Raw genomic sequence first — 57,671 nt, 5'->3', positions numbered from 1 at the left:
CTCGGGCGGTGTGGGTGTAGGTGAAGTCACCGTCGGATTGAAGTCTGTTGCGCTCGTCGTAGACGGAGGTTTTGGAGCCCGCGCCGGTGCGGTTGCCCGAGGCGTCCCACGTGTAGTTCGTGGTGTTGCCGTTGACCGTCCACGACGTCAAGCGGCCAGCGTGGTCGTAGCCGTAGGTGTTGTCCGACGCGCCCGCAGTGCCGGTGGTCTTCTTGCGGGTGACGTTGTCGGTGAGGTCGTAGCCGTACTCCGTCGCCGCTACGACGGTTCCTCCGGTGCTGGTGACGACGTCTGCGGTCGGCCGCCCCAGGTCGTCGAAGGTCAGGTTGCGGCGGTGCCCGGACCCGAGCAGGACGGAGTTCATCTGGCCGGTGACGTCGTAGCCCATCACCTGGGTTCCACCGGTGATCCCGTCCACGACGGTCGCGAGCCGGCCCTTGTTGTAGGTGTAGCGGGAGGTGCCGGAGGCGTCGGTGCGTTCGGTGAGCCTGCCGCTGCCGTCGTAGGCGAAGCTCGACGAGCCGGACGGTCCCTGCGCGGACACCAGCTGGTCGCGGTCATCGTAGGAGAAGGTGTTGACGCCGCCGGGGGCGCTGACCGAGGTGAGGCGGCCGGCCAGGTCGTAGGTGCTGCTGCTCTGCGCGGTTGGCGCCTCGGCACCGGTGCCGGTCTCGGTGGTGAGCCGGTTGAGGTGGTCGTAGGTGCGGTCGCGCACCACGCCGCCGGGGGCGGTGGCCTTCACCGGGTTGGCCGAGGCGTCGTAGGCGACGGTCCACGTGCGGTCCGACAGCGCGGGGTGCGCCTGCGTGGAGGGTTCCACGACGGACTCCGGCAGGTTCAGGGAGTTGAAGCCGTAGAACGTCGAGTTGCCGCGGCCGTCGGTGTAGCGGGTGCGGTTGCCCGCCGCGTCGTAGCCGAACGACGTGGTGATCGTCTCGGTGTCCGACACCGGCTCGACCTGGCGCACCAGGTGGTTGAGCGCGTCGTGCTCGAACCTGGTGGTGCGGCCGAGCGCGTCGGTCTCGGCCACGGTGTTGCCCGCCGGGTCGTGCTCGAAGCCTCGCTTGCGCAGCAGCGAGCCGTCCGGGCCGAGGTCGAGCAGGGCCGTGACGCGGCCTGCGTCGTCGTAGCGGGTGGCGTTGATCCGGCCGAGCGCGTCCTTCGTGGTCGCGCGACGCCCCACCTGGTCATAGCCGTACTGCACGGCCACGCCTGCGGGATCGACGGCCGTGATGAGCTGGCCGGCGGTGTCGTAGCGCCGCTGGCTGATCTCACCGGTCGGCGAGGTGGTGCTGGTCAGGTTGCCGCTGTCGTCGTGGAGGAAGACCGTGGTGAGTGCCGCCGGTGCGGGGACGCGCTCCAGGGTCGTGCTGGTGAGGGGGCGGCCGAGGTCGTCGTAGGTGGCCTGGGTGCGGGCGCCCAGCGGGCTGGTCTGCGACAACAGTTCGCCCTCGCGGCTGTAGCTGTAGCGCCACACGCCGCCGGGCTGCCCGTCCGCGGCCGGGTCGTGCTTCTCGATCACCCGGTTGAACTGGTCGTGGGTGTAGCGGGTGGTGTGCCCGCGGCCGTCGGTGGTGGCGGCCACGTTGTCCGCGGCGTCGTAAGAGGTGGTGATCGTCGGGACGATCTGCGTGCCGCCGCCCGGCGGGGTGTAGCCCGGCAGCGTGGTGCGCACCGCGCGGCCGAGACGGTCGTAGTCGGTGCTGGTCACCCGCTCGTCGGCGTCGCGCACGTGCGTGGGCTGATCGAAGGCGTTGTAGCCGGTGGCCGTCGTCGGCCGCGTCGTGCTCGCCTCGCCTGCCCCGGACTCCACAGCCACCGGCGGCGCGATGGAGGTGACCTGGCGGCCCATCTCGTCGTAGGTGTAGTTCGTGGTGTGGCCTGCGGGGTCCGCGCCCTCGGTGGTGCCGCGGGCGTCGGTGAGGGAGACCAGCAGGTTGCGCTGGTCGTAACCGCGGCTCGTGGTCAGCGCGGTGTTGCCGACCAGGACGCTCTGGCTGATCTGGCGGCCGGGCGCGTCGTAGCCGTAGTCCACGACCGTGGACGACGCGCTGGCGAAGAACGGCAGGTTGGACGGCTTGCCCGAGCGCACCTCCCGCACGACGTTGCCGCCGGCGTCGTAGGTGTAGTCGGTGCGGCGGGCGATGCCGGTGGGGTCGACCACCGTGCTGGAGGGCCTGCCGTTGACGTCGAGGACCTGTTCGGTGACCAGGTCACCGCCGCCGCCGGTCTGCCTGATCAGGTTCCCCGCCGCGTCGTACTCGTTGCGGACCAGTTCGATCGTCCGGGTGCGGGGCTGGGGGACACCGGCTACCAGGTCTTGGGGATTGCGGACCTTCTCGGCGAAGATCTGGTGCAGCAGGTCGTCGCGGTAGTAGGTGTAGGAGCGGGTGCGTCCCATGGCGTCGCTGCGCAGCACCAGCCGACCCGCGTGGTCGTAGACGTTCTCCTGCAGCACGAGGTCGCCGCCGGTCGGCGCCCCCTGGTCGCCGCGCCAGTTCTTCAGCGTGATCCGGGCGACCTGGTTGCGTGCGGTGTAGGAGAACTCGGTGCGGTTGCCCGCGGCGTCGACCGTCCACGTGGTGTTGCCGAAGGAGTCGAAGCCCTGGCTGGTCTCGCGGCCGTCGGCGTCGGTGGTCCTGGTGGGCCTGCCGTGCTCGTCGTGGACGTAGGTCGTCGTGCGGGCCTCGTCACCGCCGGTGAGGTCGGAGACCTCGATCTTGGTCTGCAGGCCGTCGGCGTCGAACTCGGTGGCGGTGCGGGTGGTGTGCACGACGCCGGTGATCGTGTTGCGGCTGGGCGGGCTGGTGACGGCGACGGGACGGGAGGCGGTGTCGAAGGCGTAGGTGGTGGTCAGTCCGCCGGGGTGGTCGGCGGAGATCTGCGTCTGAGCGGTCTTGCGCCCGATCGCGTCGTAGACGAACCGGGTGATCAGCCCGGTCGGTGTGACGACCTCGGCGAGGTCGCCGTTGGAGCGGTAGGAGTAGCGGGTGATCTGGCCGCGTTCGTCGGTGGTGGTGTCGGTGAGACCGGCGGGGGCGCTGCCGCCGCCGAAGGCGGGGGTGGCGACGGTGGTGTGGGTGATGGTGCTGCGCGCACCGCCTGGCGCGGTGATGCTTTCGACGTCTCCCCTGCGGGAGTAGGTGTAGGTCGTGCGGTAGGTCTGGTCGTCGCCGCTGCTCGACCGCGCGTCGCGCGTCTCGGTGGGTTTGTCGTTGACCGGGTCGAGCTTGTCGATCGGGTTGAGGTGGTAGCGGGTGTAGCTGGTCTGGCAGGGCTCGCCCTCGACCCGGCACGTCGTCGACGAGGTCGGGTTGCCCCGGTCGTCGTGGGTGGTGCGGATCTGCGCGCCCACCTCGTTGGTGACGGAGTCCTGATAGCCCTTGTCGTCGTAGGTGAACGTGCGCACGCCCTGGCCCTTGATGGGGCCGGTCTCCCAGTTCGGCGGGCTGGTGATCGGGCCGCCGCAGAAGATCGGGCCGCCGCTGGGCGGTGTCGGTTGCGTGGTGCACGCCGGTGTGGTGGGAGTGGTGGTCTGCGAGGGGCGTGGCTGGTTGCCGTCCTCCCTGGCTGTGATGCCCAGGGGGGCGGCGTAGCGCAGGATGCGGCCGCGGCCCGCGTCGTAGTCGTAGTCGTGCGGGCTGTTGCCGGGGTCGGTGACGGTGACCGTGACGACGGGGTCGGTCTCGTTGCCGGAGGTGCTCGGGGTGCCGATCGCCCACGATCCGCCGTTGCCGTCGACGAGTTCTGCCAGCCGGTCGTGCACGGTGTCGTAGGTCATCGTCGCGGCGGTGCGGCCCGAGGGCAGGACGATCTCGCCGAGCTGGTCGGCCGCGGCGGCCGCGGCACGGTGCTCGCGCGCCGCGGGCAGGCCGACCGGGTGGTGGTAGACGGCGACCTCGGCGATGTCGCCGTCGAAGAACCAGCGCGGCGTGGTGCCCCAGCTCGGCCAGGTCCCCGCCGCGTAGGCGGCACCGATCTGGGTGAACGGCACCTCCTCGGCGGTGATCGTGCCGTCAAGGGTGCCGACCTGCACACCGTCGAGGTAGAGGGTCTGCACACTGGTGGAGCCGGAGAGCACGACGTGGTGCCAGCCGCCGTCGTTGACCGGGGCGGAGCTGGTGATCGGCTTGGACTCGCCCTGCCAGAACTGGCCGCGCAGCAGACCGTCGACGCCGATGTAGAGCACCGGGACGGCGGCGGCGCTGGAGTCCTCGCTCAGCGCCTTGCGCTGGTGGGCGAACAGCGGGCCTGCCCCCTGGTCGGAGCGGAACCACAGCTCCACCGCGGCGTTGCGGCTCTTGACCGCGGTCCCCTCGGGCAGGGTGACCACCGAGTCCGTGCCGTTGAAGCGCGCCGCGGTCACGCCGGTCCCGGACAGCGGGCCGGGCACACCGAGCTGGACGGCGGCGTGTTTGCCGTTGTCCTTTCCGACGCGGGCCGCGACCTGACTGGCCGCCACGTCACCGGTCGGCTCTCCCAGGCGCCAGTAGGAGGCGGGGTTCGCGTCGAGGACCGTGCTGCGGTAGTGCGACCCGGCGGTGTGACCGTAGCGGGTGCACTCGCCCTTCGGGTTGCACACCGAGGTCAGCAGGTCACCGTCGTAGGTGTACTTCCACGTCAGCGCGGCCCCGTCGACCGGGTCGGTGGAAACCTCGGCGACGTGGGCGCCGTTCCAGGTGAAGCGCAGCGACCGGCCGCTGGCCTCACTGCGCACGACGGCGAGCTTGCCGCCCGAGCGGGTCAGCGTCACCACGCGGTTGTGGGCGTCGGCGATGCGGCTCAACGCACCAGCGGCGGTGAAGGAGTAGACCGTCCCCGTCTTGTCCTGCAACCGCCACGTGCTGTCGGACTCGTGGTTGAGCACCGCGTAGCGGCCCCCCGGCGGGGCGAACGTGCCGTCGGGGTTGCGCCCGAACCTGGCCTGCTGGCCGTCGGGATGGGTGACGACCACGTTGCCCGAGCCGTCCTCGTCGGGCAGGACGGACATGTCGTAGCGGGTCGACCACCCCGCGCCGAAGGCGTTGCCGCGACGCGGGTCCAGGCTGTTGTAGGTCCGGCTCACGGTCAGCTCGGGACCGACGGAGGCCACCGAGGCGTCGACCGCGCTGCTGAAGTAGTTGCCCGTCTGCGGGTCAAAGTCCTTGCTGATGCCGCTGTAGGGGGCCACCGACAGGTGCGAGGTGATCTCCGGCTGCGGCACCACGGTCAGCAGCGCGCTCTGCGGGCCGGGGTCACCGTAGGCGGCGCCGTTGTAGGGGGTGACCCGCCAGTAGTAGGTCTTGTCCCAGCGCAGCTTGCCCGCGGGAACGGTCCACGTCGGGTTCTGCTGGTATCCGGAGTTGAAGCAGGCGGTGTCGTTTCCCAGCGCGTCCTTCTCGCACACCTGGAAGTCGTAGCTCATCACGGCACCGGGCGGCGGGGCGATCATCACCGCGTTGGCCCACAGCGACGGCGTGAGCAGCGGTGAGGGGTAGCCGTTGGGCGGGTACTGGTCGACCAGCCTGGGCGGCTGCTCGTAGACCACCAGGACCAGGCGCAGGACCGGGAGCATGTCGTCGGACAACCACTTGCGTCCCTTGTGGACGATGCTGAAGTCGACGAGGTACTTGCCCGGTTCGAGCCGCTGGATCGTCGGTGAGAGCACGGCGCTCTGACCACGGGGGACGTCACCGGGCAGCTGGGCGGCGTTCTCGACCTCCTGCACGCGCGTGCCGGACTCGGTGAAGACCCGGTAGCCCAGCACGAAGTCCTGCGGTGTCCACGCCTGCGACCCCCTGTTGGTGACCGACAGCGTGACCTTGCCGTCGCTGGCCCTGGTGATCGGCGGGTCGGGGGTGGGGTTGAGGAACTCGTAGGACACGTCGTAGGGCGAGTGCGTCACGTACAGCGAGGGAGCGGCCTCTCCCGTGGCGTGTCCGGCGAACTTCTTCCACGCGTACACGTCGTCGACCGGTGCGCGCACCGTCAGGCCGTGGTTGGCCTGCTCGCCCTTGACCCACCGCTGGACCAGGTCGCGGCCGCCGGTGCCGAGGTTGATGACCTCCCACGCGGCGGGACAGCCCTCGCGGCCGTGCGCGAAGGACGCCTGTGTCAGGGCTTCGCCGTGGGCGGGTCCGGGGTAACCGCCCGAGGTGCCCCACACGGCGGTGACGGCGTGAACCGTCACCGGGCGCGGCGCGCACGAGTAGGAGTGGATGTTGGCCAGTGCCAGGTGCGCGGCGAAGATCTTGTAGTTGCGCAGCCTGTTCTCGATACCGTCGAACTTGAGGTAGGTGGCTGCCGTCGTGCCGTCCACACGGCCGGTCTTGAGCTCGATGCCGGAGGTGTCGCGGAAGCCGTCCTGGGTCACCATGCTGGAGTTGGTGGTCTGCGGCTCGATCGTGGGATCGACCAGGACGGGGTACTGGCGGGCCGGGTCGTCGAGCCAGGCAGCGTCGACGTCCACTCGCAGCGCGGGCCCGCCCTCGTGCTGGACGAGGGAGTAGGTGACCGCTTCAGAACGGGCGGGTTCACCGGAGAGCGGGTCGACCTTCGAGTCGACCATGAAGCCGCGGGGGAACTGCGCCCGCTCCACCCCTGCGGAGTCGCGCAGGGCCACCCGGCCGTCGACGATCTCGGCCGTGAGACCGGTCAACTCCAGCGGGAACGTCCACGACCTCGGAGCCGACCTCGACCGCAGGACCAGGGTCTCCTTCATCGCACCCGGCCGCACGTCGATCCGCAGGTCGGCGTCGGTGAACACACCGGGGTAGGTGAGGCTGCTGGCCTCGGGACTGCCCGTGACGGCGTTCGCGCCCGCGAGGCCGAACGACAGCCGGTGCTCGGCGTCGAGAGCGACCTCGACCAGGTCCTGCGGCCCAGCGGTGCGGGCGAAGCGCAGGTCAAGCGCGTCCGCCGCGTTGCGCCAGCCGTCCTCCGGGGTGTCACCGGCCGGGACGACCGTGGTGTCGATCGGCTCCATTCGCCCGTCGGGCGTGCGGTGGTTCACCGGCTCCGAGGTGAACTCGGTGGTGCGGGAGCCGTCGGCGTTGGCGTAGGTGCGCTCGTGCTCGCCGCGCTCTGCGGCGAGCTCCTGGCTGGTGGCGGCGTCGTAGCCGTGCACCTGCGGCTCGCTGGTGGAGGTGCTCACCTCGTTGGCGGCCGGCTTCACCTCGCCGCCGAAGGACACCGGCGGGTACTTCGACTGCTCGGAGGCCGCAGCGCGGTTCTCCCCCGCTTCGGCGATGGGGCGTTCGGCGAGCGCTTCGCGCGCCGCCTCGGTCGCGGAGCCCCAGCGCTGTGCGGGCGCCTCACCCATCGCCTCGACCAGGTCGTCCAGTCCGTCGAACAGCGGAGGCATCAACTGCGACGCGGGCGGGCCGGCCATCGCCAGCAGCAGCGCCAGCACCAGCAGCACGATCTTCGACCGCACAGCGCGCAGGCGTCTGGCCGGTACACGGAAACGGGCAGCACGAAACGAGCTCCGAGCCACAGCGAACTTCCCCCCGATTACGTGCACCGGACTCTGCACGTGGAGCCGGCGGTCCCCTCGACCGCAGGGACAAAGATCCTGTACTTCGCGAGAAAAAACAACTCCCAATAACCCAAGACCGCCCTCGATACCAAAAAACAGGAACACGAGGCAAGGTTCTCTCGGGCCAACATGACTGTGATCACGATCACCAGTCAAGATGTAACGTCTTTCTCATTTTCCGGAGCAGTTACCGGACGGTGACACAGCCGTCTCAATACGCTGCAATCATTGGTATCCCACCACAAGATTTGCAGTAGAAATACTTACGAATAAAATAGGAAAATCCAAAGATCAGCGACAACTACGAGAAGCGTCGAAATCAGAGCTGATCCCACGAGACGCCGAAGATTCTGCGATGTCATGCCACCGGGGTTGATCAGTTGTCGATACTTCTGATGCTCGACCAGCACCAGCGGAGGCTCGCTGCCGCAACCGCTGGCCATCAGGGCCCCACAGGACGCCTGTACCGGCGCGACGATCACGAGAGCAGCGGTCTTCCTCCCTCCGCCAACCGGATCGTCTCGCCATGTGAACTGACGGTCCGCCACGCGCGTTGAAGGCAGGTCACCCACCGGTGGGGTTCCTCGTTCACGCACCCCAAACTTGCTCCAGCGACAGCTAGGACGTGATCACGGACGTGGCCACCAGCTCAGTCGTCGAAGTCCTGCCGACATTAACGTCGACTTCGACCGGCACGGCATCCCACGCCCACCTTCCTGACGAGCCGCAAGCTGACACGACAGCGATCAGAATTCCCGGCAGAGTCAAGCTGAGGAGTTCGCAACGTCGTCACCGGCTTCCCCTCGTGGTTGCGTACAAGCACGCGCACAGGCCCGGTGGTCACTCGAAGCAGTTCCAGCGAACCGCTTTCCCAAACAGCGCGATATCAGCGGACTGCTGTCACATGACTGTCCGCCAGCGCCCCGGAACCCCTGTCGCCGATGTGAGCTGTTCGGACGAGGGCGGAGCAGTCGCTGCGGTAGGGATTGCCGTGACGGGCGCAACTCACTCCGCGCGGAGCCTGCGCGCGGGACGGACGTAGTGCTTGTGCAGTGCGCCGACGTGGCCCGCCCAGAACAGTTGGCGCTCAGATGCCTTCGCGGGTACCGGAAATCCCTTGGACCTAGCCAAGACGTAGAAGCCGGAACCCGCATCGTTCGCATCGAGGTACTGGACGAGCGCGCTGATGAGCAGTCCTCCGGTCTCGGCGAAGCAATCCTCGACGACACGCTCCAGCAGGTCACCGAGAGCGGCTCGCTCGGACGGCAGGCCGAAGTCAAAGCCCTTGACGCCGGTGCGCCTGACGAGGACGGCGTTGAGTTCCGTGTACGTGGTGGTGCGTTGCAAAGCCGCCTGCTCGACCAGGAACTGCTTTCCCTCCTGCACCAACCTGTCCCACTCGTCATCGGAACGTCCGTAGTGCACGATGGCCGGCCTTCTTCCGCTCGTCTCGTCGACCGCTGGAGATCAGCGAATCGCGTGCTCGACTCGTGAGGGTCGCTGTGGTGCGGGTACCTCGTCGTGAACCTGGAAGATCTTCTCACGGTGTGCTCGAGAAGCACCGCACTCCTGCGGTTGGTCAACGAGCAGCTCTGCGCGAGCGCGTGAACAACGCGTTGGATCGAGTGCGCGGGTCGAGCACGTCCTTCGGAGCGATCATGACCGACTGAGCGGCATCCGCTCGCAGAGCAGACCGAAGCTCGCTCGTACGCAGGGTGGCCTTTCGAGTAGTCGGTCTCGGCGAGGCTTCGGTGGGACACCTGCGCTGAAGCAGGGCAGGCCGTCGATCACCCCGTCTTGGCCGTCGTGCAGGCTGCGGACGAAGCTGTGCAGGGCGCGCAGACCGTCGGCCAGACCTTATTGGTCGAGGTGCCAGCGCCAATGATCGGCTCGGGTACCACGGCGTTGACAGTGATGCCGCAGCCGCGCAGCTCACGGGCAAGTCTCAGCGTCAGCCACTCGACAACGATCTTCGCCGCGACACGAGGCACGCAACTCCGAGGTAGCGACGGTGCGCACCGGAGACCGGATCGCACAGGGCACCGGCACGTGCGCCCAGACCTCCTGCTCGACGTCGTGCGGCGAGCGTAGACGCAGCCACTTGTCCGGGCCGCGCCAATGTGTCTTGCACTCGTACAGTGCGGGCGCGATCTGCCAGCACTGGCAGCACAACACCGCCAGCTCGCCAGGGTTCACCTCGCGCTGGCCGCGCAGGTAAACCCTGCGAGAGGGGCCGCATCACACGCGCAGATCCAGTTCAGCGTGTTGCCGAAGGGCGTGGGCGTACAGGTCGTGTCGGGCCTCGGACACATGCACTAACCCCGCCGAAGGGCGGACGGTCACTTCGACCGTCCGCCCTTCGGCGTTGTAGAGCATCCCCAGCCCGAGTCCGGCGAACAGGTCTTCCAACTTCACCGGATCACCACGGCCGATGACGCTCCCCACGTCCCCGAGCGCGTCGAGCACGGCGTGGACCTCGGCATCGGTGATTCCGTCCGGCGTGCTCGTCCCGTTCAACTCCGCTCTCGCGGCGCTCCGCTGAGCCTGGGCCGCGTTGGTCGCTTCGACCAACGCGGCAGGCTCTATCCCGGCCTCGATGGCGGCTCGAAGCCGCTTCACCTTGCCTTCCGCCGCTTCCAGTCGCTTCTTGGCCACATCGTGCGCGGCGGACGTGGCAGCGGTCTTCTTCTGCGACGCGACCAGCGCGGCAACCGTGCGGTCGCGGTTCTCCGGAGCGAACAGCCGTCGAGCCACTTGCCAGTCGAACGCCGTGCGCACGCCGATCACGGCCCGGCCTTCGACGACCTGCTGGACAGCACCACGAAGGGCAGTCCCACCCTGCGGTGGGCGCTGGACCACGGCCGGTACGTCACCCGTGCCGCCACCTCGCGCGAGTTCCTGGCCCAGTACTCGAACTCCCACCTGCGCGACGGCGTCGCCGAGCGCATCAGTTGCCCGGTGCTGGTCTGCTCGGCGGACGACGACGTGGACTTCGCGGGAGACGGGGCGACCAAGCCTCAGCCCCAGGCGCTCTACGACCACCTCACCGCTCCCGCGCACCCGCAGAACTTCACCGCGGCGGAAGGCGCCGACGCCCACTGCCACGCGGGCGCCGGACCGTGGCGCGCGTCCTCGACCGGCTGCGACACCACGATGGGCCACACCGAGCACACCATCAGCGCACAACACGAGGAGACAGCGTGAACCTGCGGGAGATCAGCGATCGCCTGGAAGTCCAGGAACTCGTCCACCAGCTCGTCCGCAGGGGTGTTCTCGAAGCGGCGCACCGGACGGTCGCGAAGCCGACCCACCTCAGCCGGTTGTTCGGCCTCGCGAGGCCGAACGTCCGGTGGCGCAGGTCGCGCGGCGCGGTTTCCGATCCGCGACCGCGACGGCGAGTTCCCCGCCCTGTCCGACCGAGCAGCAGCCACCCACCCCGCCATCCGCCGACGACGGCGACTGGTCAGCGTCCTCAGCGAGTACCACTACGTCCAACGCCGAACTGCCGGGTCGCCCGCGCCCCCGGCTCCGTGCGGTCCGGTCAGAAGGCGTCCAGCAGCGCCGCCATCCGCTTCTCCACGTGCGGCCGGGCTTCGTCGCCCGTGAAGATCCACGGCGAGCGCTCCTCCATGCCAGCCACCACCATCTCCCCCACGGCGTCGATGCCGGGTCCGCTCCTGAGGAACGCCTCGACGCCGGGCACGAGGTCGTCCCGCAGAGCCACCCCGGCGTTCGACGCCCTGGTGTTCGCGACGATGCCGGTGTCGACCGGACCGGGGCACAGGACGCTGACGTCGATGCCGTGACCTGCCACGTTGAGCCGCAACGACTCCGACAGGCCGACCACGGCGAACTTGGCCGTCGCGTACAGCAGGTTCGAGTCGCTGACGAGCCCGGCGGCCGACGCGGTGTTCACGACGTAGCCCGCCTCGCGTTCGAGCATTCGCGGCAGGAACGTCTGGATCCCGTTGACCACGCCGGTGAGGTTGATCGCGAGAGCCAGGTCCCACTTGTCGTAGGTCAGATCGTGCACGGCGGAGTACGGCACGATGCCGGCATTGTTGAACAACAGGTCGATGCTGCCCAACGAGCGTTCCGCCGCGTCCGCGGCTTCCGCGAACGCGGCACGGTCGCGCACGTCCAGCCGGTACGTCTCCACGGCCGTGAGCCGGGCCAGCTCTTCCTTGCTGCGCGCCAGTGATGCCTCGTCGACGTCGGCCAGCGCCAGCCGCACGCCCCGCTCGGCGAACGCTCGCGCGATGCCCAGGCCGATGCCCCTGGCACCGCCCGTGATGAAGGCCGCCGATCCGCTCCAGTCCCGCATGGAAACCTCTCTGTGTTGAGCTGACGACACTATGCTGGTTGACACAGTACGCTGCTCGTCATGCGTTCAACGCCAGAAGACGACCTCTCGATCACGATCCGGTCCCTGGAGCGCGGTTCCCCCGGCGACACCGGACCCCCGATGTCGCTCGAACAGGTCCTGTCCACCGGCGGCCGGGCCACGCTGGCCACGTTCGCGGGTCTGCAGGTGCTCGACAGCGTCGACGGAGTGATGTTCGTGGTCTTCTCCCCGGAGATCCGCGACTCGCTGGGCATCAGCACGGCCGCCGTGGGCGTCGTCGGCGCGCTGGCCGGGTTGATGGTCGCGGTCGCCGCACTCCCGCTCGGACTGCTGGGAGACCGGCGTCGCCGCACGACGATCGCGGGCGTCGTCACGCTCGTCTGGGCCGCGGCGGCCGGACTGCTCGGCGTGGTCCACAACCTCTGGCAGGCTGCCGCCCTGCGCATCGCGGTGGGGATCGGCAAGGCGAGCGAAGGACCGATCCAGACGTCGCTGCTGGTCGACGCCTACCCGCCGACCGGTCGCGGACGGGTGCTCGGCCTGCACCGCGGCGGGCAGTCGCTGGGCATCGTCGTCGGACCGCTGCTGGCGGCGGCGTTCGCGGCGCTGATCCCCGAGGAGAACGAGCCCTGGCGGTGGGCGTTCGCCCTCCTCGCCATACCCGCGCTGCTGCTCGCGTTCGCCGCGTTCCGCCTGCCCGAACCACGGCGCGCGCACGTGACCACGTCGGCGCGCGACGCCGTCAGGAAACTCCTGAAGATCCGCACGTTCGTGCTGGTGATGGTCGCGCTCGGCGTGTTCGGCATGTCCGTGACGACGGTGCCGGTCTACCTGACCGTCGTCCTGGAGGAGCAGCTCGGACAGGACGCGGCCGCACGGGGAGTGATCATGTCCGTGTCCGCGGTGGGCGGGCTGATCGGCGCGGCCCTCGGTGGGGCGTTGAGCGACCGGCTGTTCCGGCGCAGCCCTCAGGCGTGCGTCCACCTGGCGGCGGGCGCGCTGACACTGCTGGGCGTGGGGTTCGCGCTGCAGGCCTACGCGCCGGACGTCGTGACGTACACCGTCATCGGGATGATCACGCAGGGCATGACGTTCGCCGGAATCATCGCGTTGAGCCTCGTCGTGGCCGCGGTGACACCGACGGAGTTCCGCGCGACGGCGTTCGCGCTGATGAGCGTCTACACGGGGCTGGTGGGCGGGCTCGGCGGAGCGGTGCTCACCGGTGTGGCGGAGGGCTTCTGGGGCGAGCAGGCCGCCGTCGCCTTCTCGGCGCCGCTGGCCTCGGTGCTGGCGGGTCTCGTCCTGGTCGCGAGCACCCGGCACGTGCGTCGCGACATCGCGCGATCCGGCGATCTACGATGACCGCCGTGAACTCCCCCGCGCCGCGCCGGATCGACGAGATCGGTGACGAGAGCCGCCGCCGCATCCTGGACGCCGCCGAGGAGCTCTTCGCCGAGCGCGGGTTCGACCGCACGTCCTTCGTGGACATCGCGAAGCGCTCGGGGATCAGCCGCGGCTCGATCCCGTGGCACTTCAAGAACAAGGACGGCCTCGTGCTGGCCGTCGTCGAACGGGTGGTCGCCCGGATCTGGCCGGCCGAGCGCTACCAGTCCGTCCCGTCGATCACCGAGGTGTTCTCCGAGACCGCGGAGCTGTTGCGCAGCGGCAACTCCGCGCTGGTGTTCATGATCCTGGTCGAGGCCCTCGGCGACCGGGGCGTCGTGCGCGAGCAGTACCGCGAGTTCTTCGCCCGCAGGCGCGAGGGGATCGAGGAGTTGTTGCGCCACAAGCGCCCGACCGGCGTCAACGCCGAGATGGCGGCCGAACAGGAGCGCACCGCCGCCGTGGCGCTCAACGGCGCGCTCCTGGGCATCCACCTGCAGGCGCTCGTCGATCCCGAGAACGTCGACCTCGACGCCGCGCTCGTGTCGATGGCGACGATGTTCGACCGGAACCTCGCCGACGTGTGGCGCACCGACCAGCGTCTGGAGTCGTCGGCTCGTCGTGGACCGTCGTGACGGCTCGTCGTGGACCTGCGTCGCCCGAATCCGCGCCGACGAGGTGGGTCCGCCGCGGCCGCAGGTCGAGCAGCGACCTGGTCACGGCGGTCTGCGGCGTCCCGAATCGGTAGACGTCGTCGTTGTGGGGAATCCGGGTGGCGAACTCGCGAACGTGTTCTCCCCCGAGGTCGTCTGCTCGCGGTCCACCTCGATCTTCACGGGAGACGACACGGGCTCGGGATGGCCCGCGAGGATGCTCGCCGGCTGCTGGTCCGCCCGGAGACGGTGCCGCGGTGGCACCGCGACCCGGTCGCACACCGCCACGCGGCCAGATCCCGCCCCGAGCGGCCCGGCCGTCCACCGACCATCCGCTCGATCCGACTTCTGGTGCTGCGTCTTCCGAGGCCGGTCACGACGCCGGACGGACGGGGTGCGCCCACCCGGCGTCGTGACCGGTGATCGTCAGACGTGCCGGGACGGCGGGCCGAACCACGTCCGCAGCGCCGCGGTGAGTCCGGCGGAGTCGGTGCCCGCCCACGCCACGTACCCGTCAGGGCGGACCAGGACCGTCTCGCGTGGCGGGGCCCCTGGTGCGGCGGTGACGGTCAGCAGGTCCACCCGGTCGGACCAGGGCGAGGCCGTGTCCGCGAGTGTGTCCGCCTCCGGCGGGCACAGCAGCATCGGCCTGCCGTGGCGCGCTCGCTCCGCCAGCCGCACGGAGCCGCCGTCGGCGTTCACCCGCAGGTCGGCAACCCACCTGCCCGTCGACGGGTGCCCGCCCGGTGCAGCGGACGGGTAGACGACGTCGGAGCCCGACATCATCGCGGCGATCCGGCGGGCCACCGAGGGGTCCACCAGCAGGTCGCCGAGCACTTCGCGCAGTGCGGTGACGTCGGCCCCGGGGGCCAGCAGTGCCGACTGCGCCCTGCTGGAGCTCATCACCCTGCGTCCGGCCAGGTGGCGTTCGGCGTGGTAGGTGTCCAGCAGGCCGGGCGGCGCCCAGCCGTCGATCTCGGCGGCCAGCTTCCAGGCGAGGTTGGCCGCGTCCTGCAGGCCGAGGTTGAGACCCGGTGCGCCGACCGAGGAGTGCGCGTGTGCCGCGTCGCCCGCCAGGAAGACCCGGCCCCGCCGGTAGTGCTCCGCCAGGCGCGAGCTGGTACCCGTCCGGCGTCGCAGCAGGTGCGAGCCGGTGCCGGTCGGCGGGCGCATCGACACCTCTCTGCCGGTCACGCGGGTCACCGCCGAGCGGACCTGGTCGAAGGTGACGGGCTCGTGTTCCTCCTGCCTGCCCCACTCCATCGTCACGACCCGGTGCGTGCCGGGACCGGCCGGGACGCAGGCGAACACGCCGTGCCCGGTCCGCCGGTAGGTGAGGCCGACGGGGGTGGAGTGGTCGCCGGTCAGCTCCGCCAGGTGCTCGTCGGAGAGCACGGCGTCCGCGGCGTGGGTGAGCGGGTGCGGACTGCTCGTTCCCGGGAAGACGATGCCCGCCTGCCTGCGGACCCTGCTGTGCGCGCCGTCGCACCCGACCAGGTACCGGGTGCGCAGCGTGCCCGTGGTCAGCCGCACCGTCACCCCGTCCGCGTCCTGCTCGAAACCGACCAGCTCGCTGCCGCGGCGGATCTCGGCGCCCAGCTCCAGCGCCCGCTCCTCCAGCCGTGTCTCCAGGTCCCACTGGTGGACGGTGAAGCCGTACAACTGGTTCTCCGGCCAGTCGTGCAGGCGCAGTGCCAGCCCGCCGTAGAGGTACGCCTCCAGCGGCCGGGGAGGCTCGGTGTCGCCGGTGATGCGCTGGTACAGGCCGCGGTGGTCGAGCAGCCTCACGACCTGTCCCACGACGCCGCCCGCCTTGGGCTCCCTGGCGCGCTCGTGCGCGCTGTCGACCACCAGGGGCCGCACGCCGGACAGGTGCAGTTCGGCGGCCAGCATCAGACCGACCGGGCCTGCTCCCACGATCACCACGTCGGGATCTTCGGTGACGAACTCGTTCACCAGTGTTGCTCCACGTCTGTCGGCGCACGTGCCGGTTCCGGTCGTGCGCGTGAGAAGGAAATCGGTGCTGTCGGCGGCGGTCAGCGGAAGTAGTGGCCGGCCTCCAGGTCGGCCAGGAGTCCGGGCTCGCGGGGGAACCAGCCCAGCAGCTCCTGCGTGTAGGCGCTCGACGCCGGCTGGTCGACGGCGAGGAGGCCGCCGAGAAAGCCGAGGGTCTCGGCGGGCAGCGACGCGCTGGGCAGACCGAGGTGCCTGCCGATGGCCCGGGCGACTGCCAGGACGGGTACGCCTTCGTCGCCGACCGCGTGCAGGACCGATCCGGCGGGGGCGTCCTCCAGCCCGGCGCGGAACAGTCGGGCCGCGTCGAGCACGTGCACGGCGGGCCAGCGCTGCGACCCGTCGCCGACGTAACCGCACACTCCGTCCCTGCGCGCGATGGCGACGAGCTGGGCGATGAAGCCGGCGTCGCCCTCGCCGTGCACGGACCGGGGCAGCCGCACCACGCAGGACCGGACGCCGTGCTGGGCGAGGTCGAGTACGGCGCGGGCGTTCGCCCCGCGCACCGCGGCGGGGCCGTCCCCGGCGGAGTCACTGCGCTCGGTGACGACGACGCCCGGTTCCGCCGGGGTTCCCGACGCCACCACCAGGGGTTTTCCCGAACCGGTCAGCGCCGCCCCCAGTGCCCCGAGCACTTCCCCCTCCTCCTTCACCGACTGTTCGAACCGGGAGAAGTCGTGGTCGAAGGCCAGGTGGATGACGCCGTCGGCGCCGCGGGCCAGTGCGGCCACGGCGTCGAGGTCCGCCACGTCGCCGAGGACCGGTTCGCCCCCTGCCGCCGCTACGGCACGCGCTGAGGAGTCCGACCGGACGAGGCCGACGACCTGGTGTCCGGCGGCGAGGAGTTCGCGCAGGACGGGGGAACCGATCCAGCCGGAGGCGCCGGTGACGAGAATTCGCATGAGTCGCTCTTTCCAGTGATGGGACTTGGTCCCGTCAACGTAGCACAGTGATGGGACCAAGTCCCATCGCCTATCCTGGGCGCATGAGCCGCTGGGAGCCGCGAGCGCGGGAACGACTTGTACGCGCCGCCGCGGAACTGTTCGACGAGCACGGTTACGACAGCACCACCGTCGTGCAGATCGCCCAGCGGGCCGGCCTGACCAAGAGCACCTTCTTCAGGCACTTCCCGGACAAGAGGGAAGTGCTCTTCGCCGGCCAGGACGTGCTGTGCGAGCTGCTGGCCAGCGGGATCGACGCCGCGCCCGACGAGGCGACGCCACTGACCGCTGTCGCGGCCGGCCTGGAGGCGGCGGCGGGCAACTTCACCCCCGAGCTGCGCGCGATCGGCCCCGTCCTGCGCGCCGTCGTCGAGAACAACAGCGACCTGCGGGAGCGGGAGGCACTCAAGCACCACTCCTTCGCCGACGCCATGGCGCTGGCGCTGCGCCGGCGCGGCATCGCCGAACCGGCGGCCGGGCTGGCCGCCTGGCTGGGCGTCCTCGCCTTCACCGACGCCTACGCGTGCTGGGTCGATCCCTCGTGCGACCAGGAACTGACCGCACTGCTCCGCCTGAAACTCGGCGAACTGCGCGCGGCCATCTCCTCCCTCGACTGAATCCACCCGGACACCGGGTACCCGGTGTCCGGGTACCCGGTGTCCGGGTACCCGGTGAGCACCCGCGAGGACGTCGCCCACGTGCTGGACGCGACGGTCATGACGGCGCAGACCGACTGGGCGGCACGGGTCGAGGCCGCCTCGGACGTGTCGGTCAGCACCAGCCGGGAGATGCAGGCCGCCGACCGGAACCCCGGCACGTGCGCTCACGCCACCGACGACTGCTCGTACGGCCGGTGCCGGCGCTGTCCGACCAGCGGCTCGTCATCGCACCCCACTTCCACCGGGCCGGTCTCGACTGGTCTGCATCAACCACATCCGACAGGGACGGCTGCCCCGCACCGCAGTTGGAGATCGTGAACTGGGCTGGTCGACCGGACGTGTCCCCCGGCGGGGTGACCCCCGTGACCGCCGGGGACGTCGCCGGTCGGGACACCGATCTGAAGGCCCTGACCGACGGTCTGGGTTAGTTGTTCACACCGTCCAGAGCCGAAGGCGACGTTCGGGCTGATGGTGCGTGCACCGGTGGCCGATGTGCCGACACCTCGGCGGGCCAGCGGTGCGCCTGCCGACCACGAGCCGTCCGCTCCGCCCGACTCCCGGTGCTGCACCCGGCACGGACGGCTTCAGGTCCTTTCGGGCCAGCGACCCGCGGCGCCCGTGCGCGCGGCGCAGCAGCGGCACGCCATGGCCACCACCGGGATCACCGGCAGGTCGGTCATGGCCATGATGTTCGCCTGGTGCCACAGCAGGGCGGCCCTGGGCAGGCTCACCGCCCCCAGGGCGCGCTCCACGAGCACGTCCAGTCGCGGGTTGTCGTACCCGCCGTAGTTGCCGGCGCCGCGCAGCACCTGCACCATCACCGAGCGGTTGTTGTTGCCGTGCCAGTCCGGGGTCCAGCCGGGCGCGGCGACGTCCCACTCCCCCGCCTCGCCCGCGTCCCGGTCGAACATCAGGCCGGCGTAGAACTCGCCGGTGGAGACGAACTTCGGCACCAGTTCGATCCCCGCTCGGCTCAGAGCGGATTCGAAGGCGCTGAACACGTTCCTGTGCAGTTCGGAGTCCCGCACGGCCATCACCAGACGCAGTCCGTCGGCGAAGCCGGCGTCGGCGAGCAGGGCACGGGACTTCCCGGGGTCGCCGCGGTCGCCGGGCGTGGGGTACGGGTCGTACTTCGAGTGGCCGAGAGCGCCGGGCGGCACCACGGAGTGCGCGGTCACGGCCGTCACGCCGGGAAGGGCGGCGAAGACGTCGCGGACCGCCACCTTGTCCACGGCGTACCCGATCGCCTGCCGCACGCGCAGGCTCGCGAGCGCGCCGTCCTGGTTGGGGCTGCGCAGGTTCAGCGCCAAGTAGGGGTTGAGGGTGTAGCCGGGGCACGGCAGAGCCGCGTCCCTCCCCCACGACACGATGCCGAACTGCCACGCGGGGTCGCTGTCCGCGGCGGTGCCGTGCCGGCGCACGACGATCCGGTCCGCTTCGACCCGGCGAACCGCGTCCGTGTCCTGGTCCCACACCGGGTTGGGCTCCAGCACCACCTCCTCCGCCGAGGCGGACGCGACGCGGTACGGGCCGTTGGCGCGTTCGCCCTCGTGCGGCTCGGGCAGCGCGGTCGCGCAGCCGGTGGACAGCAGGTTCACCAGGTCGTTGGCGGGTCGACGCAGGTGGAACACGAGGGTGCGGTCGTCCTCTGCGCGGACCTCGCGCACGGTGTCGCCGAAGAACCCGGCCACGTCGCCCGCGTGCGCGGGGTCGGTCATCCGCCGCAGGCCGCGCACGAAGTCGTGGGCGGTGACCTCGCGCGGCGGCTCGGTGTCCCACCGCACGCCGGGCCGCAGCCGCACCACGCACGTGAGCAGGTCGGCGGTGAGGCCACCGTTGTCCTGCGTCGGCACGGTCTCCGCGACGTCCGGGACCGGCACGAAGACCCGGTCCGGGTCAGCCACGTCCTCGACAACGGGCACGGCGAACAGGGTGCGCGACAGCACGCGCAGCACCTGGCCGGGCCGGACGTGGTGTGCGCTGTCCGGGTCGAGGTGGTCGGGGTCGTCGGGACCGAGGAAGGTCAGGGTGCGGGTGCCGGTCGTCGTGCCGGTGGTGCCCTGGGGGGCGCTGGTGCTCACCGCGTCTCCTCACGTCCACAAAAACAACTTGTTTTTCAAGTTACCTCGGACGTTGCGCCACGAACAGCCCGGTTCCACCGCACCACCCCGCCAGGTACTCCCCGACCAGGCCCGCCAGCGCGAAGGCCCGGTGGTAGTCGTCCTCGGTGAACAGGGACACCACCTCGGTCTCGGTGAACTCGTCGACGCCGTTCGCGTCGGCGACGACGAACCGGATCGTCATGCGGACGCGGTCGCCCTCGCGCACCGAACGGGTGAGCCGTGCGATCACGCGCCCCTCCTGCTTGACCAGGTGGCCACCCACGTACCCGTCGATGAACCGGTCCTCGAACCACCAGGGCTCCACCACCAGCACGCCGCCCGGCGCGAGGTGCCGCGCCATGGCCGCGACCGCCGTGGCCAGGTCGTCCGGCGTCGGCATGTACGTGATCGCGAAGAACATGCACGTGACGGCGTCGAACTCGCGACCGGCCGACACCGCCCGCATGTCGTGCGGGTGCACGACGAGTCCGGGCAACCGCTCCTCGGCCACCTCCCGCATGGCCGCGGCGGGCTCGACGCCCTCCACGTGCGCGAAGTGCTCCGCGAACGCCGCGAGGTGCGCGCCGGTGCCGCACGCGACGTCCAGCAGAGACGCCGCACCGGGGTTGCGGCGCCGCACCTCTTCGGTCACCGCGGCCGCCTCGGCCGCCCAGTCCTTGCCCCTGTCCGCGAACACCACGTCGTACAGCTCGGCGTGCTTCCTCCCGTATCCCATGCCATGTACTTTACTATCAGATAGTTAATAGGAGGTGTGATGGGCGAATCGCTCGTACGGGACTACCTGCTGCTCGGGCTGCGGCTCGGCCGCCTCGTCGACGGCTTCGTGGACTGCTGGTTCGGCGACCCGGAACTGAGCCGCCAGGTGGACGACGAGCCGCTCGCCGACCCGGCGGTGCTCGCGGCGTCCGCGCGGGCGCTGCGCGCGGAACTCGCCTCCGGCGACCTGTCCGAGGCGCGGCGGCGCTTCCTCGACGGCCAGCTCGGCGCGCTGGCCTGCGCGGCGGACCGGCTCGCCGGCGTCGAGGTGCCGTTCCTGGAGGAGGTCCGGTGCTACTTCGACGTGGACGTCGAGCTGACCGACGTCGAGGTCTACGCCGCGATCCACGACGAGATCTCCGCGCTCCTGCCCGGCTCCGCGCCGCTGCACGAGCGCGTCACCGCCTTCCAGGAGCACGACCGCGTCCCGCGCGGCGACCTGCTGCGCGCGACCCAGGCGGTCTCGGAGGAGCTGCGCACCCGTGCCCGCGCGCTGTTCGACCTGCCCGAGGACGAGTCGGTCGAGTACGAGGCGGTCACCGACCGGCCGTGGAACGCCTTCAACCGCTACCGGGGCGGGTTCCGCTCCACCATCACGCTCAACGCGGACGTGCGGCACCGCATGGCGGCCCTGCCGCTGCTGGTGACCCACGAGGCGTACCCGGGGCACCACGCCGAGCACTGCCGCAAGGAGCGGGTGCTGGTGCACGAGCAGGGACACGGCGAGCAGACCATCGCCCTGGTCAACACACCGCAGTGCCTGATGGCGGAGGGCATCGCGGAAGCGGCCCTGCCCGCCGTGCTCGGCCAGGACTGGGGCCGGTGGACGCAGGACCTGCTGGCGGAGCTTGGCCTCGTGATGGACGGCGAGCTGTCACAGCTCATGCTGAGCCGCACCACGCTGCTGATGGCCGCGCGGCAGGACGCCGCCGTCCTGCTGCACGACCGCGGGGCCGCCCCCGAGGACGTGGTGACCTACCTCCGGCGCTGGATGCTCGTGGACGAGCGGCGGGCCGAACACGCGGTGCGGTTCCTGACCGATCCGCTGTGGCGGGCCTACACGACCACCTACGTCGAGGGCTCGCGACGGGTGCGCGCCTGGCTCGACGCGCGCCCGGAGGAGCAGTCGGTGGCCACGCGCTACCGCAGGTTGCTGGACGAGCCCCTGGTTCCCGCGGACCTCGTGCCCTGAAAGTCGAGCGTCCCCGAGGCGGCCCCCGGCGCGAGGCGGTGCGCCCCGCGCCGGAGGAACCTCAGGCGCGCGCCTTGAACAGCTCGTCGGCCACGCCCTCGACGTGGTCGTGCCACGCGCGCAGCGCCGGGTCGCGCAGGACCTCGGAGCCGGGCTCGCCGGTCTGCACGACCGTCATGCGCGCGCCGCCGTTGCCCGGCTGGAACTCGTAGCGCACGGTGCCAGCGGGCTTGCCGTCGTTCAGCCACTCGAACTCGACCCGCTCGGACTCGGTCACGGCGGTCACCTCGGTGGCGGACAGGCCGGGGTGCGCGAACCCGGACGGCACCGCGCCACCGACGCTGACCGCGTCCGAGCCGGAGAGCTCGGCCCAGACCTCGTCGGCGGGCACGCGCAGCTGGCGCTCGTAGCGCACGGTCCACCCGGCCGCGGTGGTCTCGGCGGAGCCCTGGTCGAGACCGAACTCCTTGACCAGCCGCTCGTGCAGCGCGACGGAGTCGTTGTCGACCCGGATGTCGTCCCGGCCCTCGACGACCTGCTCCAGGGCGTCGAGGCAGTCGGTCCACCCCGAGGCGTTGCTCGCCGACGCCGGGCGGTCGTCGAAGGTGTGGGAGAAGACGAGCAGGGTTCCGCCCTCCTCCGGCGTGATCTCGAAGCGCAGGAGGTCGTCCTCCTCCCGGAAGGCGAAGACCTTCGGCGGGTCGACCTCGGTGATCACGCCCTCGAAGGTCGAGCCGTCGCCGGCGTCGAAGCCGACCTTGCCCCCCTCCCTCAGGTCCAGCTCGACGGCCGGGAAGGGGTACCACCTGCCGATGTGCTCCGGGTCGGTCAAGGCGCTCCAGACCTTCTCCGGCGGGTGGCGGAGGTGGCGCTCCATACGCAGTTGAGACCGGCCGTCGACAGTCAGCAGCGCAACGTCCTTCACCGGACCTTCTCCTTCACGTGTCGATCGGGCAGAACTGGGGTCACCCGAACATACCAGCATGAGTATATAACTTCAACAGCATGCAGGTGCGGGCTCCGCCGAACGACCCGGCGCGTTCACCGCGCCAGCGCTTCGACGCGCTCGACCAGCGACAGCGGCGCTGGCATGCCCGCCATCTCCTCCCGCACCTCCCGCGCCGCCGCGCGCGCACCCTCGTCGGACAGCAGCCGCTCGATCGCCTCGCCGTCCAACTCGTCCGGCGTCACCCACCGGCCGACCCCCCGGTCCTGCAGCAGCACGGAGTGCATGAAGTTCGGCGCCACCGCGGGCACCGCGAGCTGGGGAAGGCCGGCGTCCAGCGCGTTCAGCGTGGTGCCCGCGCCACCCTGGTGCAGGATGGCGGCGCACCCGTCGAGCAGTTCGCGCAGGGGCACCCACCCGCTCAGGCACCTGACCCCTCCCGACAGCACGCCGCCCCCGGACCCGGTCGGGTCCAGGTGCCAGGGGTCGATGCCGATCAGCACGAACTCCGCCCTCGACCGGCGGGCCAGATCGCCCAGGAGCGGCAGGAACCGCCCGAGGAACGCCTCCGCGTCCGCGTCCGGCCCGATGAGCCCCATCGATCCCAGGGTCACCGCCACCCTCGCCCGCCCCTCCGGGCGCGTGCGCAGGTCCTCGGGCACGACGCCCCCGCCGTTGTGGGGCACGTGGCGCATCGGCCACGCGCCCTCCTGCGCCTCCACCATCGACGGCGGCGCGATGTCGATGACGGCCCGCGGCACGGCGGTCAGGTCGCCGGCGGACATCCCGAGCCGGTCCAGGGTGGCGGGCACCAGCCCCGCCAACTCGTCGTAGAACCGCCCCGTGCGCAGCAGGCCGAACCCGTGCTCGACCGCCGGAACCCCGAGCGCCGCAGCGGTCACCAGTCCCGCGCCCTGCAACTGCGAGTGGACGACGAGGTCGGGCCGGAACTCCCGCGCGGCGCGCAACATCGGGTCGACGAACGTGCTCGCGACGTACCCCAGGACCGGCCAGCCCTCCTCCACGGTGCGCAGTCGCGACCACACCATCTTGCGGTGCCCCGGCGCGAGTTCCGGCATGGCCTCCGCCGAGCCGGGGTCGGCCGGTCCGAAGTCGACCACCGGGAGCCCGCCGGCCACCGCGAGGGCGGGGCCCGAGGTCGCGATCCGCACGTCGTGCCCGTTGGCGCGCAGTGCCCATGCGAGCGGAACCATCGGCAGGAGGTCCTTGGCCTGCGGTGTCGACAGGAAGAGCACCCGCATGATCACACTCCACAGCTAGGGCTTTTTTACTGGAAAAGTCTATAGTGGATATCCGAGGTCGGCAATCCGAGGAGCACCATGCGCGGTTACAGCGAGCAACACGCCGAGGTCTACGAGGACGTCCTCGTCAGCAGGGGCAAGAACTGGGCCGCGGAGGCCCAGCTGGTCACCCGGTTGATTCGCGAGGCGTGCCCGCGCGCGATCTCGCTGCTCGACGTCGCGTGCGGAACAGGAGCGCACCTGGAGGCGTTCCGGGAGGACTTCACCGACGTCGCGGGGGTCGACGCGTCGCGACCGATGCTCGACCGCGCCGCCGCCCGCCTGCCCGGCGTGCCCCTGCACCAGGGCGACATGCGCGAGTTCGAGCTCGGTCGCACCTTCGACGCGGTCACGTGCATGTTCTTCGCCGTGAGCTACATGCCCGACACCGCGGAGCTGGAGGCGGCGGTCCGCCGCATGGCGGCGCACCTCCGGCCGGGGGGCGTGCTGGTGGCGGAGCCGTGGTGGTTCCCGGAGCGGTTCATCGACGGTTACGTGGACGGTCACCTGGTGCGCGAGGAGCACCGTCTGATCTCCCGGGTCACGCGGTCGGTGCGGGACGGCGACACGACCCGGATGGAGGTCCGCATCGTCGTGGCGGAGCCGTCGGGCATCCGCGAGTTCACCGAGTACGAGATCGTGTCGCTGTTCACCCTGGACGAGTACCTGACCGCGTTCCGCGCGGCCGGGTGCGACGCGCGCTTCCTGCCCGGCGAGCCCAACCGGCGCGGGCTGCTGGTCGCCACGCGGCGGTGACCTCGCCGACGGTGCCCGGCCCCCGCGCTCGCCCCCACCGAGCCGCTGCACCCCGAACGGGTTCCGGAGCTGACCGGAGGCGCACCGGACCGGCGCGCACGAACCGATCGGGTCGCGGTCAGGACTCCGGCCTCGTCCCCGACGCCAGCAGCGCCTCGCCGGTGAGCACCACCGGCCCGTCGCCGAACTCCGCGCGCAGCGCGGCGACGCCGTCCTCGCGCAGCGCCCGCGCCCGCTCCGCCGACATGCTTCCGAGCATCGCGATCAGCGGTCCCATCGTGTGTTCGAACATGAGCCAGCACGACTCGGCGTCACCGACCTCGATCAGCGCGGTCTCGAACGACTCGACCGCCACGTCGGTGAAGCCGCCCGCGGCGAACAACTCCCTCAACCGGTCCGCGTCCGAAAGCGACACCGGACCGGGTCCGGACGGCGGGGCGTCGGGCGTCGGCACGTGCCGCGCGATCACCTGCGAGCTGATGCGGAACGCCATGCAGCGCCCCGGGTCTCCGAGCGTGGTGGCCGCCATCCGACCGCCCGGTACGAGCGCCTCGCGGACCGCGCGCAGGGCCGCGCCGGGATCGGGCATGTACTGGAGGCCGACACGGCACACGGCGACGTCGAACTCCTCCGGGGCCAGGCCGAGGTGACCCTCGTCCGGCACGACGCGGAACTCCGCGTTGGTCACGCCGTGCGCCCGCGCCCACGACCGCGCGCCCTCGATCATCTCCGGGGAGATGTCCAGCCCCAGCACGCTCCCCCCGGCGCCGACGGCGGCGGCCAGCGCGTCGGTGGGGTTGCCGATGCCGCAGGCCAGGTCCAGAGCCCGGTCACCCGGTCGCGGCGCCACCGCGTCGAGCAGCCGGCCGGTCATCGTCCCCGACGCGGCGGAGAGGTTGTCGCGGAACTGCGACCACCCCGGCGCGGAGAGGGCCCACTCCTGGCGTTGCTGCTCGCGAGCGGTGTCCGCGTCGATCATGAGCCACTCCCCGGTCTCTCGATTCTGCTAACATAAGATATAGTAAATGCTGACCTGCGTGCTACCCGACCACCAGATGCCAGGCGGTGTCGATGCCCGAAGTCCCGGACCGTCCGATCCGAATCGGAGTCCTCGGTTGCGCCCGCGTCGCGTGGCGGCGCTTCCTGCCCGCGGCGGTGCGCGTTCCCGACGTCCGGGTGGTCGCGGTGGCGAGCCGCGACGCGGGCAGGGCCGAGCGGTTCGCGCGGGAGTTCGGCTGCCTCCCGGTCACGGGTTACCGGGAACTGCTCGCACGGGACGACCTGGACGCGGTGTACGTGGCGGTGCCCACCGGTCTGCACGCCGAGTGGGCCGCCGAAGCCGTGCTGGCGGGCAAGCACGTGCTGGTCGAGAAGCCGCTGGCGACCACGTGCGCCGAGGCCGCGGCCCTGCTCGACCTGGCAGCCCGTGAGGGGCGGTGCGCGGCCGAGAACCGGATGTTCGTCCACCACCCCCAGCACGACGCCGTGCGCGAGCTGGTCGCGGACGGCGCGATCGGCGGGCTGCGCGTGTTCACCGCCGCGATGGCCGTCCCGCCGATGCCGCGCGACGACGTGCGGTACCGGGCCGCGCTCGGCGGCGGCGCGCTGCTGGACGTCGGCTACTACCCGATCCACGCGGCACTGCTACACCTGGGCTCCGGCCTGGAGGTCGTCGGCGCCGCGCTGCGCCGGGACCCCGAACTCGGCGTCGACGTGGTCGGCGACGCGCTGCTGCGCGACCGCGACGGCGTGTCGGCGCACCTGGTGTTCGGCTTCGAGCACCACTACCGCTCCCACTACGAGCTGTGGGGCACCGCGGGGCGGATCGCCCTGGACCACGCGTTCACCCCGCCCCCGGAGCGACGGCCGGTCGTTCGCGTCGAGCGGCCCGACCGGACCGACGAGCTGCGCCTGCCCGCGGCCGACCAGTTCCGGGAGTCGATCGGGGGTTTCGTCCGGGCGGTCCGCGAGGGCGGAGTCGGCTCCGGCGTCCTCGCCACGACGCTGCGCGGCTTGGAGCTCGTGGACACGGTGAGGGAGGCGGCATGACCGAGGAGTCCACCGAGACGAGACAGCGCGTCCTGGAACTCGTCCGCGACTACGACAAGCAGATCGCGCCCGACGGCACGTTCCGACCCGGTGTCACGCCCGTGCTCACCTCCGGTGCGGTGCTGACCGCCGAGGACCGCGTCGCGCTGGTCGAGGCCGCGCTGGAGTTCAGGATCGCAGCGGGTGTCACGACCCGCCGGTTCGAACGGGCCTTCGCCCGTGAACTGGGCGTCCGCAAGGCCCACCTGACCAACTCGGGGTCCTCGGCCAACCTGCTCGCGGTCACCGCCCTGACGTCGCCGAGTCTCGGGGACGACGCGCTGCGGCCCGGCGACGAGGTGATCACGGTCGCCGCCGGCTTCCCCACCACGGTCAACCCGATCCTGCAGAACGGCCTGGTGCCGGTCTTCGTCGACGTCGACCTCGCCACCTACAACACCACCCCCGACCGGGTGGCGGCGGCGATCGGGCCCCGCACCAGGGCGATCGTGGTGGCGCACACCCTGGGCAACCCGTTCGCCGTCGAGGAGGTCGCGGACCTCGCCCGTGAGCACGGGCTGTACCTGGTGGAGGACAACTGCGACGCGCTCGGCTCCCTCCACCGGGGCAAGCCGACCGGCGGCTTCGGCGACCTCAGCACCGCGAGCTTCTACCCCGCGCACCACATCACCGCGGGCGAGGGCGGCTGCGTGACGATGAACAGCCTGGTCCTGGCCCAGGTCGTGGAGTCGCTGCGCGACTGGGGCCGCGACTGCTGGTGCGAGCCGGGCGAGGACGACGCGTGCCACAGGCGCTTCGGCTTCCGGCTGGGCGACCTGCCGCCGGGCTACGACCACAAGTACACCTTCTCGCAGGTCGGCTACAACCTGAAGAGCACCGACCTGCAGGCCGCGCTCGCGCTCAACCAGCTCGGCCGGCTCGGCGAGTTCACCGCGGCGCGGCGGGAGAACTGGCGTCGGCTGCGCGAGGGCCTGGACGGCGTGCCGTGGCTGCTGCTGCCCTCGGCCACGCCCGACAGCGAGCCGAGCTGGTTCGGGTTCGCCGTCACGCTGACCGCGGACGCGCCGTTCAGCAGGCACGACCTGGTGCGGTTCCTGGAGTCGCGGCGCATCGCCACCCGGATGCTGTTCGCGGGCAACCTGGTCCGGCAGCCCGCGTACTCGGGGCGGTCGTTCCGCGTGGTGGGCGAGCTGACCAACTCGGACGTGGTGACCGAGCGGAGCTTCTGGATCGGCGTCTACCCCGGCATCACCGCCGAGATGGTCGACTACGTGGTGGCTTCGTTCCGCGACTGGTGGGCCCGCTTCCGGTAGCGGTCGTCCAGCAGCCGCAGCAGCGAGGCCGCGAGTGGCGCGGAGTCGCGCAGCGGCCGGCCGTCGAGGGTGTGCACCCTGGTGACCTTGTGGCCCGCGGAGGTGAGGAACACGCCGTCCGCCGCGAACAGGTCCTCCAGCGCCATCGATCCCTCCTCCACCCGCCACCCGGCGGCCTCGGCCGCCTCGAACAGGGCGCGTTGCGTGGTGCCGGGCAGCACGCCGAGGCTCGGCGAGGTGGTCCGCAGGGTGCCACCCGCCGCGACGACGAGGGAGGACGTCGGTCCTTCGAGGACGGTGCCGTCGGGTGCGGTGAAGATCGCGTCGTCGGCGCCGAGCTCCTCGACGTGCCGCACGGCGGCCATGTTCACCGCGTAGGACAGCGACTTCACGCCGAGCAGCAGCCACGGGGCGTGGTCCGCCGGGCCGAGGGGCACACCGCGGTCGAGCGACAGCGCCGACACCCCGGTCTCCCGCAGCTGCCTGCGACGGGGCGACACGGGCAGCCCGAAGGCGAAGCCCGTGGTGGCGGAGCCGTCGGCCGCCGTGCCCCGCGAGTAGACCAGCGTGAGCGACAGCTCGTCGGCCCGGCCCCACCCGGCCACCGCCGCGGCGACGCAGCGCCGCCACGCGGCCGGGTCGGGCTCCGGCAGGCCGAGCGACCGGGCGGAGCGGGCCAGCCGGTCGAGATGAGCGTCCAACTCCCTGGCGACGGCGTGCTCGACCAGGACGGTCTCGAACACGCCGTCGCCGCGCATCAGCCCGAGGTCGCCCGCCCGGACGAGCGGTGCGCCGGGGTCGGCCAGGGTGCCGTCGAGCAGCGCCAGCACCCGCGACTGTCCGGTCATCGCAAGCTCTTGGCCCGGAACAGGTACATCGACAGCGGAGCGAAGACCACCAGCAACGCCCCGCAGGCGACGAGCGCCCAGGTGAGCTGCTCGCCGGTCAACGTCCCGCCGGTGAGGCCGCGCACCGCGGTCACCGCGTGGGTGATCGGGTTGACGTTGACGACCACCTGCAGCCATCCCGGCATGGTCTCCGGTTGCACGAACACGTTGCTGGCGAACACCAGCGGGAACAGCACCACGGAGCTGAGCTGGTTCACCGACTCGGGCGATTTGAGCACCAGGCCCGCCGCGTTCCACATCCAGCCGAGGCAGAACGCGAAGAGCTGCAGGAACAGGATCGTGCCGAGCACGCCGAGCACACCGCCGCCGGGCCGGAAGCCCAGCAGCAGGCCCAGGGCCGTCACCACGACCAGGGCGATCGTGTAGCGCAGGGCGTCGCCGAGCAGCGCGCCCACGAGGATGCCCGGACGCCAGATCGACAGGCTGCGGAACCGGTCGAAGATGCCCTTGGTGATGTCGGTGTTGAGCGAGATGCCCGTGTACATGTTGATCATGATGACGGTCATCACCAGGATGCCCGGCATGAGGAACTGGAGGTAGTCGCCCGTGGAGCCGGCCAGCGCACCGCCGAAGAGGTAGGTGAACACCAGGGTGAACATGATCGGGAGGATGAACGACGAGTAGATCTGGTCCGGGTCGTGCTTGATCTTCAGCATCGCCCGCCAGGTGAACGTCCACGTCGTCGCCAGCGGTCCGGGCCGCTTGGGCCGGGTGCGCGAGGTCAGCGCCGCCGGGACGGACCGGGCGACGTCGCTCGTGGGGGTCGTCGTGCTCATGCCGCGCTCTCCTCACCCTTCTCGTCCACGTCCGCCGGATGCCCGGTGAGCGCGAAGAACACCTCGTCCAGACTGGGTTCGTCCAGGCGGTAGCCGGTGACGCCGATGCCGGCGCGGCTCAGCTCCACCAGCGCCGAGCCGACCCGCTCCAGGTCGGACGACGCCACGGACAGGGCGTTCGGCTCCGCGCCCGGCTTCACCTCGCCGCCGATGACCCCGGACAGGACGCGCTCGGCCTCCTGCCGCCGCTCCGGGTCGGAGAGCCGGACGTGCACCGTCCCGGAGCCGACGGACCGCTTCAGATCACCGGACGTGCCCTCGGCGACGATCCGGCCGCGGTCGATGACCGCGACGCGGTCGGCGAGGCGATCGGCCTCCTCCAGGTACTGCGTGGTCAGCAGCACCGTCGTGCCCGCCGCGACGAGCGCGCGGATCACGTCCCACACCTGGTTGCGCGCGCGCGGGTCCAACCCGGTGGTCGGCTCGTCCAGGAACAGCAGGTCGGGCGTCACGACGACGCTGGCGGCGATGTCGAGCCGCCGCCTCATGCCGCCCGAGTAGTCCTTGACCTGCTTGCCCGCGGCCTCGGTCAGCCCGAAGACGTCGAGCAGCTCGTCGGCGCGCGCGGCGGCCTGCGTCTTCGAGAAGCCGAGCAGCCTGCCGAGCAGGATCAGGTTCTCGGCGCCGGTCAACTGCTCGTCCACCGACGCGTACTGGCCGGTCAGGCTCATCCGGGCGCGGATCTCGTCGGGCTCGCGCACCAGGTCGTGGCCCAGCACGCGGGCGGTTCCCGCGTCGGGCCGGACCAGCGTCGCGAGCATCCGGATGGTCGTGGTCTTGCCCGCGCCGTTGGGCCCGAGGAAGCCGTACACACCGCCGGCGGGCACCACCAGGTCCACGCCGTCCACAGCTCTGGTCTCCCCGAAGACCTTGACCAAGCCCGAGGTCTCGATGGCCGGTTCCACCACGGTCACGGGTCCCACCTCCCCACTGTCCGGAACACGTCGGTCACCGACGGGAACATAGCTCATTGGTTATGTGACGTTCAAGGTATGTACGCGGGTTCAGAAGGTTTAACTTCACGTGGCGTATCGGCATGCGTCGTCCGGACAGGAGCGGTGGCCCGGCGAGAGCGCCCAGCAGCTCATCGCGCTCGACCCGACGACCGGCCCACTTCCGCGGTCACCGCGACCACGGTCGAGCGGGCCGCTGGCGTCGTCGGCGCCGTGCCGGACGCCGCCGTGCCGGGACACCCGGTCACCGGGTGAGCACGGCCGCGGCGCGGCTGGCCAGGCTCGCCCTCAGCTCGCGCACGACCAGGTCCACGTCGTCGTCGGACAGGGACTGGTGCAGCGGGAGGTTCAGCGTCCGCGCCGCCGCGCGGTCCGCGCCGGGCAGCACCGCGTCCGACCCGTACAGCGGCACGTGGTGCAGCGGCGGGTAGCGGAAGGTCGTGTAGACACCGGCGCGGTACAGGTCCTCGGCCACGTCGTCGCGGACGCGGGGGTCGAGCTGCACCCAGTAGAAGTAGTGGGAGGTGCGGTGCCCCCGAGGCAGCGGCGGCGGCCGCTGCACGCCCGGCACGCCAGCCAACCCGGCGTCGTAGCGGGCCACGACCTCCGCGCGGCGGGCCAGGAAGCCGGGCAGCCGCCGCAGCTGCACCGACCCGATCGCGGCCAGCACGTCGTTCATCACCGAGCGGCGGGAGAACGACGACACCTCGATCTCCCACCACCTGCGAGCCGACCGCGCGGCCCGCAGGTGGCCGGTGGACTCGGCCAGGCCCAAGCAGGCGAGCCGGGCCGCGCGGCTCACCGACTCGGGGTCGCGGGCGTAGAGCATCCCGCCGTCCACGGCCACGGCGATCTTGCCGTGGTCGAAGCTCCACACGCCGAAGTCTCCGAACACGCCGCAGGCCCGCCCGTCCACCGCCGACGCGACGGCGTTCGCGGCGTCCTCGATCAGGAGCACGCCGCGCTCCGCGCACAGTCGCGCGATCTCCGCGACCTCGCCGGGGCAGCCGCCGTAGTGCAGCACCAGCACGGCCCGCGTGGCGGGGGTGAGCGCGCGTTCGACATCGGCGGCGGTGGGGTTGAGGGTGCGCGGGTCGACGTCGCAGAACACCGGCCGGGCACCGTGGGCGGCGACGGCGTTGGCCGCGCCGACGAAGCTGACGGTCGGAACCACCACCTCGGAGCCGGGGCCGACCCCGGCGAGGCTCATCGCGATGAAGGTGGCCTCGGTGCAGGAGTTCACCGATGTCACGTGCTCCCGCCCGACCCCCACGTGAGCGGCGAAGGCGGTCTCGAACTCGTCGACCCGCCGTCCCCTGCCGACCCACCCGGTGGCGAAGACCTCGCGCACGGCGTCGAGCTCCTCCTCACCCAGCGACGGCTGGAAGACGTTGATCACGAACCACCTCCGGTGTGGTTGAATAACCAATAGTAATCTAACTGGCCGATCGTCACATGGAAAGGACCGGTCACATGCGCGTCCTGTTCTGCTCGACCGACGGCGTGAGCCACCTGTTCCCACTGGTCCCCCTGGCGTGGGCGATGCGCGCCGCGGGCCACGAGGTGCTGGTGACGTTCGCCGAGCAGACCGACCAGGCGGTCGCGTCGGGGCTGCACGTGGTCGACGCCGCTCCCGGCTTCGACGGCATGGCGATATTCGACAAGACGCTGGAGGACAACCCCGAGTTCGCCCGGATGTGGTGGAGCGAGACCCTGGGCGACGACCCGTCCCGGTTCGCCCTGATGCCCGCCGAGCTGAACCGGCCGTTCTTCGAACGCACCTTCGCGCTGGTCGAGCAGTGGCGTCCGGACCTCGTCGTGTACGAGCAGACGGCCGCGTACGGGCTGATCGTGGCCGCCAAGCTCGGCGTGCCCGCGGTCCAGCGCAACCTGGGCATCGTGCGCACCGGGAACCTGCACCGGGCCATCGCCGACCTGCTCCCGGACGTGTTCGAGCGGTACGGCGTGCCGGGGTTCGTGCCGCCCGCGCTGGTGCTGGAGACCGTGCCGCCGAGCATGTTCCCGTTCGACCGGCCCGAGGGCGAGTTCGTGCGCGACGTGGTGTTCACCGGTGGCGCGGTGCTCGGCGACCGACTGCCCGAGCGGGGAGACCGGCCGCGGATCGCCATCACCCTGGGCACGAACCGGCCCGGCACCGACGGCCTCGGTCCGCTCAAGGGACTGCTCGCCTCCTCCTCGTCGGTGGACGCCGAGTTCGTGCTGGCACTCGGGGAGACCGACCTGACCCCGCTCGGCGACCTGCCCGCCAACGTCCGCTCGGTCGGCTGGACGCCGCTGGAGGCGTTGTTCCGGACCTGCGACGGCGTGGTGCACCACGGTGGTGGCACCACCACGATGGCCGCCGTCGACGCGGGGCTCCCCCAGGTGGTGGGCGTGAACCCGCTGTACCCCGGCAACGAGACGCTGGCGCCCGCGGTGCGCAAGGCGGGCATCGGCATCGTCACCGACGAGACCGCCGTCGACGGCGAGGTGCTGAACCGGATGCTGACCGACGAGTCGCTGCGCGTCAACACCGTCGCGGTCCAGCGGGAACTGGCGTCCCTGCCGGGTCCGGCGGAGCTGGTCGCCCGCTTGGAGGAGCTGACCCGCTGAGGACGTCTCCCACCGGCACCGCCGCCCGGCACCGGAGCACGCCGGGCGGCGGTCGCGCCACCACCGGTCGTCGGAGCGGGTGGTGGCGCGACCGCCGCGGTGTCCGGACCGGCCTCAGTCCTCCGGCGGGTCCAGCCAGATGTTGGTCATGTCGAAGAACTCGATCTGCGGCACGTGCACGGCGTTGCGCACGCGCTTGCCGTGGTACCGCGAGGTCATCGCGGCGAAGTTGAGGATCGGCACGATCGGCAGGTCCTTCATCACCTCGACGTCGACCTGGTGCCACAACTCCTCGACCTTGACCGGATCGGCCTCCTGGAGCGCCTGCTCGATCAGCGCGTCCACGACGGGGCTGCTGTAGCCACCGTAGTTGGTCGTGCCCGGCGCGTCGTTGGTCTGGAACAGCGGCTGCACGATCACGCGACCGTTGTTGCCGAACCAGTCGGGCGTGAAGCCCGGTTCGGCGATGTCCCAGTCGCCGCGACGGCCCGCCTCCGCGTCCGACAGCGCCGAACCGTAGTACTGGGCCTGGCTGAACTTCCGCCACTCCAGCGTGATGCCGATCTTGGCCAGGTCGGAGGCCACCGACTCCATCACCTTGCGGTGGATGCCGATGTCGCGCACGGCGGCGACGAGGGTGAGCCCGTCGCCGTAGCCGGCGGCGAGCAGGTGCTCCCGCGCCTTGGCGCTGTCACCGCGGTCGCCGGGCGTGGGGTAGGGGTTGAAGTCGCGGTGACCGATGCTGCCGACCGGGATGACCGAGTGCAGCGGTGTGTTCGGCGCGTCCAGGACGTCGAGCAGCTCGCCGATGGCCACCTTGTCGATCGCGTAGGCGATGGCCTTGCGCACGTCCGGGTTGCTCGTCGCGGAGTTCTGGTTGGGGCTGCGCAGGTTGAACACCAGGTACGGGTTGAGCGCGAAACCGGGGTAGCTGCGCGGCGCGGCGTCCTGCCCGGCCTTCGGACGTGCCCACGACACGGCGGTGTAGGACCAGGCGAGGTCGATCTCGCCGCGGTCCATCTTCTGCTGCGTGACGGCCACCGGTTCGTTGCCCACGGTGATGTCGATCCGGTCGACGTACTGGTTGCGGATCGGGTCGGTGTCCTTGTCCCACTGCGGGTTGCGCTCCATGACGATCTTCAGCCCGTCGTCGCCGTACTCGGTGAGCCGGTAGGGCGCGCAGGAGAGCGTGTTGCGGCGGAACTCCACGCTGTCGGGCACGTGGGCGTCGTACTCCGCGGGCGCGGGCGTGGTGAACCCGGTGGCCAGGATGTTCAGGAAGTCGTTGGCGAGTTCGTTGAGCCGGAACACCACCGTCTTGTCGTCCGGCGCGGACAGGCCCTCGATGTCGTGGGTGTTCTGGAACTCGGCCATCGCCGCCGGGGTCGGCTCGCGGTCGGCGAACGCGGCGCGGTAGGCGTCGCAGTACTCGCGGAAGCCGACGATCGTGCTGGTGAAGTAGTGCAGCGCGCCGGCGCCCGCGACCGGGTTCGGCAGGCGCTTGAGGCCGCGGACCACGTCGTGCGACGTCACCTCGCGCGGTGGCGTCGAGTTCCACCGGACGCCGCTGCGCAGCCGGATGGTGTAGGTCTTCCGGTCGGCGCTGATCCCGCCGTTCTCCTCGGTCGGGAGCTCGGCGGCGAGGTCCGGCACCGGGGTGAACGCCGCCGCCGGGTCGGACAGGTCGGCGGACGCCGGGTAGGCGAAGAGCTGCCTGGACAGCGCGCGCAGGATCTGCGCCGAGGTGGCGTAGTAGGCGCTCGCCGTGTCGATGTGGTCGACCCCGCCGGGGCCCACGAGTCGCAAGGTCCCGCCGTAACGGGGTGTGCTGGACATCCTCTGTCGACCTCCTCCAGCCGCGTGGCGATCAGAGTGCGGAGCCTGGCCCCGTGAGGCCGACTGTAGTGGAAGCGCCCTCCAATGCGCTATATGATAGTGAAGTTACTTCATGGAGATACTGGACTTTTGGCGTTTTGAGTACCTCATGTGACAGTGGATGTTGGGCGGGGCGACCCGGCCGAAGAGAGGGGAGTCCCGTGGAGACCACCGCGCACGACACCGAGTCGGCCGTCGTCCGGATGGCTCGCGCCACCACGGTGGCGCAGTCGACGAAGACCGTCCTGCCCGCGTCACTGCTGGAGAGCATCCCGTCGGGCCCGCTGGAGGACCGGGCGAACTGGGAACGCGTCCGAGCGCTGTTCACCATCGACCCCGAGATGGTCCACCTCAACGTCGGCACCATCGGCTCGGTGCCCCGGCCCGTGCTCGACCTGCTGCGCGCTACCGACGTCGACTTCGCACGCAGGCCCAGAGACCCGTACCCGCCGACCACGTTCGCCGAGGCGCGCGCCGCGCTCGCCGCCCGCTACGGGTGCGACCCCGACGAGCTGGCGATCGTGCAGGGCGCGGCCGACGGCAACGCGCGCATCCTCAACGGCCTGGACCTGGGAGAGGGTGACGAGGTCGTCACCACCACCCACGAGTGCTACACCGCTCAGGCTCCGCTGAACATCCTGCACAACCGGCGCGGCGTGGTGGTCAAGAAGCTCACTCCCCGCCTCGGACCCGACCAGTCGGCCGAGGAGATCGTGCAGATGTTCGCCGACGCCATCACGCCCCGCACGAAGGTGCTCCAGTGGGCGGGCGTCACGTTCACCGTCGGCACCACCATGCCCACCCGGATGCTGGCCGAGCTGGCCCACGAACACGGTCTGATCAGCATGGTGGACGGCGCTCACCTGCCCGGCCAGTTCGACTTCGACCTGCACGAGTTGGGCGTGGACTTCCTCAGCGGGTCCGGTGCCAAGTACCAGTGCGGCCCGATGGGCACGGGCATCCTCTACGCCCGCAACAAGGTGCTGCCCGAGCACAACCCCCTGCCGCTGCCGGAGTTCTGGCCCGTGATCACCCTGTGGTACCCGATCGAGGGCCAGCTGCCGCCGCGCACCACGGGCCGTGAGCAGACCTACGACATCGGCACCTACGTGCAGAAGACCGGGTCGGCCGACCTGTCGCGCGGGCCCGCGCTGCAGGCGGTGACGGAGATCTGGGAGCGGATCGGTCGCGCGAACGTCCAGCGGTACGTCTGGGGGCTGTGCTCGTACCTCAAGGAGCGCATCGTGGACCACTGGGGCCGGGACTCCCTGTTCAGCCCGCTGGACGACGAACGGCTGCACAGCGGCATGGTGGCGTTCCAGCCGTTCGCCGACTCCGCGCACGCCGCGGACGTGGCGAAGTTCTTCGAGTTCGAGAACCGGATGGAGGAGCAGCACGGGGTGAACCTGCGCTTCACGTTCTTCCCGGTCCGCGACGCCGACGGCGAGCGGTTCGCGGTTCGCCTGGCGCCGCACCTGTACAACTCCGCGGACGAGCTCGACCACGCCGTGGACGCGATGATCAGGGTGTGCGCGGAACTGTCCTGATCGGACCGGGTGCCCCGGCCGGCGTCGTGGCCGCGGGTCCGGTGGGACCGGAGCGGTCGCCGCACCCGGCGCCTGCTCCGGTCCCGCTCACGTCCCGTCGAGCGGCCCCGAGACCGGCGTGACCGCGCCGCCGGGGAACCACGTCGCACCGCCGTGCGCGTGGCCGGTGGTACTGAGCTGCACGGTGACCGAGGAGGCGGCGTACAGCCGCGCCGGCCGGTCGTCGGGCGCACCCCGCCACGCCGCGTAGCCCGCGGCCGAGGCGGTCGCGTCGGGCGCGCCCGCCCGCAGTGCGGCCACGTACCGCAGCGGCTCGGGCTCCTGCGGGCCGGTCCGCAGCGGGACGAGCTGGCCCGCCGGGATGGTCAGCAGCGGCGCGGTGAGCAACCACGGGGCGACGTAGCTGCCCCCTCCGGGCAGCTCGCCCGTCGCGACCGCTCGCAGCGCCCGCTCCGCGCCCGCCCAGCCGGCGACGACCAGCACGGGACCGGTGGAGGCGGGCTCGGACGCCGGCCACCGGGTCACAGCCGTCCCGCGCAGGCGCGCGGCGTCCAGCACCACCTCGGCGGCGGCCACCGAGCGCGGCGAGTCGTCGGCGACCAGCGTGACGCCCCGGTTTCCCCGCCCGGCCACGAACGCCACGACCGCGCGCAGCGCGTCGGCGTCGGCCGGGTCGAGGTGGTCGGCCGGGCAGCTCTCCAGCGAGGCCACCCGCCCCGCCACCAGCGCGCCGACAGCCGCGCCGGCGCACTCGGGACCGTCGGGCGAGGTCAGGTCGGGGCCGACGGTCGTACCCGTGTCCACGGGCACGGCGGAGAGCTCGCCTCCCCTCCGCAGCAACAGGGTGCTGCGCCCCTCGGGCAGCTCGACCAGCGCCCAGGCACCGCCCGCACCCGGTCTCGGTGCCGCGGGGACCAGCCGTGCCGGGTCGACGCCGACCTCCGTTCCGGCCTCGGCGACCTGGACCAGGTTCCAGCCGGGCCGCTGGGGCGCGACGAGGACCCGGCCCGCCGCACCGCCCAGAGCGACGTCCCGCACCTGCGGCACGCCCGCCACCGGCCGCCAGGGCTCCACCGCCGTCAGCTGCGCGGTCCCGGCCAGCACCGCCAGCGCCACCGCCACCGCCACCGCGTGCGCGGCCGGGGCGCGTCGCACCGGCGCGACGGCGAACCACGCCAACGCGGCGACGCCGGTGAGCAGGGCGGCCTGCACGAGCGCCACCCGCTCCCCCGCCGTCGCCACCGGGACCCGGCCGAGTTGCCCGAGGGCCAGGACGGTCGCGAAGCCCGCCACCAGCGGGGCGGTCCGCAGCCGGCGCGGCGCCGCGACCACCGCGACCACCGCGGCCACCGCGAGCGCCAGCGGCACGACGACCGCCCCGACACCGTCCAGCGGCCGGGGTGAGACAGCGGTCAGCAGCGCCTCGCCCGCCACCACGACCACCGCACCACCCGCCGCGACCACGCGGACGACCCGACCGGACGGCACGACGGACCGCAGCAGCACCGTCCCGACGAGCACGACCAGCGCGCCGAGCACCGGCACCCGGACCGCGGTGGCCCAGGCGCTCCCGTCGACCTGCGCCACGTCGTGCCCGTGCTGGCCGAGAGCGGCGCCGGCCACGGCGAACCACATCACCGCACGTCCCGGTCCGCCACCGCGAACAGCACGCCGTGCGGTCGGGCGGGGCCGCGGGCGCCGTGGGGCCAGCGGGTGCGGTCGAAGTCGACGCACGGCCGGCTCTGCCCCCGGTCGCGGAAGGTCCGGTCGAGCGCCAGGTCACCGCGCGGGCCCACGTTCACCAGACACACCCGGTGATCGCCGTCGAGACCGGTGGGCGCGGCGAAGTAGTTCGACACCGCCAGGCGGCGGATGCGGTCCGTCTCGTGGTAGTAGCCGTCGCGACCCAGCTCGAAGTTGTCCATCGCGCCCCAGTGCGGGCCGCCGGTGGTCGGGTCCTGGACCGGGACGACGCCGGCCAGGGCGGGGCAGTCCGGTTCCGCGCCGCCCGCCGCGACCTCCGCGAGGGTGTCCACGGCGCACTGCGGGTCGCCGCCGGAACGCAGCAGCTCCCGGATGTCCAGGGCGTAGACCAGACCGGTCTCCGCGTGCGCCGACCCCGGCCCGCCGCGCAGCACGACGTGGAACAGGAACCGGTCGTCCGGGCTGGTCTGGAGCCACGCGCCCGCGCTGCCGCCGCTGCGGGGCGGGTCGTGGGGGAAGACCGCCCCGAACGCCGCCGCGTCGTCGAACACCTGCCGCCACCGCGGTTCGGCGGCGGTGATGTCCGGGGTGTAGTAGATCGCCCCGTTCATCGTGCTCGCGAAAGCGCCCCGGTGCTCGGGCCGGTTGGTCACGGTGGTCTCCATGACCGGCCGCGGCTCCTCCTCCGCCGGCTCGGCTTCCACGCGCGGGCCGTCGGGCATCTTGGACACCGACAGCAGTTCGGGCGCGTCGAGGTCGCTGATGTCGAAGATGCGCACGGTGTCGCGGGCGACGTTCGCGCCCGGCGGCACGTTGGGCGCGATGAGGTGCCGCACCTCGAAGAAGTCGCTGGTCACCATCCTGCCGAGGTCCTCGCGGACCTGGATGCCGTGCGGATTGGCACACGTGGCCAGCGGCAGGGCCGGCACGTTCAGGCAGGACGCGGGGTCCTCCCCCGCCGCGGTGGCGGCGGGCGCCTCGGCCAGGGTGCGACCGTCGGGCGCGAGGCGCACGACCTCGCCCGGCGAGCCGGCGAAGCCGTTGCCGACGCGGGTCTCGCCGTTGCTGTACGTGCACGGTCCGGACACGTTCGGGCCGCCCATGTACGACCCGTAGGCGGTGCCGTCGCGCAGCACCCAGAAGGCGTCGGGCACCGAGCCGCAGGGTGTGTCGGCGGGGAGGTTGACGCCCGCCAGCCGCACCTCGGGCAGTCGGCTCACGTCGAGCACGAACACGGTGTCCGACATCAGACCGCCCGCGTACACGCGCTGCCCCTTGTGCCACAGGTACTGCACGTGGTGCGGCTCGTTGCCGGTCAGGCCGTCGACGGTGGCGGTGTTCACCACCGCGCCCCGGGTGCGGGACCCCTCGGTCGCGTCGAGCACGGCCACGAAGTCCGGACCGGTGGCGTCGGCGGCGCCGGCCCAGACCAGCAGCCACTCGCGGCGCGGCTCGCCCCGCACGCGCGCCTCGGCGGTCAGGTGGTTGGTGACGGAGTACTGGCGCCCGTCGGAGCCGCGCACGGACGAGGTGGTCGTGGTGGCCTGCCCCACCGCCGACGGGCCGGTCACGGCCACCGCGGTGCCGGTCAGGAGGACGATCAGCAGGGTCAGGGCACGCCTGGCGGTGGACATCGTCGAGTCCTCTCGAGCCGGAGCGGGGTACGGGCCTGCCGGGTGGTCAGCGCCGCAGGTGGGCGTCCGCGACGGCGAACAGCACGCCGTGCGGCCGCGCGCCCCCGTGCTCGCCGTGCGGCCAGCGCTGCCGGTCGAAGTTCACGCACGGCGTCCGGTCGTTCTCGTCCCGGAACGACTCGTCCAGGTCCAGTCGACCGCGCCGGTCGTCGAAGTCGACCACGCACACCCGGTGGTCGCCGTCGATGCCGGTCTGCGCGACGAAGTAGTTGGCCGTGGCGAGGCGCTCGACGTCGCCGGTCTCGCGGTAGCGGCCGTCGTGGCCGCGCTCGAAGTTGTCCATCGCGCCCCAGTGCGGACCGACCGCCACGCGCCCCCCGGGACCACCCACGCCGCCCTTGATCGGCAGGACGTCCACGACGGCCGGGCAGTCCCGCTCTGCGCCGCCACCGGTGACCTCGTCGAGCGAGTCGATGCGGCAGTCCGGGTCCTCGCCCGAAGCGAGCAGCTCGCGGATGTCGAGCACGTAGACCATGCCGCTGTTCTGCTCGGGCGTCAGGCGCGGGTCGGACCCCATGACGGCGTTGAACAGGTACCGGTCGTCCGGGCTGGTCTGGAGCCAGCTCCCGCCGCTGAGCTGGCCGCTGAGCACGCCGGACGGGTCGAACCGCCGGTAGGCAGCGGTGTTGTCGAAGACCTGCCGCCACTCCGGGGCGGGGTCGGTGATGTCGGGCGTGTAGTAGATCGCGCCGCCGGCCATCGTCCCCGCGAAGGCCCCCTTGTTGTGCCTGCGGTTGGTCACGGTGGTCTCCATGACCATCTGGTTCTCCTCGAACACCGCCTCGTCCTGGCGCGGACCGACGGGCAGGGCGCTGACGGAGACCAGCTCGGGGGCGTTCCGGTCGGTGATGTCGAAGATGCGCACGGTGGTGCGCAGCAGCTTGGGGTCGAGCTGCACGGTGTCGGGGTCGAGGTAGTTGCGCACCTCTGCGAAGTCGCTCACCACCAGTCGGTTCAGGTCCTCACGCGCCTGGATTCCGTGCGGGTTGGCGCAACTGGGCTTCGGCAGGGCCGGCACGTTGCCGCACAGCTCGGGCATCTCCGCCTCCCGGCTGGACGCCGGGCTCTCGCTGAGGGTCCTGCCGTCCTGGCCGATCCGCACGACCGCGCCCGGCGAACCGGCGAAGCCGTTGCCGACGCGGGTCTCGCCGTTGCTGTAGGTGCAGGGTCCGGTGACGTCGGGACCGCCCATGTACGACCCGTAGGCGGTGCCGTCGCGCAGCACCCAGAAGGCGTCGGGCACGGACGCGCACGGGGTGTCGGCGCCGAGGTTGATGCCGGTGAGCCGGATCTCGGGCAGCTTCGACACGTCGAGCACGAACGTGGTGTCGGTGAACATGGCGCCCGCGTACACGCGATCACCCGCGTGCCAGACGTACTGCATGTGGTGCGGCTCGCTGCCGACCTGGGGACTGAGCACCGCCGTGTTCACGACCTTGCCGTAGGTCCGCGACCCCCTGGTCGCGTCGATGACCGCGAGGAAGTCGGGATCGGAGCCCTGGCCGCCGTCCGCGTCGCCGGCCCAGGTGAGCAACCACTCCCTGGCGCTGTTCCGGTCGCGCAGCGGCACGAGGTGGTTGGTCGCCCGGTACGTCCGGCCATCGCTGCCGAGGACGCTGGAGGACGTCACCACGACTTCGGCGTGGCCCGACGGGGTGGCCGTGGTGAGCACTCCCACCACGACCAGGAGGACGGCGGCGACGGCCGTCATCCTGGTGCTCCACGGTCGGGACGGTGGTGATCCACTCATGAGGTCTCCCCAGCTCGCCGAGCATTTGCTTTAAAAAAGCTTAGCTAAGGCACCTCGACCAGAGCAACCCGCCGCCCGCGACCCCGCGCCGGTTCCCACTCGGCGGAACGGTGACGCGCGTCGCCTGAGACGTGCGTCCCGAACAGCGTCCATAACTTGCAAGGCATACACAGTGCACGTATTGTTCAGGGCATGGCAGCCGTGTTCGCCGTACTGGCAGATCCGGCCCGTCAGCGCATCGTCGAGCTACTGCTCGAACGCCCTCGCCCGGTCGGGGAGCTGGTCGAGCAGCTGGGGATCTCCCAGCCCGGAACCTCCAAGCACCTCAAGGTGTTGCGCGAAGCGGGCATCGTCCGCGCGCGCAAGGACGCCCAGCGCCGCGTCTACGAACTGTGCCCCGGGCCGCTGATGGAGCTCGACCGCTGGCTGGAGCCCTACCGCAGGCTGTGGTCCGGTCGACTCGACAACCTGGAGCACTACCTCGACACGATGCCCGACTGACCTCGGCGCGCGTCCCCCGCACGACGCCGCTCACGCCGCGTCTCGCGGCACGCACAGCGCGTGCAGACCGGTCACCAGACTCCGGGCCTGGACGTTCACGTAGTGGCTGTGCCGCAGCAGGTCCACCAGCTGGTGCACGGCCACCCAGCGGTGCTCCGGGGTCTCCGCTCCGTCGGGCGAGTCGACCTCCACCACCACGTTCCGCGTGCGGGCGCGGAAGAACCGACCACCCTCCTCCGACTGCACGACCGAGAACCTGATCTGGTCTGGCCGCGCGCCCAGCACCGCGTCCAGGTGCCGCGGCCGAGCCCGCGCGGGGAGGTGCCGGTAGTTCTCCGGGGTGCACTGCACGGTCGGCGCCAACTCGACCACGTCCACGCAGCCCGCCTCGGCGCGGGCGTGCACCAGGGCGTGGAGCACGCCACCGATGCGGGTCACCACGAACGCGGTCAACCCCGTGCCGCACGGCCGGATCATGGGTTGCGACCACCTGGCGACCTCGCGGTCGGGAGCCCGCACGTCCACCCCGATCACGTCGAAGAACGCACCGGTGCGGTGCGAGATGGAGTCTCGCGACCGCCGCCAGTCCGGCAGTTCCGCCAGCGGCACCGCCGCCGTGCGCAAGTCGGTCCGGGTGCGACGCTCGCTGATCCAGCGCAGCAGCTCACCCGTGGTGTGCGCGCTGCCGGCACCCGGCTCGCACGAACGCACCAGGGCGGAGCGGAAGTCGCCGCCGCCCGCGCCCAGGTCCGCGGCGAGGCCGTCGCCCGCGAACGGCAGGCACGCCAGCACGGTGCGCGCGTCCATGTTGACCACGTCGTCGCGCGCGAGCATCCGGTGCACCTCGGCCAGGGTGAACCAGCGGAACCCGTCCAGCACCTCCAGGTCCTCGTCCACCTCGACCACGATGTTGCGGTTGCGCTTGCGGTAGAACCACGCCCCCTGTTCCGAGTGCCGCACGTCCACGAGCACGCGTTCCCGCGACACGTCCAGGAAGTGGCCCAGGTAGGGCACGGCGCGACCGCGGTGCACGCCGGTGTAGTTGCTGCGGGTGGCCTGCACGGTCGGCGAGAGCTGAACCCCGTTGACGTTGCCCGGTTCGACCTTGGCCTGCATCAGCAGGTGCAGCACGCCGTCGAACTCGCGCACCAGGATGCCGAGCACACCCACCTCGGGCTGGTGGATGATCGGCTGGTTCCAGCGGGACACCTCGTGACCGGGGACGGTCACGTCGATGCCGCGAACGGCGAAGAACCGGCCGCTGTCGTGGCCGAGGTCACCGGTGCGCGGGTCGACGTGCCAGTCCCGCAGCGCGTGCAGGGGCACGTGCCGGACGTCCAGCTCGGTGGTCCGGACCCGCTGCTCGAACCACCGGTCCGCCTCGGCGGCGGCCGCGGCGCTGCGCACGGCGAGCGCGGAGCGGGCCAAGCGCGCGGGAGCCGCGCGCTCCCCCGCCGCCACCGTCGCGGAACCCCACCCGCCCGTCACAGCCATGTCCGCATTTTACTACCAAAACAGATTGCGAGTGCGTGGTGTGTCAGGACAGGTCGAGCATCCGGATGCAGCGCTTGACGGCGTCCTCGGACCCGGAGATCTTCACCGCGCCCGTGGCGATGGCCTGGAGCGGCGAGAGCATCCGCGCGCCGATCTTGACGAACGTGTCGGTGTCGCACTCGACGGCGAGGTCGGGCGCGGCCACCGAACCGCGTCCGAACGCCACCGCACCGGAGGCGACCGCGATGCTGAAGACCTGGTCGGCCACCCGGAACTCGTAGACCTCGTCCACGTCCGGGATGCGGTCCTCCTGCACCATCGCCTGCACGGCCAGGAAGCCCCACCTGGCGCGGGTCGCGCTCGACGAGTCGGTCTCGTCGAGGAACCGCAGACCCCACCTGGCCAGCGCCAGCACCGGCGGGCCCAACTGCGCCCCGACCTCGGTGAGCGCGTACTGGCGAGCCCGCCCGTCGCCGGGCACCGGTTGCTGCTCCACCACGCCCTGCTCGACCAGGGAGCGCAGGCGGTCGGCCAGCAGGTTCGGCCCGATGCCCGGCAGGTTGTCGATCAACTCCGTGAAGCGGGTGGGGCCGATCAGCAGCTCGCGCACCACGAGCAGGGTCCAGCGCTCGCCGATCACGTTCAGCGCGCCCGCCAGCCCGCAGAACTGCCCGTAGTCGCGTTTCGACGACACCACAGACCCACCACCCTTCCGGGTGGCTCATGCTAGTCGCGGCGGTGATCGGCACGGCGGTGATCACGGTGCGGGTACCGCGGACACCGCCTTCGCCGCGGCAGCGAGGTGCTCGGGGGTGGTGCCGCAGCACCCGCCGAGCACGGACGCGCCGAACTCCGACCGCCACCGCGCGGCCGACGTCGCGAACTGCGCCGGTCCGAGGACCGCGGGGACGTGCCGGTCCACGTGGCCGCCGTCCGGCAGGCCGGCGCGGTCCTCGACGTTCGGGGAGGCGCCGAACGGCACCCCGGCGACCTCGCCCAGCACGGCCAGGCACGCCTCGACGTCGTCCGGCCGGGTGCAGTTGACCAGCACCGCCGCCGCGCCCTCGCCGGTCACCGCCCGCGCGGCCTCGGCCAGCGGCTCGCCGGACAACAGGCGCGCGTCGGGTCCGCAGACGAACGAGGCCCACGTCGTCGCGCCGGCCGTCACCGCCTCCCCGACCGCGATCCGCGCCTCGCGGACGGAGTTCATGGTCTCCACCAGCACCAGGTCCACCCCGGCGCGCACCAGCTCCACGACCAGCCAGCGGTGCTCCGCGCGCAGCTCGTCGTCCGGCGGCACGAGGTCCGGCCGGTAGCAGTCCTCGACCGGCGCGACGGACCCGGCCACCCGCACCCGGCCGCTCGAAGCGTTCCGCACCGCGGTCGCGACGCCCACCGCCGCGTGCACCATCCACGCCAGGCCCGCGTCCTCCAGCCCGTTGCGCTCCAGGGCCCGCAGGTTGCAGCGGAACGTGTTCGCGGTGATCACCTCGGCGCCCGCGGCCACGTGGTCCTCGTGCACCGCCCGGAGCACGTCGCGCTTCTGGCCGGTCAGCACGGCCCGCGTGGTCCACCACGGCGCGGCCACCGGGACGCCGCGCCGCTGCAACTCGGTCGCGACGCCGCCGTCGAGCAGGGTCAACTCCGCCATGTCACTCCTCCGCGTGTGTCCTCAGGTGGTGCGGAACGCCCGTTCGAGGTCGTCGAGCAGGTCTTCGGGGTCCTCGATGCCGACCGACACGCGGACCAGGTCGTCGGTGATGCCCAGCCGCGCCCGCACTTCCGGCGGCACCGGGCGGTGGGTGGTGGCGGCCGGGCACTGGGCCAGCGACCGGACGCCGCCGAGGCTGACGGCGTTGGCGAACAGCCGCGTGCGGCGCAGCAGCGCGTCCACGTCGCCGCGGTAGCGGAACGAGACCAACGAGCCGAACCCCGTCATCTGGCGGGCGGCGACCGCGTGCCCCGGGTGCCCCGGCAGACCCGGGTAGCGCACCTCCGACACGGCGGGCGACCCGCACAGCGCCTCCACGACCAGTCCGGTGGTCGCGACCTGGCAGCGGGTCCGCAGCGACAGCGTCTTCAGGCCCCGGTGCACCAGGAAGCAGTCGAACGGGCCGGGCACGTTGCCGACCGCCGTGCGGTGGGCCGTGAACGCCTCGTGCAGGTCCTCGCGATCGTGCACCAGCGCCCCGCCGAGCACGTCCAGGTGCCCGGCGACGGACTTGGTGGTGCTGTAGAGGGTCACGTCCGCGCCGTGGCGCAGCGGCTGCTGGAGCACCGGACCGGCCAGCGTGTTGTCCACCAGCACGACCGCGCCCACCGCGTGGGCGCGCCTGCTCACCTCCGCCAGGTCCACGACCTTGAGCAGCGGGTTCGTCGGCGTCTCCACCCACACCAGGGCGCCGGCCGCGGCGTCGTCGGCGAACACCGCGGCCACGACCTCCGGGTCCGCCAGGTCCTCGTACCGGACCTCGACGCCCCGGTCGGCGAGCGTGCCCATCAGCGAGTGCGTGCCGCCGTAGACGTCGTCGGACACGATCACCCGCTGCCGGGCGAGCACGGCCAGCGCTGTCGCGCCCGCGGCCTGCCCCGAGGAGAACACCGAGGCGAACCGCACGTCCTCCAGCGCCGCCAGGCAGCGCTCCAGGCCCTCGCGCGTCGGGTTCTCGCCACGGGCGTAGAACCACCGCAGCGGGTCCTGCACGTCGCGCTCGTAGGTGGAGGCCAGGTGCAGGGGCGGCACCAGGTCGCCGGTGCCCGCCGGCGGCTCCTGCCCCACGTGCACCAACCGCGTGTCGAACCTCATGCCACGCCCCTGACCAGCAGGCACCGGGACGGCAGGCTCAACCCGCCGTCGTCGGTGCGGAACCCGTCGACCGCGCCGACGAGCGCGGAGCGCACCTCGGGGTGGTGCGCGTCGCCGTACCGCTCGCGCAGCGCGCCGTGCAGCCGGGGCGGCAGCACGTCGAGCGCGAAGTCCGCGAACGCGTCCGGCGCGGCGAGCCGGAAGTCCACCACCACCTCGGTCACGAGGACCTCCCGGAACCCGGCGGCGGCGACCTCGTCCCGCAGCGCGGTCGGGTCGGCCAGCGCGAACGGGCTCGGACCGGGCGGGGGCGGGGGGAGTTCCAGCAGCCCGGCCAGGACCCGGAAGCCCAGGGCGATCATCGGCACCTCCGCGGGAGGACCCCACACGGCCGCGGCGAGGGTGCCGCCGGGCCGCAGCGCCGCACGCAGCGCCCGCAGCAACCCCACCCGGTCCGCCGCCAGCGGCAGCACCCAGCGGCTCAGCACCGCGTCGTGCCCGCCGGGGACGACCTCCGGACCGCCGACCAGGAACCGGACGCCCCGGCGGCCCGCGGCGCGCTCGCGCGCTCGCGCGACCATGCGCGGCGACAGGTCCACGCCCACCACCTCGCCGGTCGGGCCGACCGTGTCGGCGACGGTGAACGCGGGCTCGCCGAGCCCCGTGCCGTAGTCGAGCACGGACTGGCCGGGGCGCACCCCGGCCAACCGCACCAGTTCCGCGGACACCGCGCCCGCGGCCCGCTCGAACTCCGCGGTCCAGGCCAGCCAGCCGTCGCTGACCGCGTCCCAGGTCGCGATCTGATCGGCGCGCACCTGGTCCCGGTCGTCCACCTTCGACATCGAGCTCCCCCTCGTGCTGGTCGTGGCGCGGGTCACAGGAAGCGGGTGGTGGGGTGGTCGGTGGTCCAGAAGTCGGGCCGCACCGTGTCCAGCGCTTCGACCACGGCGTCCACGTCGCTCTCGGTGTTGTAGACGGCGAAGGACGCGCGCACCGTGCCGAGCAGGCCGAGGTCGTCCAGGAACGTGCTGGCGCAGTGCACCCCGCAGCGGACCGCGATGCCGCGCGCGTCCAGGTGTCCGCCGACGTCGTAGGGGTGGACACCCTCGACCACGAAGGACACGATGCCGCTCGGCTCGTCCTCCGGCGCGCCGATCACCCGCACGCCCGGCCGCTCGGACAGGCGCCGCACCGCGTACCGGACCAGGTGCTCGTCGTGGGCGCGCACGGCCTCCCGGCCCAGGCCGTCGAGGTAGCGCAGGGCCGCGGCCAGGCCGACCGCGCCGGCGACGTTGGGCGTGCCCGCCTCCAACCTGGCGGGCACCGGCACGTGGCGGACCGGTCGGGCGGCGTGGACGCCCTTGACCGTGCCGCCGCCGACGCGGGGCGGACGCAGCTCGTCGAGCAGCTCGCGCTTGCCGTAGAGCACGCCGGTGCCCATCGGGCCGTACACCTTGTGCGCGGAGAAGCAGTAGAAGTCCGCGTCCAGCGCCCGCACGTCCACGGCCCGGTGGGGCACGGCCTGCGCGCCGTCCACCAGGACCAGCGCGCCGTGCCGGTGCGCGGCGTCGATCAACTCCGCGACCGGGTTGACGGTGCCGAGCACGTTCGACACGTGGGAGATCGCGACCAGCCGCACCTCGGGCCCCAGCAGGGCGGTGAACGCCACGACGTCGACGCGGCCCCGCGCGTCCACGGGGGCGACGAGCAGCCGGGCGCCGGTCTCCTCCGCGAGCCTGCGCCACGGCAGCAGGTTCGAGTTGTGCTCCATGCCGCTCACCAGCACCGCCCGGCCGGGGCCGAGCAGACGGCGACCGATGCCGTCGGCGACGGTGTTGACGGCGTCGGTGGTGCCCGCGGTGAACACCACCTCTTCGGGGTGACGCGCGCCCAGCGCCTCCTGCACGGAGGCGCGTGCCTCCTCGTAGACGTCCGTGGACAGGCGGCCCAGCTCGTGGTAGGCGCGGCCGACGTTGCTGTTGGCCGTGGTGTAGTAGTCGATCACCGCGTCGAGCACGACGCGCGGCTTGTGCGTGGTGGCGGCGTTGTCGAGGTAGGGGCCGGAACGGGTGGCGAAGATCGGGAAGTCGTCCCGCACCGAGGCGGGCAGGGCGTCGACGACGCCCTCGTGCGCGGTGTGCGTCATCCGTTCTCCTCCGTGAACAGGCTCGTGAACCGCAGGACGTGGTCGGTGGCGAGCGGGAAGACCTTCTGCTGGGCGTAGGGCCGCAGGTGGGGCGGGGTCCACCCCGGCTCGCCCCTGGCGGGCAGGCTGCCCGCCACGCGCAGGTGGGGACCGTAGAAGAACCAGCAGATCTGCCCGACCTGCTCGGTCAGCAGCACCGGGTGGGCGTCCTCGGGGTACATCGGCAGGTGGGTGCGCGTGGCCCAGAACTCGCCGCGCGGCCCGAACGCGTGGCCGTGCATGACGTGGCCGAAGACGTCGTGCACCACTCGGAAGACGTCGTTGTGGGTCAGCTCCACGCCGTGCTCGACCACCCCGGAGGGGGCGCGCAGCGGGTGGAAGCCGGTGACCGGGCCGGGGCCGTGGCCGGCCGAGGTCAGGTAGACGTGCAGGACGCCGGTCTCGCGCACGCGCCGCACCAGGTCGCGCGATCCGCTGTAGGGCCCGCGCTCGTCGGACCACGGCCGCACGTCGAGCCCCGCGGCACGGATGGCCCGGTACTGCGCCAGGTTCTCCCGCTTGAACAAGTCGTACCGTCTTGCCGTGTCGTCGTCCCAGACCAGCGGCGGTGCCCGGTCGAACAGCTCGGCCATCTCGCGACAGAACTCCGCGTCCAGGTCGAGTCGCAGGGTCGACAGGTGGTCGAGCGATGCGACGGAGAGAAGCGGATGACCTTCCACGTAGGAACGAGCCACAGCGGCGAAGTCCGACGCGGCGTCGACGTCACACCCCACGATCCCCCCATTCCCCTCAGGGTGGAACCTGTTTTTCAAGTAAACAGTAACACGGATCGACCAGGGAGGATCGAGCCGAGACCACGGCGCGGCCGATCGCCACAGCCGTTCAGCGCGGCCGTTCGACACAGCCGTTCGGCACGGACCCGGAGTCGCCGAGCGGCTCACCCGTCCTCGGTCGGCACCCCGTCGCTCAGCGGCGGTCGCCGCGCAGCCTGCCCGCGTAGTCGTTGGCCGCGTACCAGCTGCCCCGCCCCTGCGGCAGCAGGTCCAGCACCTGCCACACCGGCGAGTACAGGTCGATGCCGCGTTCCCCGTCCTCGCCGGTCCAGTCGGCGAACGCGGTGTAGAAGTGGCGCACGCCGTCCCCGTCGCGGCGCAGCACGCTCAGCCCGGGCCGCAGCGAACCGTCCTCGTGGACCGCGCCCAGATCGCGACCGAACGACGTCCCTCCGGCGGACACCAGCCGCAGCCCGTCCCAGCCGCGCCGGCGACCCCACGCCCGCAGTTCGGGCACTCCCGCCTCCGCCACCACGGCGAACGCGGTGTGCCGGGCCAGGTGGTGCGACACCCCGTGCAGGCCGTCCACCCACATCGAGCACATCCGGCAGCCCTCGCGGGCGCCCGGAGCGAACATCAGGTGGTAGACGACCAGGGTGTCGTGCTCGCCGAACAGGTCGACCAGCCCCAGGACGCGCTCGGGCTCGTCGAGGCCGGGGTCGTCGGGCCCCTCCCGGAGCGGGTAGTCCTCCAGCAGCGCGCCCGGCGGTAGCGCGCGGCGGGCACGCGCGACCGCCTCCAGCGCGTCGCGCAGGTTCCGCTCGGCGTGCCACAGCTCGGTGCGCGCCTCGCGGTAGCCGTCGTCAGCGGATTCGGGCCACAGACCGACAGGACCGGTCATCCGGGCAGCGCCTCCCAGTGGTGGTGTCAGACGGCCGCGACGGGTGGTGACTGCCGGGCGGGCACACCCGTTTCCAGGCCGAGCAGGTCGCAGCACCGCACCACGGCCTCCATGTCGCCCTGCAACGACAGTCTGCCGGTCACCATCGCCAGCAGCGGGGTGAGGCGGCCCGCACCGACCTGCACGAACGTGGCGGCGTCGGTCTTCGCGACCATCGCGGGGTCGACCGCAGCGCCCTTCACGGCGCGGGCCCGGCCACCGGAGACCTGGACGTGGAAGACCTGGTCGTCCACCCGGAACTCGTAGTTCTCGTCCACGTCGGAGACCTTCGACTGGTCGAGCATGGACTCGACGGCCAGGAAGCCCCAGTGCGGCCGGACGGCGTCCTCCGGGCGCAGGTCGCCCACGAACTCCATGCCCCAGCGCGCCAGACCCAGGATCAACGGGCGGAGCCGCTCGCCGACCGGGGTCAGCGCGTAGGCCAGCTGCGAGCCGGTGCCGCGGAGGTCGACCTGCTCGACCACGCCGCGCTCCACCAAGAACTTCAGGCGTTCGGCCAGCAGGTTCGTGCCGAGGCCCGGAAGGTTCGCCAGCATGTCGCTGTACCGGGCGGGGCCCATCAGCAACTCGCGGACGATCAGCAGGGTCCAGCGTTCGCCCACCACGTCGAGGCCCGACGCGAGACCGCAGTACTGCTGGTAGGTCCGCTTGGTCGTCATGGTCGTCTCCTTCCGACAGCACAGACTACTCGATCCTATAGCTGTCGACTAGGACATCTGCCACAGCCGCCGCTCAGCCGGATGTGGTAGTCGTCCCGAACAACCCCTTCACCACCACGGGCTTCGCCGCCTCCTGGAAGTCGACGTCGGGGTTGAGCTCCCGAATGGTTCCTTCGATCACCAGTAGCGACAGCAGCGGAAAGATGAGTTCGGGCGCGGCGTGCACACCGTGCTTGCGCTGGAGGTCGAACATCTCGGTGGCGAAGCCGACCAGGCTGAACTCCTTCGCGGGCAGGCCGTGGCTGCGCTCGACCAGGTCGGCCATCCGGGTCAGGAAACCCGTCACGTCCGCGCGCTCGTCGAGCCCGGCGGAGCTCTCCACCACGATCTCGGCCGCGCGCTTCCCCCTGCCGACGGCCATGTTCATGAAGAACTCGGCGAACAGGCGGCGCAGCCGGTCGGTCAACTGCACGCTGAAGCCGGCGTCGAGGACCACGACCTGCGCCGACGCGGTGAAGTACAGGTTGCCGGGGTGCAGGTCGCAGTGCACGAACCCGTCCACGAACAGCATCTGGTAGATCGCGGTGAGCCCGGAGACGCCGAAGCGCTTGCGCGCGGCGGGCGAGCACCGCTGGGCGGTGTCGGTCGCCAGGCCGTCGATGAACTCCATGACGATGCACCGGGGCCGCGACGCCTCGGTGAACACCTGCGGCACCCACACCCGCGGCACCGCCGACAGGTTGCGCCGCAACCGCCGCAGCGCCTCGGCCTCGCGCTCGAAGTCGAGCTGGCCCAGCACGGCCCCCGCCACGTGGTCCACCACGTCGGTGACCAGCACCCCGGCGAACACCGGCAACCTCGCGACCAGGGCCGCGCCCCGCCGCATCAGCAGCAGGTCGAGTCCCATCACCCGCTCCACCCCCGGTCGCCGCAGCTTGAGCGCCGCCGTGCGACCCGAGCGCAGCGTCCCCCGGTAGACGCAGGCCACGCTGCCGCTCGCCACGGGGGTGCGATCCACCTCGGCGAACAGCTCGTCCAGCTCGTCGCCGAACGCCTCGGCCAGTGCGCGGTCGGTCTGGGCGCGGTTCATCGGCGGCACGTCGTCCTGGAGCACGCCCAGCTCGTCGCACAACGCGGGCGGCAGCACGTCGCGTCGCGTGCCCAGCACCTGCCCCGCCTTGACGAACGTGGGCCCCAGGCGGATCAGCAGCACCGTGGTGCGCCGGTAGAGGTGCCGCAGGCCGGTGTCGCGGCCGGAGCGCGCACCACGCACCAGGGCCGAGACGAGCGCGGGCACCAGCACGGCGACCAGCAGCACGCACACCCGCGCCACGCGCTGGACCAGCGCGCGGCGCGACGGGGGTGGTGGACCGGCGGTGAGGTCGGACACGGGTGGCTCCCTCCGGGTTCAGGTTCCGCTGATGCCGGGCACCTCGATCGCGCGCAGTTGGAGCGTGGTGTAGTCGCAGTACCAGATCCGGCGACCGTCCCAGGTGATCCCGGTGGGGTTGCCGGCCACGTCGTAGCTGGCGACCTGGCGCCGCAGGGCGACGTCGACCAGGTTGATCGTGCCGGCCCGGTGGTCGGAGTAGACGAGGAAGCGGTCGGACACGGTCAGGCCCGCGATGGGCCGGGTGACCGGGATGCTGTCCAGCAGCTCGCCGTTCTCCGCGCTGCGCAGGTCGAGCACGCGCAGGTCCTCGTAGCCGAGCCAGATGCCGTCGCGGGTGGCCTCCAGCCCGCACAGCACGTGACCGGGCCGCGGGTTGGCCATCTCCACGACCGTCTCGCCGCTGTCCGGGTCGATCACCCGCAGGTCGCGGTTGTCGCCGACCACCTGCACGAGGTTGCCGGACAGCGTGGTCAGGTCGGTGCGCACGCCGGGGCAGGCGATGCGCCGCTCGACGCTCCCCGTGACCGGGTCGAGGGCCATGATCCGGCTCGACACGGCCTCGGAGAACCACAGGAACTCGCCCGACCAGGTGAGGCCGCACAGCTTCAGCGCGCGGACCGGGATGTCGCGGACGGTCCCCAGCGACATGGGCATCAGGCGCTCCTTCGCCGGGAGAGGGCGCAGTCCAGGCGCCACTCCGTCGCGTCGCGCGCGGCGGCGCGGGAGAGCGGCGGGACCAGCTCCGCGAGCACCTCGTCGCCCGGCAGCACCGGCGTGTGCTTGATCGGCCAGGTCCACACGGCCCAGTTGCAGCCGGGGTAGGAGGGGAAGTTCGACAGCACCACGCCGTCTGCCAGCTCGGCGGAGAAGTGGCCCATCACGGCGTGCAGCTCGCCCGCTCGCTCGACGCGCAGGCGGCCGGGAGCCGCGGGCCGACCGGCGCGGCTGACGCCGATCTCGCTGACCGCCACCGGGACGTGCGCACTGAGCAGCACGGGATCGCGCTGGAAGAAGTGCAGCTGGGGTCCTGGCGGTGCCGCGGCGCGCACCGCGTCGAGCCGGTAGCCGAGGTGCTCCTCCCGCCACACGCCCCAGCCCTCGCCGTCGAACCCGATCGCGGTGAGGTGAGTGGTGAGGCGACGGGGCACGACGCGCCCACCGGGGGCGAGGTTGCGCTTGGCGACGGCGGCGACCAGCTCGACCATCTCCTCCTCCGGACCGAGGTTGCCCATCAGCTCGGCGACCACGACGTCCACCGCGCGCGGCAGGCGCGCCACCCGCGCGTCGCCCTGCACCACGGTGATCCGGTCCCGGAAGTCGTTGTCGGCGGCGATGCGCTCAGCCAGCTGGGCCATCGCGGGGTCGGCCTCGATCGCGTACACGTGGGACGCGCCGTGCTTGAGCGCGAGCACGGACAGCACCAACGTCCCGGCGCCGACGTCCGCGATCACGTCACCCGGTCTGACGGCACGCGCCAGCGCTCGGTCGTAGGCGTCGATGCGCACGTGGTCCGCCAGCATCACCTGGTGCATGGCCAGGAGTCGGGAGTCCATGCGGCGCTCTCCCCTCGGGTCGCCGGCCGCGCCGGTGGGTGCCACCCGGAAGCACGGGCGACACCCACCGGAACTTGCTATTGGAACTTAAACCACACCTGCGTCGGTGGCAACCGGCATCAGATGTTGACGGCGGCGGTCTCGCCCACGTGCGCGTCGCGCATCGCCAGGCGGACGCCGGTCAGGCGGGCCTTCACCTCGTTCTCCGTCGTGACCAGCGGCGAGTCGGCGCCGTCCAGCTTCAGCTCCGTGCCGGTCGCCTCCACGTCGCGCAGCTTGCCCGCGACGTGGACGGAGTTGTCGGCGTAGAGCGTGCCGTGCGGGGTGCACAGCTCGAAGTTGGTGTCGATGTGCAGGTCGCTCGGGAAGGAGACGCGGCTCAGGCTGTCCTCGTTGCCCTCGCCGAGCGTGCCGCCCGACACGCGCGGCCACGACGCCCGCAGCATGACCCTGCCACCCAGCTCGGCGCAGTGACCGGAGACCGCGACGCGCGCGAGCTGCGCGAGCACGCCGGGGCCGTCGGCGTGCTTGTCCGGACCGAACAGCAGGATCTCCGCACCGGCGGCCTTGCGGTAGTCGCCCGCCAGGTCCACCTTCACGGTCTTGCCGTTGACCTCGACCTCGAGCTGACCCTCCAGGGTCACCTGCATGATCAGCGAGGGGTCGACCAGCATCGACATGCACGGGCCGGCGCTGGGCGCGAAGAAGACCTCCGGCGTGATGCCGAGGGGCTCGTTCTCGTCACTGGCCGGGTACCACGCTTCGGGCAACGTGGTACCGCGCACCACGTTCGGCGCCTGGACGACGTCGAACGGGCCGTCGCCGCGCGGGTGACCCAGGTACGGACCGGTCAGCGGCTTCTTGAAGGGCGGCACGTTGTCCACGACACCGTAGATGTCGATGACGTTGCGGTGCGCGAGGCGCAGCGTGCTCGTCTCCAGGATGCCGAAGCGACGGATGTAGAACTCCGCGGGGAAGTTCTTGCCCGGCACGATCTGCTTGACGTGGCCGGAGTTGGGCAGGAACGGGTTGGACAAGACCTGAAGGCGGTCGTCCAGCTCGTAGCTGTACCCCTTGATGCCGACTTCCGGGGCGCTGATGAGCTCCGTGTCGAACGAGGCGTAGCCCTTCTCGTCCACGCGGTGCTCGAATCCGGGCATCGGCCACTTGTTCAGCTGCACGAACCCGGAGAGGTTGATGGTCTCCCTCCGGCCCGAGTAGTAGTCGTCGCCGAAGACCACCGTCGCGGCGGCCAAGATGTGCGGACGGATCGGCTTGGGCTCCAGGTTCAGAGACTCGTAGTTCTCCTTGGAAAGACTCACTCCAGACACCTCCAGCGTCTGTCGAGTTGGGACCGCCAGTGGGCTGATGCCGGACGGCACGCGGAGCGGTCACGCTCGGCCTACACACATAAGACTATATATTTTTTAAGTAAAGTCAAGGCTCACACCCAGGGTGCGACCGGGTACCACGGGATGAGGTCGCGGCGTTCGAGGATGCGCACGTCCCAGTACAGGACGAGGAAGACACCCGCCGCGACGAACGCGGCCGAGGTCAGCACGGCCCTGCGGCGCGGGTCTGCGGCGAACCAGCGCCCCAGCCGCGCACCCGCCGACCAGGTCACGACCAGCAGCAGCACGGCCATGACGAGGATGTTGCCCACCGACTGGAGTGCGAAGGCCGCGGCTCCGTAGAAGACGTTGCCGCTCTCGGCGGCGTCCCGGAACATCACCCGGAACAGCGGGAACGGACGGCCGATGAGGAAGGCGCCGATCAGCGCGCCCAGCACCACCATCGGTGCGCCGGGCCACCGGCGGGCGAGCCGCGCCAGCGGGTCGGGCACCAGGCCGGCCGCGGCCAGGCCGAGGTAGACCATGACCAGGCCGACCACGCCGTAGACGACCATGGCCTGCACCAGACGGGGCGCGAGTCCGTCGGTGGTGGCGGTCTGGAACTGCGGCATGCCGGTGCCGACGAGGGCGACGACGACGCCGTAGGCGGCGGACACCGCGATCATGCCGACGGAGAGCCGGGCGAGCGGGCGCAGCACTCCCAGCACCCTGTCCGAGGTGCCGCCCTCGCGACCCGCGACGGGCGCCATCACTCCGAACGCGGCGATGTTGCAGGCGGTGAACGTGCCCGCCAGACCGGACACGAAGGCGAACACGACGCCCGCGCCGACCCCGGCGATCGGTGTCGCGTCGGCGTCGTGGCCGAGCAGCCCGTCTGCGACCGTGCCTCCGATGACGGAGTCCACGAAGTGGGCCGACCACACGACGGTGAGCAGGAAGCCGACCAGCGCGCTCAGGCCGACCACCAGCCAGGGACGGCGGGGCCGAACGGGAACCTCCGCGGTGCGTGTCGATGCGTGTACTGACATGCGGGGACCTCCGAGGGGTGCGGACGGGGAAGTGGGACGGCGGACTTCAGGGGGTGCGCATCCGCCGCAGGTAGGAGACGGCGACCCAGGGGCGGGGACCGGTGGCGACGATCCGGCCGGTCGCGACGGCGCGAGCGAGCGGAGTGCGGCGGAAGACGGTCAGCATCAGCGCGCCCGGCTCGAACCGGACGCGAGCGTCCGCGCCACCTCCCGGCGGGTCCGCACCGACGCGGCCCTCGCCGCTGACCAGCACGACCGGGGTGGTGTGCGCGGAGCGGAACTCCACGCGAAGGCGACGACCCCGCCCGGAACCGTCGCCGAACAGGTGGCCGGTGTGCTCGCCACCGAGCAACTGGACCAGGAACACCTCGAAGGCGAGGGCGGCCTCGGCGGACGGGACGCGCCACGGGAGCGAGACGGCTCTGGCGATGTCCCAGCCGTGCAGCAGGATCTCGTTGAGCTGGTGGGCCAGCAGCGAGGCGACCGGCATCCGGGAATCGCCCAGCCAGCGCGCGGACCGGTGGGGGTCGGCGTCGGCGCTGAGCTCCACCACGTCGGCGACCCCCTCGCGCAGGTCGCGCGCGAGAACCTCGGGAGACCGCTCGGGGAACGCGCGCAGCGCCGCGTCGTTGAGCCGGGCGAAGTCGCCGAGCGTCGCGCTCGCGAGGAGCCGGTCGATCTCGGGCACGCCCAGCGGCGCGGCCGGAGAGCGCAGGAAGCCCGCCTGCATCCGGGAGACGATCGCGGCGTGCGCGGCGACCTCCGCGACCGACCAGTGGCCGATCGCCGGCAGGTCCGGATCGCGACAGGACAGCAGCAGGTCGGCGAACCGCTCGGTCGCGGCGGCGAGCGCGGTGCGCAGGTCGTGCCAGCGGTGTTCGGTGAGTTCGAGGCGCACATCCACCCCAACCGGGAATTTACTTTAATTAAAAGTATTAGCTACCCGGTTGACGGCACAATGAGCGCGGTCGATCTGCGGTCCGGTGTCACCCGGTCGGCCCTCACCCGCTCGGCCGGGCGTCACGGGGCGGGCACGTGAGCGAGGCGGAACGTGAAGCGCTCGTCGTCGCCCTCGCCCTCGGTGTCGACCAGCACGGACCGTCCGGCCTGGATCTCGCCGAACAGGATCTTCTCCGAGAGCTGGTCCTCGATCTCGCGCTGGATCGTGCGGCGCAGCGG

46 protein-coding genes and 1 pseudogene (1 of these 47 running past the window's edge) are annotated in these 57,671 nt (G+C 71.7%); 11 read left to right on the top strand and 36 right to left on the bottom strand.

Annotation, left to right across the window (positions count from 1 at the left end; genetic code table 11):
- The 4 genes from IMZ35_RS28680 to IMZ35_RS28665 form a co-directional block, all read right to left on the bottom strand.
- A protein-coding gene (locus tag IMZ35_RS28680; protein ID WP_199444337.1) for a polymorphic toxin-type HINT domain-containing protein crosses the window boundary here: on the bottom strand, window positions 1-7,414 show its 5' portion. Its footprint begins 2,300 nt before the window's first position; 7,414 of the gene's 9,714 nt are visible here — the first part of the coding sequence; its start codon is at window positions 7,412-7,414; its stop codon lies beyond the left edge, outside the window.
- 365 nt (window positions 7,415-7,779) lie between these two features.
- Window positions 7,780-8,088, bottom strand: coding sequence for a hypothetical protein (locus IMZ35_RS28675; protein WP_199444336.1), 309 nt, complete (start codon window positions 8,086-8,088; stop codon window positions 7,780-7,782).
- Between the two features lie 433 nt (window positions 8,089-8,521).
- Window positions 8,522-8,941 carry a hypothetical protein gene (locus IMZ35_RS28670; protein ID WP_199444335.1) on the bottom strand — a complete coding sequence of 140 codons (420 nt, stop codon included), beginning with the start codon at window positions 8,939-8,941 and terminating at the stop codon, window positions 8,522-8,524.
- 813 nt (window positions 8,942-9,754) lie between these two features.
- Window positions 9,755-10,303 carry a hypothetical protein gene (locus IMZ35_RS28665; protein ID WP_199444334.1) on the bottom strand — a complete coding sequence of 183 codons (549 nt, stop codon included), beginning with the start codon at window positions 10,301-10,303 and terminating at the stop codon, window positions 9,755-9,757.
- Here IMZ35_RS28665 and IMZ35_RS28660 point away from each other — a divergent pair.
- Window positions 10,271-10,720, top strand: a complete 450-nt coding sequence (locus IMZ35_RS28660; protein WP_199444333.1) for a hypothetical protein — start codon at window positions 10,271-10,273, stop codon at window positions 10,718-10,720. The two genes, IMZ35_RS28665 and IMZ35_RS28660, sit on opposite strands and share 33 nt — an antisense overlap.
- A 337-nt stretch (window positions 10,721-11,057) precedes the next feature.
- On the opposite strand, the gene IMZ35_RS28655 is transcribed toward IMZ35_RS28660, so the two are convergent.
- Window positions 11,058-11,840: an SDR family NAD(P)-dependent oxidoreductase gene (locus IMZ35_RS28655; RefSeq protein WP_199444332.1), complete on the bottom strand. Its 783-nt coding sequence runs from the start codon at window positions 11,838-11,840 to the stop codon at window positions 11,058-11,060.
- Window positions 11,841-11,900: 60 nt separating this feature from the next.
- On the opposite strand from IMZ35_RS28655, the gene IMZ35_RS28650 reads away from it, so the two are divergent.
- Both IMZ35_RS28650 and IMZ35_RS28645 read left to right on the top strand, forming a co-directional pair.
- Window positions 11,901-13,223 (top strand): MFS transporter, encoded by a 1,323-nt coding sequence (locus tag IMZ35_RS28650; RefSeq protein WP_199444331.1) that lies wholly within the window; start codon window positions 11,901-11,903, stop codon window positions 13,221-13,223.
- A gap of 5 nt (window positions 13,224-13,228) precedes the next feature.
- Entirely contained in the window at window positions 13,229-13,879 is a 651-nt protein-coding gene (locus IMZ35_RS28645) for a TetR/AcrR family transcriptional regulator (protein WP_199444330.1), read from the top strand.
- Window positions 13,880-14,323: 444 nt separating this feature from the next.
- Here IMZ35_RS28645 and IMZ35_RS28640 read toward each other — a convergent pair whose 3' ends face one another.
- Both IMZ35_RS28640 and IMZ35_RS28635 read right to left on the bottom strand, forming a co-directional pair.
- Window positions 14,324-15,853, bottom strand: coding sequence for an FAD-dependent monooxygenase (locus tag IMZ35_RS28640; protein ID WP_307868968.1), 1,530 nt, complete (start codon window positions 15,851-15,853; stop codon window positions 14,324-14,326).
- An 80-nt stretch (window positions 15,854-15,933) separates the two neighbouring features.
- Window positions 15,934-16,812, bottom strand: a complete 879-nt coding sequence (locus IMZ35_RS28635) for an SDR family oxidoreductase (protein WP_199444329.1) — start codon at window positions 16,810-16,812, stop codon at window positions 15,934-15,936.
- An 83-nt stretch (window positions 16,813-16,895) separates the two neighbouring features.
- Here IMZ35_RS28635 and IMZ35_RS28630 point away from each other — a divergent pair, with 83 nt between their 5' ends.
- Complete coding sequence (locus IMZ35_RS28630) at window positions 16,896-17,468, top strand: TetR/AcrR family transcriptional regulator (RefSeq protein WP_199444328.1); 573 nt, start codon at window positions 16,896-16,898, stop codon at window positions 17,466-17,468.
- Window positions 17,469-18,094: 626 nt separating this feature from the next.
- Here IMZ35_RS28630 and IMZ35_RS28625 read toward each other — a convergent pair.
- Both IMZ35_RS28625 and IMZ35_RS28620 read right to left on the bottom strand, forming a co-directional pair.
- A complete protein-coding gene (locus tag IMZ35_RS28625; protein WP_199444327.1) occupies window positions 18,095-19,591 on the bottom strand; it encodes an ABC transporter substrate-binding protein in 1,497 nt (498 codons plus the stop codon).
- 40 nt (window positions 19,592-19,631) lie between these two features.
- Window positions 19,632-20,348, bottom strand: a complete 717-nt coding sequence (locus IMZ35_RS28620; RefSeq protein ID WP_199444326.1) for a class I SAM-dependent methyltransferase — start codon at window positions 20,346-20,348, stop codon at window positions 19,632-19,634.
- Between the two features lie 39 nt (window positions 20,349-20,387).
- Here IMZ35_RS28620 and IMZ35_RS28615 point away from each other — a divergent pair, with 39 nt between their 5' ends.
- Entirely contained in the window at window positions 20,388-21,581 is a 1,194-nt protein-coding gene (locus IMZ35_RS28615) for a DUF885 domain-containing protein (protein ID WP_229373573.1), read from the top strand.
- A 61-nt stretch (window positions 21,582-21,642) separates the two neighbouring features.
- Here the strand turns inward: IMZ35_RS28615 and IMZ35_RS28610 are convergent, their stop codons facing one another.
- Window positions 21,643-22,458 (bottom strand): SRPBCC family protein, encoded by an 816-nt coding sequence (locus IMZ35_RS28610; protein WP_199444324.1) that lies wholly within the window; start codon window positions 22,456-22,458, stop codon window positions 21,643-21,645.
- Between the two features lie 164 nt (window positions 22,459-22,622).
- Window positions 22,623-23,789 carry a nucleotide disphospho-sugar-binding domain-containing protein gene (locus tag IMZ35_RS28605; RefSeq protein ID WP_199444323.1) on the bottom strand — a complete coding sequence of 389 codons (1,167 nt, stop codon included), beginning with the start codon at window positions 23,787-23,789 and terminating at the stop codon, window positions 22,623-22,625.
- Between the two features lie 78 nt (window positions 23,790-23,867).
- Here IMZ35_RS28605 and IMZ35_RS28600 point away from each other — a divergent pair, with 78 nt between their 5' ends.
- Window positions 23,868-24,584: a class I SAM-dependent DNA methyltransferase gene (locus IMZ35_RS28600; protein WP_199444322.1), complete on the top strand. Its 717-nt coding sequence runs from the start codon at window positions 23,868-23,870 to the stop codon at window positions 24,582-24,584.
- A gap of 118 nt (window positions 24,585-24,702) precedes the next feature.
- Here the strand turns inward: IMZ35_RS28600 and IMZ35_RS28595 are convergent, their stop codons facing one another.
- Window positions 24,703-25,563 (bottom strand): class I SAM-dependent methyltransferase, encoded by an 861-nt coding sequence (locus IMZ35_RS28595; protein ID WP_199444321.1) that lies wholly within the window; start codon window positions 25,561-25,563, stop codon window positions 24,703-24,705.
- Between the two features lie 92 nt (window positions 25,564-25,655).
- Between IMZ35_RS28595 and IMZ35_RS28590 the strand changes: the two genes are divergently transcribed.
- Complete coding sequence (locus tag IMZ35_RS28590; protein WP_199444320.1) at window positions 25,656-26,633, top strand: Gfo/Idh/MocA family protein; 978 nt, start codon at window positions 25,656-25,658, stop codon at window positions 26,631-26,633.
- Window positions 26,630-27,946 (top strand): lipopolysaccharide biosynthesis protein RfbH, encoded by a 1,317-nt coding sequence (rfbH, locus tag IMZ35_RS28585; RefSeq protein WP_199444319.1) that lies wholly within the window; start codon window positions 26,630-26,632, stop codon window positions 27,944-27,946. The genes IMZ35_RS28590 and rfbH overlap by 4 nt, the downstream gene beginning before the upstream one ends.
- Here rfbH and IMZ35_RS28580 read toward each other — a convergent pair.
- The 4 genes from IMZ35_RS28580 to IMZ35_RS28565 all read right to left on the bottom strand — a co-directional run bounded on the left by IMZ35_RS28580 (window position 27,901) and on the right by IMZ35_RS28565 (window position 32,042).
- Entirely contained in the window at window positions 27,901-28,794 is an 894-nt protein-coding gene (locus IMZ35_RS28580; protein ID WP_199444318.1) for an aminodeoxychorismate lyase, read from the bottom strand. The two genes, rfbH and IMZ35_RS28580, sit on opposite strands and share 46 nt — an antisense overlap.
- On the bottom strand, window positions 28,791-29,630 hold the full coding sequence (locus IMZ35_RS28575; RefSeq protein ID WP_199444317.1) for an ABC transporter permease: 840 nt from the start codon (window positions 29,628-29,630) through the stop codon (window positions 28,791-28,793). Before IMZ35_RS28575 ends, IMZ35_RS28580 begins: the two co-directional genes overlap by 4 nt.
- On the bottom strand, window positions 29,627-30,598 hold the full coding sequence (locus IMZ35_RS28570) for an ATP-binding cassette domain-containing protein (protein WP_199444342.1): 972 nt from the start codon (window positions 30,596-30,598) through the stop codon (window positions 29,627-29,629). Before IMZ35_RS28570 ends, IMZ35_RS28575 begins: the two co-directional genes overlap by 4 nt.
- Window positions 30,599-30,887: 289 nt before the next feature.
- The gene (locus tag IMZ35_RS28565) at window positions 30,888-32,042 is read right to left on the bottom strand and encodes a DegT/DnrJ/EryC1/StrS aminotransferase family protein (RefSeq protein WP_199444316.1); all 1,155 of its coding nucleotides are present in this window, start codon (window positions 32,040-32,042) and stop codon (window positions 30,888-30,890) included.
- A 74-nt stretch (window positions 32,043-32,116) separates the two neighbouring features.
- Between IMZ35_RS28565 and IMZ35_RS28560 the strand changes: the two genes are divergently transcribed.
- Window positions 32,117-33,256, top strand: coding sequence for a nucleotide disphospho-sugar-binding domain-containing protein (locus IMZ35_RS28560; RefSeq protein WP_199444315.1), 1,140 nt, complete (start codon window positions 32,117-32,119; stop codon window positions 33,254-33,256).
- A gap of 114 nt (window positions 33,257-33,370) precedes the next feature.
- Here IMZ35_RS28560 and IMZ35_RS28555 read toward each other — a convergent pair whose 3' ends face one another.
- A complete protein-coding gene (locus IMZ35_RS28555) occupies window positions 33,371-35,092 on the bottom strand; it encodes an ABC transporter substrate-binding protein (RefSeq protein ID WP_199444314.1) in 1,722 nt (573 codons plus the stop codon).
- A gap of 200 nt (window positions 35,093-35,292) precedes the next feature.
- On the opposite strand from IMZ35_RS28555, the gene IMZ35_RS28550 reads away from it, so the two are divergent.
- On the top strand, window positions 35,293-36,678 hold the full coding sequence (locus IMZ35_RS28550; protein WP_199444313.1) for an aminotransferase class V-fold PLP-dependent enzyme: 1,386 nt from the start codon (window positions 35,293-35,295) through the stop codon (window positions 36,676-36,678).
- An 87-nt stretch (window positions 36,679-36,765) separates the two neighbouring features.
- On the opposite strand, the gene IMZ35_RS28545 is transcribed toward IMZ35_RS28550, so the two are convergent.
- The 3 genes from IMZ35_RS28545 to IMZ35_RS28535 are packed head-to-tail and all read right to left on the bottom strand — an operon-like array spanning window position 36,766 to window position 41,826.
- Entirely contained in the window at window positions 36,766-38,313 is a 1,548-nt protein-coding gene (locus tag IMZ35_RS28545) for a DUF6239 family natural product biosynthesis protein (protein WP_199444312.1), read from the bottom strand.
- Window positions 38,313-40,016 carry a hypothetical protein gene (locus IMZ35_RS28540; RefSeq protein WP_199444311.1) on the bottom strand — a complete coding sequence of 568 codons (1,704 nt, stop codon included), beginning with the start codon at window positions 40,014-40,016 and terminating at the stop codon, window positions 38,313-38,315. The genes IMZ35_RS28545 and IMZ35_RS28540 overlap by 1 nt, the downstream gene beginning before the upstream one ends.
- Window positions 40,017-40,062: 46 nt before the next feature.
- Window positions 40,063-41,826, bottom strand: a complete 1,764-nt coding sequence (locus IMZ35_RS28535; RefSeq protein WP_229373572.1) for a selenium-binding family protein — start codon at window positions 41,824-41,826, stop codon at window positions 40,063-40,065.
- A 192-nt stretch (window positions 41,827-42,018) separates the two neighbouring features.
- Here IMZ35_RS28535 and IMZ35_RS28530 point away from each other — a divergent pair, with 192 nt between their 5' ends.
- Complete coding sequence (locus tag IMZ35_RS28530; protein ID WP_199444310.1) at window positions 42,019-42,327, top strand: ArsR/SmtB family transcription factor; 309 nt, start codon at window positions 42,019-42,021, stop codon at window positions 42,325-42,327.
- Window positions 42,328-42,357: 30 nt separating this feature from the next.
- On the opposite strand, the gene IMZ35_RS28525 is transcribed toward IMZ35_RS28530, so the two are convergent.
- The 16 genes and pseudogenes from IMZ35_RS28525 to IMZ35_RS31190 all read right to left on the bottom strand — a co-directional run.
- Window positions 42,358-43,821: an NDP-hexose 2,3-dehydratase family protein gene (locus tag IMZ35_RS28525; protein WP_199444309.1), complete on the bottom strand. Its 1,464-nt coding sequence runs from the start codon at window positions 43,819-43,821 to the stop codon at window positions 42,358-42,360.
- 43 nt (window positions 43,822-43,864) lie between these two features.
- The gene (locus IMZ35_RS28520; RefSeq protein ID WP_199444308.1) at window positions 43,865-44,515 is read right to left on the bottom strand and encodes a winged helix-turn-helix transcriptional regulator; all 651 of its coding nucleotides are present in this window, start codon (window positions 44,513-44,515) and stop codon (window positions 43,865-43,867) included.
- A gap of 63 nt (window positions 44,516-44,578) precedes the next feature.
- Entirely contained in the window at window positions 44,579-45,472 is an 894-nt protein-coding gene (locus IMZ35_RS28515) for a homocysteine S-methyltransferase family protein (RefSeq protein WP_199444307.1), read from the bottom strand.
- 21 nt (window positions 45,473-45,493) lie between these two features.
- Complete coding sequence (locus tag IMZ35_RS28510; protein WP_199444306.1) at window positions 45,494-46,627, bottom strand: trans-sulfuration enzyme family protein; 1,134 nt, start codon at window positions 46,625-46,627, stop codon at window positions 45,494-45,496.
- On the bottom strand, window positions 46,624-47,469 hold the full coding sequence (locus IMZ35_RS28505) for a class I SAM-dependent methyltransferase (RefSeq protein WP_199444305.1): 846 nt from the start codon (window positions 47,467-47,469) through the stop codon (window positions 46,624-46,626). The genes IMZ35_RS28510 and IMZ35_RS28505 overlap by 4 nt, the downstream gene beginning before the upstream one ends.
- Before the next feature lie 32 nt (window positions 47,470-47,501).
- On the bottom strand, window positions 47,502-48,773 hold the full coding sequence (locus IMZ35_RS28500; RefSeq protein WP_199444304.1) for an aminotransferase class V-fold PLP-dependent enzyme: 1,272 nt from the start codon (window positions 48,771-48,773) through the stop codon (window positions 47,502-47,504).
- Window positions 48,770-49,405 carry a crotonobetainyl-CoA--carnitine CoA-transferase gene (locus tag IMZ35_RS28495; RefSeq protein WP_199444303.1) on the bottom strand — a complete coding sequence of 212 codons (636 nt, stop codon included), beginning with the start codon at window positions 49,403-49,405 and terminating at the stop codon, window positions 48,770-48,772. The genes IMZ35_RS28500 and IMZ35_RS28495 overlap by 4 nt, the downstream gene beginning before the upstream one ends.
- Before the next feature lie 334 nt (window positions 49,406-49,739).
- Entirely contained in the window at window positions 49,740-50,447 is a 708-nt protein-coding gene (locus tag IMZ35_RS28490; RefSeq protein ID WP_199444302.1) for a DUF899 family protein, read from the bottom strand.
- A gap of 26 nt (window positions 50,448-50,473) precedes the next feature.
- Window positions 50,474-51,166 (bottom strand): winged helix-turn-helix transcriptional regulator, encoded by a 693-nt coding sequence (locus tag IMZ35_RS28485; RefSeq protein WP_199444301.1) that lies wholly within the window; start codon window positions 51,164-51,166, stop codon window positions 50,474-50,476.
- A gap of 73 nt (window positions 51,167-51,239) precedes the next feature.
- On the bottom strand, window positions 51,240-52,556 hold the full coding sequence (locus IMZ35_RS28480; RefSeq protein WP_307868963.1) for an ABC1 kinase family protein: 1,317 nt from the start codon (window positions 52,554-52,556) through the stop codon (window positions 51,240-51,242).
- An 18-nt stretch (window positions 52,557-52,574) separates the two neighbouring features.
- Window positions 52,575-53,213: an NHL repeat-containing protein gene (locus IMZ35_RS28475; protein WP_199444300.1), complete on the bottom strand. Its 639-nt coding sequence runs from the start codon at window positions 53,211-53,213 to the stop codon at window positions 52,575-52,577.
- Complete coding sequence (locus IMZ35_RS28470; RefSeq protein WP_199444299.1) at window positions 53,213-54,112, bottom strand: class I SAM-dependent methyltransferase; 900 nt, start codon at window positions 54,110-54,112, stop codon at window positions 53,213-53,215. The genes IMZ35_RS28475 and IMZ35_RS28470 overlap by 1 nt, the downstream gene beginning before the upstream one ends.
- A gap of 119 nt (window positions 54,113-54,231) precedes the next feature.
- Window positions 54,232-55,434: a DUF6004 family protein gene (locus tag IMZ35_RS28465; RefSeq protein ID WP_199444298.1), complete on the bottom strand. Its 1,203-nt coding sequence runs from the start codon at window positions 55,432-55,434 to the stop codon at window positions 54,232-54,234.
- 122 nt (window positions 55,435-55,556) lie between these two features.
- Window positions 55,557-56,492, bottom strand: coding sequence for a hypothetical protein (locus tag IMZ35_RS28460; protein WP_229373571.1), 936 nt, complete (start codon window positions 56,490-56,492; stop codon window positions 55,557-55,559).
- 46 nt (window positions 56,493-56,538) lie between these two features.
- The gene (locus IMZ35_RS28455) at window positions 56,539-57,396 is read right to left on the bottom strand and encodes a maleylpyruvate isomerase family mycothiol-dependent enzyme (RefSeq protein WP_199444297.1); all 858 of its coding nucleotides are present in this window, start codon (window positions 57,394-57,396) and stop codon (window positions 56,539-56,541) included.
- A 140-nt stretch (window positions 57,397-57,536) separates the two neighbouring features.
- Window positions 57,537-57,671, bottom strand: a pseudogene (locus IMZ35_RS31190) (ClpB D2-like domain containing protein); the annotation flags it as partial.

The organism is Umezawaea beigongshangensis (assembly GCF_016464305.1).
Taxonomy (GTDB): Bacteria; Actinomycetota; Actinomycetes; order Mycobacteriales; family Pseudonocardiaceae; genus Umezawaea_A; species Umezawaea_A beigongshangensis.
The sequence above is the reverse complement of the archived record's forward strand: the minus strand, read 5'-3'. Positions and strand labels throughout refer to the sequence as shown.

Excerpts from the sequence above, each read along its gene's own strand:
- IMZ35_RS28655 (WP_199444332.1), bottom strand. The coding sequence starts at position 11,840 with ATGCGGGACTGGAGCGGATCGGCGGCCTTCATCACGGGCGGTGCCAGG.
- IMZ35_RS28650 (WP_199444331.1), top strand. The coding sequence starts at position 11,901 with ATGCGTTCAACGCCAGAAGACGACCTCTCGATCACGATCCGGTCCCTG.
- IMZ35_RS28635 (WP_199444329.1), bottom strand. The coding sequence starts at position 16,812 with ATGCGAATTCTCGTCACCGGCGCCTCCGGCTGGATCGGTTCCCCCGTC.
- IMZ35_RS28630 (WP_199444328.1), top strand. The coding sequence starts at position 16,896 with ATGAGCCGCTGGGAGCCGCGAGCGCGGGAACGACTTGTACGCGCCGCC.
- IMZ35_RS28620 (WP_199444326.1), bottom strand. The coding sequence starts at position 20,348 with ATGGGATACGGGAGGAAGCACGCCGAGCTGTACGACGTGGTGTTCGCG.
- IMZ35_RS28615 (WP_229373573.1), top strand. The coding sequence starts at position 20,388 with ATGGGCGAATCGCTCGTACGGGACTACCTGCTGCTCGGGCTGCGGCTC.
- IMZ35_RS28610 (WP_199444324.1), bottom strand. The coding sequence starts at position 22,458 with ATGGAGCGCCACCTCCGCCACCCGCCGGAGAAGGTCTGGAGCGCCTTG.
- IMZ35_RS28605 (WP_199444323.1), bottom strand. The coding sequence starts at position 23,789 with ATGCGGGTGCTCTTCCTGTCGACACCGCAGGCCAAGGACCTCCTGCCG.
- IMZ35_RS28600 (WP_199444322.1), top strand. The coding sequence starts at position 23,868 with ATGCGCGGTTACAGCGAGCAACACGCCGAGGTCTACGAGGACGTCCTC.
- IMZ35_RS28595 (WP_199444321.1), bottom strand. The coding sequence starts at position 25,563 with ATGATCGACGCGGACACCGCTCGCGAGCAGCAACGCCAGGAGTGGGCC.
- IMZ35_RS28590 (WP_199444320.1), top strand. The coding sequence starts at position 25,656 with ATGCCCGAAGTCCCGGACCGTCCGATCCGAATCGGAGTCCTCGGTTGC.
- rfbH (WP_199444319.1), top strand. The coding sequence starts at position 26,630 with ATGACCGAGGAGTCCACCGAGACGAGACAGCGCGTCCTGGAACTCGTC.
- IMZ35_RS28580 (WP_199444318.1), bottom strand. The coding sequence starts at position 28,794 with ATGACCGGACAGTCGCGGGTGCTGGCGCTGCTCGACGGCACCCTGGCC.
- IMZ35_RS28575 (WP_199444317.1), bottom strand. The coding sequence starts at position 29,630 with ATGAGCACGACGACCCCCACGAGCGACGTCGCCCGGTCCGTCCCGGCG.
- IMZ35_RS28560 (WP_199444315.1), top strand. The coding sequence starts at position 32,117 with ATGCGCGTCCTGTTCTGCTCGACCGACGGCGTGAGCCACCTGTTCCCA.
- IMZ35_RS28555 (WP_199444314.1), bottom strand. The coding sequence starts at position 35,092 with ATGTCCAGCACACCCCGTTACGGCGGGACCTTGCGACTCGTGGGCCCC.
- IMZ35_RS28545 (WP_199444312.1), bottom strand. The coding sequence starts at position 38,313 with ATGTGGTTCGCCGTGGCCGGCGCCGCTCTCGGCCAGCACGGGCACGAC.
- IMZ35_RS28540 (WP_199444311.1), bottom strand. The coding sequence starts at position 40,016 with ATGTCCACCGCCAGGCGTGCCCTGACCCTGCTGATCGTCCTCCTGACC.
- IMZ35_RS28535 (WP_229373572.1), bottom strand. The coding sequence starts at position 41,826 with ATGAGTGGATCACCACCGTCCCGACCGTGGAGCACCAGGATGACGGCC.
- IMZ35_RS28530 (WP_199444310.1), top strand. The coding sequence starts at position 42,019 with ATGGCAGCCGTGTTCGCCGTACTGGCAGATCCGGCCCGTCAGCGCATC.
- IMZ35_RS28525 (WP_199444309.1), bottom strand. The coding sequence starts at position 43,821 with ATGGCTGTGACGGGCGGGTGGGGTTCCGCGACGGTGGCGGCGGGGGAG.
- IMZ35_RS28515 (WP_199444307.1), bottom strand. The coding sequence starts at position 45,472 with ATGGCGGAGTTGACCCTGCTCGACGGCGGCGTCGCGACCGAGTTGCAG.
- IMZ35_RS28510 (WP_199444306.1), bottom strand. The coding sequence starts at position 46,627 with ATGAGGTTCGACACGCGGTTGGTGCACGTGGGGCAGGAGCCGCCGGCG.
- IMZ35_RS28505 (WP_199444305.1), bottom strand. The coding sequence starts at position 47,469 with ATGTCGAAGGTGGACGACCGGGACCAGGTGCGCGCCGATCAGATCGCG.
- IMZ35_RS28500 (WP_199444304.1), bottom strand. The coding sequence starts at position 48,773 with ATGACGCACACCGCGCACGAGGGCGTCGTCGACGCCCTGCCCGCCTCG.
- IMZ35_RS28495 (WP_199444303.1), bottom strand. The coding sequence starts at position 49,405 with ATGGCCGAGCTGTTCGACCGGGCACCGCCGCTGGTCTGGGACGACGAC.
- IMZ35_RS28490 (WP_199444302.1), bottom strand. The coding sequence starts at position 50,447 with ATGACCGGTCCTGTCGGTCTGTGGCCCGAATCCGCTGACGACGGCTAC.
- IMZ35_RS28485 (WP_199444301.1), bottom strand. The coding sequence starts at position 51,166 with ATGACGACCAAGCGGACCTACCAGCAGTACTGCGGTCTCGCGTCGGGC.
- IMZ35_RS28475 (WP_199444300.1), bottom strand. The coding sequence starts at position 53,213 with ATGCCCATGTCGCTGGGGACCGTCCGCGACATCCCGGTCCGCGCGCTG.
- IMZ35_RS28470 (WP_199444299.1), bottom strand. The coding sequence starts at position 54,112 with ATGGACTCCCGACTCCTGGCCATGCACCAGGTGATGCTGGCGGACCAC.
- IMZ35_RS28460 (WP_229373571.1), bottom strand. The coding sequence starts at position 56,492 with ATGTCAGTACACGCATCGACACGCACCGCGGAGGTTCCCGTTCGGCCC.